This is a genomic window from Bradyrhizobium sp. BWA-3-5 (assembly GCF_032917985.1).
Taxonomy (GTDB): Bacteria; Pseudomonadota; Alphaproteobacteria; order Rhizobiales; family Xanthobacteraceae; genus Bradyrhizobium.
In genome coordinates this window covers 4396296-4449683 of the sequence record NZ_CP136626.1, presented here as the reverse complement: position 1 = coordinate 4449683, position 53388 = coordinate 4396296, and the positions used below count along the sequence as shown (strand labels likewise).

The 53388-nt window shown below is 63.5% G+C and carries 65 protein-coding genes and 1 pseudogene (2 of these 66 running past the window's edge); 35 read left to right on the top strand and 31 right to left on the bottom strand.

Going from position 1 to position 53388, the window contains the following annotated elements; genetic code table 11:
• On the top strand, positions 1-224 hold the final stretch of the coding sequence (locus RX331_RS21635) for a fatty acid desaturase family protein (RefSeq protein WP_317251938.1). Its footprint begins 802 nt before the window's first position; only the last 224 of its 1026 coding nucleotides appear in the window; its start codon lies off the left edge, out of view; the stop codon is at positions 222-224.
• Positions 225-903: 679 nt separating this feature from the next.
• Here the strand turns inward: RX331_RS21635 and RX331_RS21630 are convergent.
• On the bottom strand, positions 904-1131 hold the full coding sequence (locus tag RX331_RS21630) for a hypothetical protein (RefSeq protein WP_317251937.1): 228 nt from the start codon (positions 1129-1131) through the stop codon (positions 904-906).
• 577 nt (positions 1132-1708) lie between these two features.
• Between RX331_RS21630 and RX331_RS21625 the strand changes: the two are divergent.
• From RX331_RS21625 to gmk, 8 genes and pseudogenes are all read left to right on the top strand, one after another.
• Positions 1709-2336: pseudogene (locus RX331_RS21625) on the top strand (LysE family translocator).
• 103 nt (positions 2337-2439) lie between these two features.
• Complete coding sequence (fabD, locus tag RX331_RS21620; protein ID WP_317251936.1) at positions 2440-3393, top strand: ACP S-malonyltransferase; 954 nt, start codon at positions 2440-2442, stop codon at positions 3391-3393.
• A gap of 21 nt (positions 3394-3414) precedes the next feature.
• The gene (gene fabG / locus RX331_RS21615; RefSeq protein WP_317251935.1) at positions 3415-4152 is read left to right on the top strand and encodes a 3-oxoacyl-[acyl-carrier-protein] reductase; all 738 of its coding nucleotides are present in this window, start codon (positions 3415-3417) and stop codon (positions 4150-4152) included.
• A 305-nt stretch (positions 4153-4457) separates the two neighbouring features.
• Entirely contained in the window at positions 4458-4697 is a 240-nt protein-coding gene (locus RX331_RS21610; RefSeq protein ID WP_002716125.1) for an acyl carrier protein, read from the top strand.
• A 96-nt stretch (positions 4698-4793) separates the two neighbouring features.
• Complete coding sequence (fabF, locus tag RX331_RS21605; protein ID WP_317251934.1) at positions 4794-6059, top strand: beta-ketoacyl-ACP synthase II; 1266 nt, start codon at positions 4794-4796, stop codon at positions 6057-6059.
• 126 nt (positions 6060-6185) lie between these two features.
• The gene (gene mltG, locus RX331_RS21600) at positions 6186-7463 is read left to right on the top strand and encodes an endolytic transglycosylase MltG (protein WP_317251933.1); all 1278 of its coding nucleotides are present in this window, start codon (positions 6186-6188) and stop codon (positions 7461-7463) included.
• 126 nt (positions 7464-7589) lie between these two features.
• Positions 7590-8477: a YicC/YloC family endoribonuclease gene (locus tag RX331_RS21595; protein WP_317251932.1), complete on the top strand. Its 888-nt coding sequence runs from the start codon at positions 7590-7592 to the stop codon at positions 8475-8477.
• Between the two features lie 4 nt (positions 8478-8481).
• Positions 8482-9135 carry a guanylate kinase gene (gene gmk / locus RX331_RS21590; protein ID WP_317251931.1) on the top strand — a complete coding sequence of 218 codons (654 nt, stop codon included), beginning with the start codon at positions 8482-8484 and terminating at the stop codon, positions 9133-9135.
• Between the two features lie 18 nt (positions 9136-9153).
• Here gmk and RX331_RS21585 read toward each other — a convergent pair whose 3' ends face one another.
• The gene (locus RX331_RS21585; RefSeq protein WP_317251930.1) at positions 9154-10323 is read right to left on the bottom strand and encodes a hypothetical protein; all 1170 of its coding nucleotides are present in this window, start codon (positions 10321-10323) and stop codon (positions 9154-9156) included.
• A 146-nt stretch (positions 10324-10469) separates the two neighbouring features.
• On the opposite strand from RX331_RS21585, the gene RX331_RS21580 reads away from it, so the two are divergent.
• Entirely contained in the window at positions 10470-11012 is a 543-nt protein-coding gene (locus tag RX331_RS21580) for a hypothetical protein (protein WP_317251929.1), read from the top strand.
• Positions 11013-11072: 60 nt separating this feature from the next.
• Here the strand turns inward: RX331_RS21580 and RX331_RS21575 are convergent, their stop codons facing one another.
• Together RX331_RS21575 and RX331_RS21570 are read right to left on the bottom strand one after the other, a co-directional pair.
• The gene (locus RX331_RS21575) at positions 11073-11576 is read right to left on the bottom strand and encodes a hypothetical protein (protein ID WP_317251928.1); all 504 of its coding nucleotides are present in this window, start codon (positions 11574-11576) and stop codon (positions 11073-11075) included.
• A gap of 34 nt (positions 11577-11610) precedes the next feature.
• Positions 11611-12966 carry a caspase family protein gene (locus RX331_RS21570; RefSeq protein ID WP_317251927.1) on the bottom strand — a complete coding sequence of 452 codons (1356 nt, stop codon included), beginning with the start codon at positions 12964-12966 and terminating at the stop codon, positions 11611-11613.
• Between the two features lie 1051 nt (positions 12967-14017).
• On the opposite strand from RX331_RS21570, the gene RX331_RS21565 reads away from it, so the two are divergent.
• Positions 14018-15454, top strand: a complete 1437-nt coding sequence (locus RX331_RS21565; RefSeq protein WP_317251926.1) for a peptidoglycan-binding protein — start codon at positions 14018-14020, stop codon at positions 15452-15454.
• 105 nt (positions 15455-15559) lie between these two features.
• Here the strand turns inward: RX331_RS21565 and RX331_RS21560 are convergent, their stop codons facing one another.
• A complete protein-coding gene (locus RX331_RS21560) occupies positions 15560-15754 on the bottom strand; it encodes a CsbD family protein (RefSeq protein ID WP_317251925.1) in 195 nt (64 codons plus the stop codon).
• A gap of 293 nt (positions 15755-16047) precedes the next feature.
• Here RX331_RS21560 and RX331_RS21555 point away from each other — a divergent pair, with 293 nt between their 5' ends.
• Both RX331_RS21555 and RX331_RS21550 read left to right on the top strand, forming a co-directional pair.
• Positions 16048-16266 (top strand): hypothetical protein, encoded by a 219-nt coding sequence (locus RX331_RS21555; RefSeq protein WP_317258204.1) that lies wholly within the window; start codon positions 16048-16050, stop codon positions 16264-16266.
• Between the two features lie 160 nt (positions 16267-16426).
• On the top strand, positions 16427-17056 hold the full coding sequence (locus tag RX331_RS21550) for a hypothetical protein (protein ID WP_317251924.1): 630 nt from the start codon (positions 16427-16429) through the stop codon (positions 17054-17056).
• 43 nt (positions 17057-17099) lie between these two features.
• On the opposite strand, the gene RX331_RS21545 is transcribed toward RX331_RS21550, so the two are convergent.
• The 3 genes from RX331_RS21545 to RX331_RS38870 form a co-directional block, all read right to left on the bottom strand.
• Complete coding sequence (locus tag RX331_RS21545) at positions 17100-17267, bottom strand: hypothetical protein (protein ID WP_317251923.1); 168 nt, start codon at positions 17265-17267, stop codon at positions 17100-17102.
• A 135-nt stretch (positions 17268-17402) separates the two neighbouring features.
• On the bottom strand, positions 17403-17828 hold the full coding sequence (locus tag RX331_RS21540; RefSeq protein ID WP_317251922.1) for a hypothetical protein: 426 nt from the start codon (positions 17826-17828) through the stop codon (positions 17403-17405).
• A 270-nt stretch (positions 17829-18098) separates the two neighbouring features.
• The gene (locus RX331_RS38870; RefSeq protein WP_410707956.1) at positions 18099-18365 is read right to left on the bottom strand and encodes a hypothetical protein; all 267 of its coding nucleotides are present in this window, start codon (positions 18363-18365) and stop codon (positions 18099-18101) included.
• Positions 18366-18629: 264 nt separating this feature from the next.
• Between RX331_RS38870 and ligD the strand changes: the two genes are divergently transcribed.
• The 6 genes from ligD to RX331_RS21505 all read left to right on the top strand — a co-directional run bounded on the left by ligD (position 18630) and on the right by RX331_RS21505 (position 22618).
• On the top strand, positions 18630-19550 hold the full coding sequence (gene ligD, locus RX331_RS21530) for a non-homologous end-joining DNA ligase (RefSeq protein ID WP_317251920.1): 921 nt from the start codon (positions 18630-18632) through the stop codon (positions 19548-19550).
• A complete protein-coding gene (locus RX331_RS21525) occupies positions 19551-19712 on the top strand; it encodes a hypothetical protein (RefSeq protein WP_317251919.1) in 162 nt (53 codons plus the stop codon). It abuts the gene before it with no gap.
• A 116-nt stretch (positions 19713-19828) separates the two neighbouring features.
• Positions 19829-20401 (top strand): GrpB family protein, encoded by a 573-nt coding sequence (locus RX331_RS21520; protein WP_317251918.1) that lies wholly within the window; start codon positions 19829-19831, stop codon positions 20399-20401.
• 50 nt (positions 20402-20451) lie between these two features.
• Positions 20452-20799: a hypothetical protein gene (locus RX331_RS21515; protein WP_317251917.1), complete on the top strand. Its 348-nt coding sequence runs from the start codon at positions 20452-20454 to the stop codon at positions 20797-20799.
• Positions 20800-21572: 773 nt separating this feature from the next.
• Complete coding sequence (locus RX331_RS21510) at positions 21573-21770, top strand: hypothetical protein (protein ID WP_317251916.1); 198 nt, start codon at positions 21573-21575, stop codon at positions 21768-21770.
• A 380-nt stretch (positions 21771-22150) separates the two neighbouring features.
• Positions 22151-22618: a hypothetical protein gene (locus tag RX331_RS21505; RefSeq protein ID WP_317251915.1), complete on the top strand. Its 468-nt coding sequence runs from the start codon at positions 22151-22153 to the stop codon at positions 22616-22618.
• A 64-nt stretch (positions 22619-22682) separates the two neighbouring features.
• Here RX331_RS21505 and RX331_RS21500 read toward each other — a convergent pair whose 3' ends face one another.
• Positions 22683-23147 carry a helix-turn-helix domain-containing protein gene (locus RX331_RS21500; protein ID WP_317251914.1) on the bottom strand — a complete coding sequence of 155 codons (465 nt, stop codon included), beginning with the start codon at positions 23145-23147 and terminating at the stop codon, positions 22683-22685.
• 114 nt (positions 23148-23261) lie between these two features.
• Here RX331_RS21500 and RX331_RS21495 point away from each other — a divergent pair, with 114 nt between their 5' ends.
• Both RX331_RS21495 and RX331_RS21490 read left to right on the top strand, forming a co-directional pair.
• The gene (locus RX331_RS21495) at positions 23262-23978 is read left to right on the top strand and encodes a hypothetical protein (protein WP_317251913.1); all 717 of its coding nucleotides are present in this window, start codon (positions 23262-23264) and stop codon (positions 23976-23978) included.
• 61 nt (positions 23979-24039) lie between these two features.
• Complete coding sequence (locus tag RX331_RS21490; protein ID WP_317251912.1) at positions 24040-24363, top strand: YnfA family protein; 324 nt, start codon at positions 24040-24042, stop codon at positions 24361-24363.
• 50 nt (positions 24364-24413) lie between these two features.
• On the opposite strand, the gene RX331_RS21485 is transcribed toward RX331_RS21490, so the two are convergent.
• The 7 genes from RX331_RS21485 to lptF form a co-directional block, all read right to left on the bottom strand.
• On the bottom strand, positions 24414-25472 hold the full coding sequence (locus RX331_RS21485; RefSeq protein ID WP_317251911.1) for an alcohol dehydrogenase: 1059 nt from the start codon (positions 25470-25472) through the stop codon (positions 24414-24416).
• A gap of 12 nt (positions 25473-25484) precedes the next feature.
• Positions 25485-26351 carry a 16S rRNA (adenine(1518)-N(6)/adenine(1519)-N(6))-dimethyltransferase RsmA gene (gene rsmA / locus RX331_RS21480; RefSeq protein ID WP_317251910.1) on the bottom strand — a complete coding sequence of 289 codons (867 nt, stop codon included), beginning with the start codon at positions 26349-26351 and terminating at the stop codon, positions 25485-25487.
• On the bottom strand, positions 26348-27397 hold the full coding sequence (pdxA, locus tag RX331_RS21475; protein ID WP_317251909.1) for a 4-hydroxythreonine-4-phosphate dehydrogenase PdxA: 1050 nt from the start codon (positions 27395-27397) through the stop codon (positions 26348-26350). Before pdxA ends, rsmA begins: the two co-directional genes overlap by 4 nt.
• Complete coding sequence (locus tag RX331_RS21470) at positions 27397-28326, bottom strand: SurA N-terminal domain-containing protein (RefSeq protein WP_317251908.1); 930 nt, start codon at positions 28324-28326, stop codon at positions 27397-27399. The genes pdxA and RX331_RS21470 overlap by 1 nt, the downstream gene beginning before the upstream one ends.
• A gap of 77 nt (positions 28327-28403) precedes the next feature.
• Positions 28404-30800: an LPS-assembly protein LptD gene (locus RX331_RS21465; protein ID WP_317251907.1), complete on the bottom strand. Its 2397-nt coding sequence runs from the start codon at positions 30798-30800 to the stop codon at positions 28404-28406.
• Positions 30801-30898: 98 nt separating this feature from the next.
• Complete coding sequence (gene lptG, locus RX331_RS21460) at positions 30899-31996, bottom strand: LPS export ABC transporter permease LptG (protein WP_317251906.1); 1098 nt, start codon at positions 31994-31996, stop codon at positions 30899-30901.
• Positions 31993-33162, bottom strand: coding sequence for an LPS export ABC transporter permease LptF (gene lptF / locus RX331_RS21455; protein ID WP_317251905.1), 1170 nt, complete (start codon positions 33160-33162; stop codon positions 31993-31995). Before lptF ends, lptG begins: the two co-directional genes overlap by 4 nt.
• Before the next feature lie 349 nt (positions 33163-33511).
• On the opposite strand from lptF, the gene RX331_RS21450 reads away from it, so the two are divergent.
• The 3 genes from RX331_RS21450 (at position 33512) to RX331_RS21440 (ending at position 36137) form a co-directional block, all read left to right on the top strand.
• A complete protein-coding gene (locus RX331_RS21450; protein WP_317251904.1) occupies positions 33512-35014 on the top strand; it encodes a leucyl aminopeptidase in 1503 nt (500 codons plus the stop codon).
• Positions 35015-35029: 15 nt separating this feature from the next.
• The gene (locus tag RX331_RS21445; RefSeq protein WP_317251903.1) at positions 35030-35482 is read left to right on the top strand and encodes a DNA polymerase III subunit chi; all 453 of its coding nucleotides are present in this window, start codon (positions 35030-35032) and stop codon (positions 35480-35482) included.
• A gap of 124 nt (positions 35483-35606) precedes the next feature.
• Positions 35607-36137 (top strand): hypothetical protein, encoded by a 531-nt coding sequence (locus RX331_RS21440; protein WP_410707949.1) that lies wholly within the window; start codon positions 35607-35609, stop codon positions 36135-36137.
• 21 nt (positions 36138-36158) lie between these two features.
• On the opposite strand, the gene RX331_RS21435 is transcribed toward RX331_RS21440, so the two are convergent.
• The 3 genes from RX331_RS21435 to RX331_RS21425 form a co-directional block, all read right to left on the bottom strand.
• Positions 36159-38018, bottom strand: a complete 1860-nt coding sequence (locus RX331_RS21435) for an ABC-F family ATP-binding cassette domain-containing protein (RefSeq protein WP_317251902.1) — start codon at positions 38016-38018, stop codon at positions 36159-36161.
• A gap of 72 nt (positions 38019-38090) precedes the next feature.
• A complete protein-coding gene (locus RX331_RS21430) occupies positions 38091-38264 on the bottom strand; it encodes a hypothetical protein (protein WP_317251901.1) in 174 nt (57 codons plus the stop codon).
• Between the two features lie 221 nt (positions 38265-38485).
• Positions 38486-38746, bottom strand: a complete 261-nt coding sequence (locus tag RX331_RS21425; RefSeq protein ID WP_317251900.1) for a sulfur globule protein precursor — start codon at positions 38744-38746, stop codon at positions 38486-38488.
• Between the two features lie 324 nt (positions 38747-39070).
• On the opposite strand from RX331_RS21425, the gene ndk reads away from it, so the two are divergent.
• Positions 39071-39493, top strand: coding sequence for a nucleoside-diphosphate kinase (gene ndk / locus RX331_RS21420; protein WP_317251899.1), 423 nt, complete (start codon positions 39071-39073; stop codon positions 39491-39493).
• A 66-nt stretch (positions 39494-39559) separates the two neighbouring features.
• Positions 39560-40396 (top strand): TerC family protein, encoded by an 837-nt coding sequence (locus RX331_RS21415; RefSeq protein ID WP_317251898.1) that lies wholly within the window; start codon positions 39560-39562, stop codon positions 40394-40396.
• Positions 40397-40525: 129 nt separating this feature from the next.
• Here the strand turns inward: RX331_RS21415 and RX331_RS21410 are convergent, their stop codons facing one another.
• On the bottom strand, positions 40526-40657 hold the full coding sequence (locus RX331_RS21410; protein ID WP_317251897.1) for a hypothetical protein: 132 nt from the start codon (positions 40655-40657) through the stop codon (positions 40526-40528).
• A gap of 433 nt (positions 40658-41090) precedes the next feature.
• Here RX331_RS21410 and RX331_RS21405 point away from each other — a divergent pair, with 433 nt between their 5' ends.
• Together RX331_RS21405 and RX331_RS21400 are read left to right on the top strand one after the other, a co-directional pair.
• Positions 41091-41294 carry a hypothetical protein gene (locus RX331_RS21405; RefSeq protein WP_317251896.1) on the top strand — a complete coding sequence of 68 codons (204 nt, stop codon included), beginning with the start codon at positions 41091-41093 and terminating at the stop codon, positions 41292-41294.
• 75 nt (positions 41295-41369) lie between these two features.
• Positions 41370-43685, top strand: a complete 2316-nt coding sequence (locus RX331_RS21400; RefSeq protein WP_317251895.1) for a xanthine dehydrogenase family protein molybdopterin-binding subunit — start codon at positions 41370-41372, stop codon at positions 43683-43685.
• A 21-nt stretch (positions 43686-43706) separates the two neighbouring features.
• On the opposite strand, the gene RX331_RS21395 is transcribed toward RX331_RS21400, so the two are convergent.
• Together RX331_RS21395 and RX331_RS21390 are read right to left on the bottom strand one after the other, a co-directional pair.
• The gene (locus RX331_RS21395; RefSeq protein WP_317251894.1) at positions 43707-44357 is read right to left on the bottom strand and encodes a glutathione S-transferase family protein; all 651 of its coding nucleotides are present in this window, start codon (positions 44355-44357) and stop codon (positions 43707-43709) included.
• Between the two features lie 186 nt (positions 44358-44543).
• Positions 44544-44906: a hypothetical protein gene (locus RX331_RS21390; RefSeq protein WP_317251893.1), complete on the bottom strand. Its 363-nt coding sequence runs from the start codon at positions 44904-44906 to the stop codon at positions 44544-44546.
• 253 nt (positions 44907-45159) lie between these two features.
• On the opposite strand from RX331_RS21390, the gene RX331_RS21385 reads away from it, so the two are divergent.
• Positions 45160-45390, top strand: coding sequence for a DUF6894 family protein (locus RX331_RS21385; protein ID WP_317251892.1), 231 nt, complete (start codon positions 45160-45162; stop codon positions 45388-45390).
• A 9-nt stretch (positions 45391-45399) separates the two neighbouring features.
• Here RX331_RS21385 and RX331_RS21380 read toward each other — a convergent pair whose 3' ends face one another.
• Complete coding sequence (locus RX331_RS21380) at positions 45400-45603, bottom strand: hypothetical protein (RefSeq protein WP_317251891.1); 204 nt, start codon at positions 45601-45603, stop codon at positions 45400-45402.
• A gap of 132 nt (positions 45604-45735) precedes the next feature.
• On the opposite strand from RX331_RS21380, the gene RX331_RS21375 reads away from it, so the two are divergent.
• Positions 45736-46467, top strand: coding sequence for a Crp/Fnr family transcriptional regulator (locus tag RX331_RS21375; protein WP_317251890.1), 732 nt, complete (start codon positions 45736-45738; stop codon positions 46465-46467).
• Between the two features lie 215 nt (positions 46468-46682).
• Positions 46683-46898 (top strand): hypothetical protein, encoded by a 216-nt coding sequence (locus RX331_RS21370; RefSeq protein ID WP_317251889.1) that lies wholly within the window; start codon positions 46683-46685, stop codon positions 46896-46898.
• 31 nt (positions 46899-46929) lie between these two features.
• Here the strand turns inward: RX331_RS21370 and RX331_RS21365 are convergent, their stop codons facing one another.
• Genes RX331_RS21365 through RX331_RS21345 form a run of 5 tightly spaced genes read right to left on the bottom strand, consistent with a single transcriptional unit; the run spans position 46930 to position 48881 of the window.
• Positions 46930-47367, bottom strand: a complete 438-nt coding sequence (locus RX331_RS21365) for a DUF1801 domain-containing protein (RefSeq protein ID WP_317251888.1) — start codon at positions 47365-47367, stop codon at positions 46930-46932.
• Positions 47368-47384: 17 nt separating this feature from the next.
• Positions 47385-47855: a DUF1801 domain-containing protein gene (locus RX331_RS21360; protein ID WP_317251887.1), complete on the bottom strand. Its 471-nt coding sequence runs from the start codon at positions 47853-47855 to the stop codon at positions 47385-47387.
• Between the two features lie 22 nt (positions 47856-47877).
• Positions 47878-48084 carry a hypothetical protein gene (locus RX331_RS21355; protein WP_317251886.1) on the bottom strand — a complete coding sequence of 69 codons (207 nt, stop codon included), beginning with the start codon at positions 48082-48084 and terminating at the stop codon, positions 47878-47880.
• A gap of 45 nt (positions 48085-48129) precedes the next feature.
• On the bottom strand, positions 48130-48561 hold the full coding sequence (locus RX331_RS21350; RefSeq protein ID WP_317251885.1) for an SRPBCC domain-containing protein: 432 nt from the start codon (positions 48559-48561) through the stop codon (positions 48130-48132).
• Positions 48558-48881: a metalloregulator ArsR/SmtB family transcription factor gene (locus RX331_RS21345; protein WP_317251884.1), complete on the bottom strand. Its 324-nt coding sequence runs from the start codon at positions 48879-48881 to the stop codon at positions 48558-48560. The genes RX331_RS21350 and RX331_RS21345 overlap by 4 nt, the downstream gene beginning before the upstream one ends.
• 149 nt (positions 48882-49030) lie before the next feature.
• On the opposite strand from RX331_RS21345, the gene RX331_RS21340 reads away from it, so the two are divergent.
• On the top strand, positions 49031-49651 hold the full coding sequence (locus tag RX331_RS21340) for a class I SAM-dependent methyltransferase (RefSeq protein ID WP_317251883.1): 621 nt from the start codon (positions 49031-49033) through the stop codon (positions 49649-49651).
• A gap of 20 nt (positions 49652-49671) precedes the next feature.
• On the opposite strand, the gene RX331_RS21335 is transcribed toward RX331_RS21340, so the two are convergent.
• On the bottom strand, positions 49672-50076 hold the full coding sequence (locus tag RX331_RS21335; RefSeq protein WP_317251882.1) for a four-helix bundle copper-binding protein: 405 nt from the start codon (positions 50074-50076) through the stop codon (positions 49672-49674).
• Positions 50077-50303: 227 nt separating this feature from the next.
• Between RX331_RS21335 and RX331_RS21330 the strand changes: the two genes are divergently transcribed.
• The 3 genes from RX331_RS21330 (at position 50304) to RX331_RS21320 (ending at position 52147) form a co-directional block, all read left to right on the top strand.
• Positions 50304-50678, top strand: a complete 375-nt coding sequence (locus RX331_RS21330) for a hypothetical protein (RefSeq protein ID WP_317251881.1) — start codon at positions 50304-50306, stop codon at positions 50676-50678.
• A 75-nt stretch (positions 50679-50753) separates the two neighbouring features.
• On the top strand, positions 50754-51989 hold the full coding sequence (locus RX331_RS21325; protein ID WP_317251880.1) for an efflux RND transporter periplasmic adaptor subunit: 1236 nt from the start codon (positions 50754-50756) through the stop codon (positions 51987-51989).
• The gene (locus tag RX331_RS21320; RefSeq protein ID WP_317251879.1) at positions 51986-52147 is read left to right on the top strand and encodes a hypothetical protein; all 162 of its coding nucleotides are present in this window, start codon (positions 51986-51988) and stop codon (positions 52145-52147) included. The genes RX331_RS21325 and RX331_RS21320 overlap by 4 nt, the downstream gene beginning before the upstream one ends.
• On the opposite strand, the gene RX331_RS21315 is transcribed toward RX331_RS21320, so the two are convergent.
• Both RX331_RS21315 and RX331_RS21310 read right to left on the bottom strand, forming a co-directional pair.
• The gene (locus tag RX331_RS21315) at positions 52144-52890 is read right to left on the bottom strand and encodes an SDR family oxidoreductase (protein WP_317251878.1); all 747 of its coding nucleotides are present in this window, start codon (positions 52888-52890) and stop codon (positions 52144-52146) included. The two genes, RX331_RS21320 and RX331_RS21315, sit on opposite strands and share 4 nt — an antisense overlap.
• 143 nt (positions 52891-53033) lie before the next feature.
• Positions 53034-53388, bottom strand: partial view of an MBL fold metallo-hydrolase gene (locus tag RX331_RS21310; RefSeq protein ID WP_317251877.1) — the final stretch only. It continues 563 nt past the right edge of the window; the window shows 355 of its 918 coding nt (coding positions 564-918); the start codon falls outside the window, past its right edge; the stop codon is at positions 53034-53036.

The window sequence follows — 53388 nt, the reverse complement described above, 5'->3', positions numbered from 1 at the left end:
TGTTGTTCTACATCCCCTGTTACAACCTGCCGCGGGTGCACGAGCTTCTTTCGCAGAGCTCCATGGCTGCGCGGATGGAAACCCAGCCGAACTATCTGGCCGTACTGCGCCTTGCGACCGCCAAGCCCAACCGCGAGGACCGGCCGGGCCAACTCGCGAGCAGCCAGCGACGGGCGCGGGCCGGGCAGGCGGTCGGCGGCGATCAGAAGGCCGGTGGGTTCTAGGGCGTGTCAGGGCGCGCCTGATATTTAACATCTCAACATTGCGGATGATCTGAGCGCAACACGCTGCGCCGCTGCGGGATCGTTGTGCTCTATGTAACCCCGCAACGCCGCCGGCGCGATCAGAAGGCGGGCGAGATCTAGGTGCTGTGATCGCCATCTTGGCTGGAAAGCGGGCATCGGCGGAGAACGGAAGCGTTGCCGCTAAACGCCATTAAGTATTCGCACGTGATCGACGGTGCGCCAGCCAATAGTCGATCTGCCAGTCCTCGTAGCCAAGTAATTCGCAAGCGCGCCGTTCGAGATCGTCGGACCATGCTTCCAGTTTGCTTAGAAGCGTGAGCATCGCGTCTATCCGCCACTCGTGACCGGGTAACGCATAGAGCAGTCTCTGGTGATGGCAGGTGAGCAATTACTTCAAATACTTCACGTCCTATCAAACGGCCTGCAGCAACATGTCTTTCGAACATCCGCCAGTATCGAATATTGACGTCTGACTTACGCGTGACAACATTTAGGAAATAGGCGAGAGGCTTCGTGCCCCTCAGCATTAGGCCGAGTTCTCTACCGTTGTGCCCCAAGTAGGGCAGTTCACGCGGCCATTCCGAGCGCGTGCTGGATATGTTGATCGCTAAACGTTTATATCCGCGGTGGGTCAGAGTTCGTAGCAGCCATCCGACGATCAATCAGTGAAGAAAAAGCGACGACCGTCGCGATAGTCGATCTCTCTGCCATCGAAATGCCACGCCTGCTTCGGCGAAACAGCAAAAATGAGCGTTATTTCGTCAATGACTTGCAGCAGCCTCGTAGGCACCTCGTCGCGGTAGTAGCACCCCAAGGCAATGCCGCGCACAACCGTCTCCTTCTTTATCTCGTCATTTTCCTCGTTCCAGAAGAAAGCAGGCACCATAGGGCGGCCCGTGTCCCCTGACCCTATTTCGGTCAGTTCATTAGCATCGTTTGCGCTTGCTGACTGATGCGAAAATTTGCAGGGACGAGTGTCGCGTTTTCCATTTGAGCTCCGTCGATAAAAATGCGAACTGAAACGTCGTAATCTATCATAGCCACAAGCATGCTCACGACGTATGCCCGTGCGCACCTCACGGTTAACGTCGGCTTAGGGGCAGACTCGGAAGTATCTGGCCGCTCGAAATCTCGTCCGCTCATTCTCAAGGAACTGATTTAGCCGCCGCTTCGCAAATGGCGGCCAAGGGCACAAGCCGGAAGCGCGGCGTACGACTTGTGCCAAGCGTTGGCTGCTGCCCAACGGTCACTTAGTGGAGAGGCCAGGGCCCGTCGCCACGAAGGCGCTGCGCGAACCGGTGTTTGATCACGCCATTCCGGACGTCGCAGGACACCTGCCGACGCTCGATGAACGCGATCGCTTCCTGCGGACGGCTACGGATCGAGACATAGCTGGACCAGTTGGCTTGCCTTGCCGATGGCCGATGTCGTTAGATGACGACGGCCGTGATAAGGACTCTCAAATGATCGATTTCACCACCTTGATTGCCTATGTGGTTGTCGTGCTCGGCTTTGTCTTCATTCCGGGCCCCGCCACGCTGCTCACGGTTGCACGGGCGACGAGCTCAGGGACAAAGGCGGGGATTGCAACCGGCATCGGGATCGCGGCTGGCGACCTCATTCACACATTCATGGCAATCGTCGGCATCTCCGCGGTCATTGCGGCTTCGGCGGTGCTGTTCGGCATCATCAAATACGTCGGTGCGGCCTATCTCGTTTATCTCGGCATTCGGGCCATTCTGGAAAGAACGCCAATCAATCTCGCAGCCGGCGCACTGCCGATCTCGGCCGGCAAGGCGTTCAGGCAGGCTATTGTGGCTGAGGTGCTGAACCCGAAGACCGCGCTCTTTTTCCTCGCCTTCCTGCCCCAGTTCGTGGTGCCCAAAAACGGTTCGGTGGCGCTTCAATTGACCGTCCTGGGAGCCCTTTTTCGTCCTGCTGGGGCTCGTCAGCACGGTCGTCTTCGCCGTGTGCGCCGGGCGGCTGGGTGACTTTCTGCGCCGAAATCCGACGGTGTTGAAATGGCAGGGGAAGGTCGTTGGCGGCATCTATTGTGCACTGGGTGTCCGTTTGGCGCTGCAGGAACGCTGAGCCTGCCCCAATTCCCGATCTTCCGCAGCGCCATCCCGCAGCGCGGCTTGACATCCCGGCCTCGGTCAGTGTCTTACGGCCCATTCTAACGAGGGAGCGCCCGATGACGGCTGCATTTACGTTTCCGGGACAGGGTTCCCAGGCGGTCGGCATGGGCAAGGCGCTGGCGGAGGCCTTTCCGGCCGCGCGCGCGGTGTTCGACGAGGTTGATTCGGCGCTCGGCGAGAAGCTCACCGCGGTCATCTGGGATGGCCCGGCCGAGACCCTCCAGCTGACCGAAAATGCCCAGCCGGCCCTGATGGCCGTCTCGATCGCCACGCTGCGGGTCCTCGAGACCGAGGCCGGCTTTTCCGTGGGGCGGGATGCGGCCTTCGTGGCCGGCCATTCGCTTGGCGAATATTCCGCGCTCGCCGCCGCCGGCAGTCTCAGCGTCAGCGATACCGCCCGCCTGCTGCGCACCCGCGGTCTTGCAATGCAAAAAGCGGTGCCGGTTGGCGCCGGTGCGATGGCCGCGCTGCTCGGGCTCGACTACGAGGCCGCGATGGTGGTGGCCGGCGAGGCCGCGCAGGGGCAGGTCTGTCAGGCCGCCAACGACAATGGCGGCGGGCAGGTCGTGGTGTCCGGTGACAAGGCGGCGGTCGATCGCGCCGTGGAAATCGCCAAGGCCAAGGGCGCCAAGCGCGCGATGCTGTTGCCGGTCTCGGCGCCGTTCCACTGCAAGCTGATGCAGCCCGCGGCCGATGCGATGGCGCAGGCGCTCGCGGGCGTGACGATCAAGGCCCCGGCCTCGCCGCTGGTATCGAACGTGCTGGCGGCGCCGATCACCGATCCGGATGAAATTCGCCGCCGCCTGATCGAGCAGGTCACCGGCACCGTCCGCTGGCGCGAATCGGTCGCCTACATGGCGGCGCATGGCGTCACGCGGTTCTTCGAAATCGGTGCCGGCAAGGTGCTGAGCGGTTTGGTCAAGCGCATCGCGGACGGCGCCATCGGCGTGTCGGTCGGCGGACCCAACGATATCGCCGCCGCCAAGGATGCATTGGCAGCTTCGGCCTGAAGCTGCCGGAAGGAGACATTGATGTTCGATTTGACAGGCAGGACAGCGCTGGTCACCGGTGCCACCGGTGGTATTGGCGGAGCGATCGCGCAGGCGTTGCACGGCCAGGGCGCGACGGTGGCGATTTCAGGCACGCGCCGCGAGGTGCTGGATTCCTTTGCCGCCAAGCTTGGCGAGCGCGTCCACGTGCTGCCGTGCAATCTTTCCGACAGTGGACAGGTTGAGGCCCTGGTGCCGGCGGCGGAGGCCGCGATGGGGCAGGTCGATATCCTGATCGCCAATGCCGGCATTACGCGTGACAATCTCTTCGTGCAACTGCGCGATGAGGATTGGGACGACGTCATCCAGGTCAACCTGACCGCGACCTTCCGCCTTGCACGCGCTGCAACAAAGCTGATGATGCGCAAGCGCTTCGGCCGGATCATCGCGATCACATCGATCGTCGGGGTGACCGGCAACCCGGGCCAGGCCAACTACACCGCCTCGAAAGCTGGCATCATCGGTCTGATCAAGACGCTGGGCGCGGAATATGCCAAGCGCAACGTGACGGCCAATTGCATTGCACCAGGCTTCATCAAGACGCCGATGACCGATGCGCTCAATGACAAGCAGCGCGAGGCCATCCTGGCAAAGGTTCCTGCTGCGCGGCTCGGCACGCCCGAGGACATCGCGGCGGCGGCGGTCTATCTCGCCTCGAACGAGGCGGCCTACGTCACCGGCCAGACGATTCACGTCAACGGCGGAATGGCCATGATTTGAGCGAGTTATTGCCCCGATCAATGCGGCCAAAGGCCGTTTTCCGGGGGGGTGGAGGCTTGTAGTCAAGGCTTGGGAAGTATGGTAACCGAACCCCCGACGGATGGGCAAACAAGGCCATTGCAGGATAGTGAAACCCTGTATATTGGCGTGGCGACGCCTGCCGTTCGCCGGGGCTTTGTCGGCTATCCCATCGGGCCGAACCAAGACTATGCGCGATAGCGAAGGAAGTTTAACGACCACGATAGCTCGTAGCGTCTTTGTAGCGTCTTGGGGTCGGGTCCAAAGGAACAAGCACGAGGTTGATGATGAGTGAGATTGGCGAGCGGGTTAAGAAGATTGTGGTCGAACACCTCGGTGTTGAACCCGAGAAGGTTGTCGACAGCGCAAGTTTCATCGACGACCTCGGCGCCGACAGTCTCGACACCGTCGAGCTCGTGATGGCATTTGAAGAAGAGTTCGGCTGCGAGATTCCGGATGACGCCGCCGAGACGATCTTGACCGTTGGCGACGCGACGAAGTTTCTCGAGAAGAACGCGAAGAGCTGACGTCCCGGGCGGGTAGAGACAGAGCCGGACGGGCCGTCGTCGGACGGTCCCCCGGTTTCTTGTTTTTAGCCACTGCTTTCCGGTTGGAGTTTTGACATGAGGCGGGTTGTCGTCACGGGGCTGGGCATGGTTACGCCGCTCGGCTGCGGCGTTGACACAACGTGGGCGCGCATCCTCGACGGCCAGAGCGGCGCCAAGAAGATCGACACGTTCGAAGTCTCCGATCTTGCGAGCCAGATTGCCTGCGTGATTCCGCGTGGCGATGGCTCTGACGGCACTTTCAATCCTGACCAGTGGATGGAGCCGAAGGAGCAGCGCAAGGTCGACGACTTCATCATCTTTGCGATGGCGGCGGCGCGCCAGGCGCTCGACGATGCGGCCTGGCATCCCTCGACCGAGGAAGACAAATGCGCCACCGGCACGCTGATCGGCTCGGGCATCGGCGGCCTGTCCGGCATCGCCGAAACCTCGCTGCTGCTGAAGGAACGCGGGCCGCGCCGGGTATCGCCGTTCTTCATTCCGGGAAGACTGATCAATCTGGCTTCCGGCTATGTGTCGATCGAGCATGGCCTGAAGGGGCCGAATCATTCCGTGGTGACGGCATGCTCGACCGGCGCACATGCGATCGGCGATGGTGCGCGCCTCATTGCGCTCGGCGATGCCGATGTGATGGTCGCGGGCGGCACGGAATCGCCGATCTGCCGGCTGGCAATGGCGGGCTTCTGCGCCGCGCGCGCACTCTCGACCGGCTACAACGAGACGCCGCAAAAGGCTTCGCGACCCTACGACAAAGGCCGCGACGGATTCGTAATGGGCGAGGGCGCCGGCGTCGTGGTGCTCGAGGAATATGAGCACGCCAAGAAGCGTGGCGCGCGAATCTACTGCGAAGTGATCGGCTACGGCCTGTCGGGGGACGCCTATCACATCACCTCGCCATCGCCGGATGGCGATGGCGGCTTCCGCAGCATGAGCGCGGCGATCAAACGCGCCGGCATCGCGGTATCGGATATCGACTATATCAACGCCCACGGTACTTCGACGCAGATCGGCGATGAGATCGAGCTCGGCGCCGTGGAGCGGCTGCTCGGCAACGCCACTTCCAAGGTGTCGATGTCGTCGACGAAATCGTCGACCGGGCACCTGCTCGGTGCGGCCGGCGCGATCGAAGCCATTTTCAGCATCCTTGCGATTCGCGATAATATTGCTCCGCCCACGATCAATTTGGAAAACCCGTCGGTGGAAACGGCGATCGATCTGGTGCCGCAGACGGCGCGCAAGCGCGAGATTAACGTCGCACTGTCGAATTCCTTCGGTTTCGGAGGGACGAACGCCTCCGTAATCGTACGGCGTGTGGCAAACTAGTAAGTGTTTATAACTACTCCACCGTTTTGCCGTATTCGGCGATGACTTCTACGAGCGGGCGTATGCTATCGGCCGGGCAGGGAATTGCCGGGCCGCGATTGAACCGGCAGGATTCAGGTTGCATCGATGAGTGAGAGGCCGCCCATTTCACCGCGAAGTCCGCGCGCTGCGCTGGAGCCCGAGCAGGTGCCGCCGCCGCCGAAGCGGTCGGAGCGCGCCCGCAATCCGTTCGTGGTGGTCGGCAATGCCATCTTCACCATCCTGATCATTCTGATGATCGGGGCGGGAGCGGCCTATTATTACGGCAGGCAGATCCTGGAAACGCCGGGACCGCTCCAGGAAGACAAGATCGTCAACATTCCGACGCGGGCCGGCAAGCGCGACATCGCCGACGTGCTGCTGCGCGAAGGGGTGATCAATGTCAGTCCCTGGGCCTTCATCGGCGGCGTGTTTGCGCTAAAGGCAAGCTCCGATCTCAAGCCGGGCGAATATTCCTTCCAGAAGAACGCCAGCCTGCGCGACGTCATCGCTACCATCGTCGAGGGCAAGGTGGTGCAGCACGCCGTCACGATTCCCGAAGGTCTGACCTCCGAACAGATCGTAATGCGGCTGATCGACAACGACATCTTCGCGGGTTCGGTGCGGGAAATGCCGCGCGAGGGCACCCTGCTGCCGGAAACCTACAAGTTTCCGCGCGGCACCACGCGCGAGCAGGTGATCCACCGCTTACAACAGAGCCAGAAGCGAGTGCTCGCGGAAATCTGGGAGCGCCGCAATCCGGACGTTCCGGTCCGCTCGCCGGAGCAGCTCATCACGCTGGCCTCGATCATCGAGAAGGAAACCGGTCGGGCCGACGAGCGCAGCCGCGTCGCGGCGGTATTCACCAATCGCCTGAAACAGAGAATCAAGCTGCAGTCGGACCCAACCATCATTTACGGCCTGGTCGGCGGCAAGGGAACGCTTGGCCGGCCAATCAAGCGCAGCGAGATCACCCAGCCGTCGCCGTACAACACCTATGTGATCGAGGGCCTGCCGCCAGGACCGATCGCCAATCCGGGCCGCGCCTCGCTTGAAGCCGCCGCCAATCCAGCGCGCACACGGGACCTTTTCTTCGTCGCCGACGGCACCGGCGGGCACGCCTTCACCGAGACCTACGACGCGCACCAGAAAAACGTCGCCAAGCTGCGCGCGCTTGAAAAGCAGATCCAGAACGACACCGTCGAGCAGTCTGAAGACGCGCCGCCGCCCACGGCCGCCGGTCCGGCCGACACCAATCCAACCGCAACGACGCGGCCTTCGGCGCCGGCGAAAAAGCCGCCGGCCCGTCCTGTGGCACCGGCGACCGCACCGGCCCGCCAGGGCGCTGTGCAGTCGACCACGACGCCGCCGGTCGTGCAGCGCTGACAGCGGCCGGCCCACGCCGGCGTTGCTGCCACGGCCGGAACGCAATTCCACTTTGGCGGAAATCGGCTTAAGGTCGCGCCGATCTTTCGAGTCTCGAAATTCCTGTCCTTCGGAGAGTGTTACGCGATGGCGCTATCGAGCATGACCGGTTTTGCCCGGAGTCACGGCGCCAGCGGGCCCTATACGTTCGAATGGGAGCTGAAGTCGGTCAACGCCAAGGGTTTTGACCTGCGCTTGCGCCTGCCGCCCGGCTGGGACGAGGTGGAAGCCTTCGCCAAGAAGCGCGCCGCCGAGGTGCTGTCGCGCGGTACGGTCTACGCCAACCTCAACGTCAAGCGCGCCAACGCCGTCTCGACCGTACGCATCAACGATGACGTGCTCGCCTCGGTCGTGAAGGTCGCGGGCGAACTCGCCGCCAGGATCGACGCGGTCGCGCCGAGCATCGACGGACTGCTCGGCATCAAGGGTGTCATCGAGGTCGTGGAGCCCGAAAGCGACGAGGCGGAGGACAAGGCGGCGCGGGATGCGGCGGTCACGGCCTTCGAGCAGGCGCTCGGCAACCTCGTCGAGATGCGCCGCCGCGAGGGCGTGACGCTCGGGCAAATCCTGATCCAGCGGATGGATGAAATCGAACGGCTGGCGAAAAAGGCCGAGGCGGCGCCCGGCCGCAAACCGGAGGCAATCCGCGCACGGCTCGCCGAGCAGGTCGCGGCGCTACTGGAAACGTCCGAGCGCTTCGACCCTGACCGGCTCCATCAGGAAGCGATCATGATCGCGACCAAGGCCGATATCCGCGAGGAGCTCGATCGCATCGCCTCGCATGTTGCGCAGGCCCGCGAGATGATCGGCAAGGGCGGCCCGGTTGGGCGGCGGCTCGACTTCCTCGCTCAGGAGTTCAACCGCGAGGTCAATACCTGCTGCTCCAAATCGAACGATCTGGAATTGACCCAGACCGGCCTCGAAATGAAGAACGTGGTCGAGCAATTCCGCGAGCAGGTCCAGAATCTGGAGTGAGGAGATGGCGGCTTCCGGTTTCGATGGAGTTGAGCGGCGCGGGCTGATGTTCGTCCTGTCGTCGCCCTCGGGCGCGGGCAAGACGACGCTGTCGCGCATGCTGATTGCCGAAACACCTGCGCTGCAGATGTCAGTGTCGGCGACCACCAGGCCGAAGCGGCCCGGTGAGGTTGACGGCAAGGACTACTATTTTGTCGATCACACCCAGTTTGAGACGATGGTCACAAACGGCGAGCTGCTGGAGTGGGCGACCGTATTTGACAACCGCTATGGCACGCCACGGGCGCCGGTCGAAAGGGCATTATCGTCCGGGCAGGACGTGCTGTTCGATATCGACTGGCAGGGCACCCAACAACTGCGCGATAAATCGCCGAATGATGTGGTCAGTGTTTTCATCCTTCCCCCGTCAGTGTCGGCACTGGAACAGCGGCTGCATACGCGGGCGCAAGATTCCGATGAGGTCATCCGCGGCCGGATGAGAAAGGCTGGCGATGAGATGAGCCATTTCGACGCCTACGATTACATCGTGGTCAACGACAATATCGGAATCGCATTCGAGGCCGTGAAATCCATCTTGCGTGCCGAACAGTTGAAGCGCGACCGGCAAGTCGGCCTTTCGGACTTCGTACTTGGATTGCGGCGCCAGCTCGAGAAATAAGCCGCCGCTTCAGCGCCGTTACGTCTGCGCGCTGCGGGCGAGACGGGCCAGCATTTCCGTGACCTGCTGCTCGCGCTCGCGCTCCTGCTGCACCGGGCGCCGATTGGCGGGCGCGTAGGACTCCGGTGTCGCGCGCGACCGTTCGCGGGGCACGCGTGTCGTCCGCTCCTGGAATGCACGTTCCTGGAATGCCCTCTCCTGAACTGCCCTCTCCTGAACTGGCTGGTCCTGGAATGGCCGATCCTGGAAACCGCTGCCCTGGAAGCCCCGCTCCTGGAAGGCGTGGTCGCGCGGGGCGCGCGCGGGCTGCATGCCGGCGGTGCGCCGCAGCTTGGCGTCCTCGTCCTGGAACATCGGCTGCGGTGCGCGCTTGCGGGCGGAATCCCACATCGCGCGCCGCTTCTTCCGCATCGCGCGGCGGGCCCGCATCCGTCCGATCCTGACGATCGCGCTGACCGTGAGGCCGGCCAGCGCGAGCGCGGCCGCCATCACCAGAAGCAGCTTCTGCAATGAGGCGGTCGGCGGCTTTGCCGGCTCTGCCGCGACAGCGGCGATCTGCTCCGCCGTGGGCTGCTGCACGTAATCGGTCTGCGGCTGCTGCTGCTCGACCGGCGCGGCGGCGGCCGCCGCGACCTGAAGCGGAGCCGGATTGCTCGAAGCGCTTGCGACGGGCGCATCGTTCCAGCGCATGCTTGACAGCGGCGCGGGGGCCAGCACATTCGGCATCGTCGCGCGCTGATCGGTCTGCACGGCCGGCACGGGCGCCGCCGCGGCAATCGACCGTGTCTCTGCCCTGACTGGCTCGGCGCGGGGCGGCTGGGCAACATATTCGGCGCGTGCTTCGGCGAATTTCTGCGTCCGCGACGCATCAGTCGAAGGCGGGGATTCCGGCGGTGCGGCGCGTGCGAACTTGTCGTCGGCCTTCTCGCTTTCCTCGCGCATATACCAGCACTGGCGCTTGGTGACGCGGTCGAGGCGATAATACCAGTGGCTGCCGGCGGGTGTTGCGCCGCTCGGTGCCGACAGGCAGCTGTCCGCGACCTGGGCGAGCTGCATCGGGGCTTCCGCAACGCGGTCCGCCGCTTGTCCTGTCGTTTGCGCCCGGAGATCCGTCATGGTGGCGAGGTGTGTTCCTGCCACGACACCGGCAAACAGCGCCGGGACGAATTTCACGGAACACTTCGACATCTGCAACCCCGGACACGCAACGCAACGCGAACGCTTGATGCCGCCAATCTGGTCAGAGACTTGGGTCGCAATGAGCCGCGATTTTGGAGCGGATGGGGTATAATTGCGGCTGCCGCGCTGCCGCAATTTGGGCCGGCTAAGACCCTGTGATATCGCTGGAAAATCGCGGCGTTTCGGCGACTTCGATCGGCTATTGTTTAGAAGCGGTCCAGCGTCCGGTGCAGCCGTCCGATCGCACGAACGAGCCGGAGCCGGTGCGGCCCGAAAATCGCCCCGTGCTGGTCCAGCTCAAGCCCTGGACCGAACCGCCGCTGCGCGTCGCACCGTTCGGGCTGACCGAGCCGGAGCTCAATTCGCCGGAAATCCTGCCACCCGAGATGACAAATCGCTCGCTGGCGCTACCGCAGGGCGTGCCGACGGCAACGGAGACCCATGTGCCGTCGAAATTGCCGCCACCGCTGCCGCCTTCGCCGCTGCTCTTGCGCGAGGTACGGCGCGGCTCGTCCGCTTCCGGCTTGGCACGCCGCGTGGGCTTTGAAGGTTCAACGGTGCGCGGCGCCTCGCGCGCGCCGGACAGCGATTTCTCCTCATTACCGATGCTGCCGCCGGCGCTGCCGGACTGCGCAAACGCCCCGCCGCTCACGGCGAACGCCAAGAGGAGCGAGAGGAGATCCATTCCGATCAAATGACGAGCCGGATATCTCATAATAAAATGTTCCAATACTTCCCGGCCGTGGCAAGCGGCCGCGCTATTGCTTCGACGCCGTCCATGTCCCCGTGCAGCCATCCGATTGCCGGAACGTCCCGCCACCGCTGCGCCCCGAGAGCCGGCCCGTCGTGATCACGGTAATGCCATTGTCATTGGTGGTCGCGTAAACCCCGCCGTCCGGGCTGACGGTGCCGCGGGCGTTGCCGCCGATGATCTTGCCGCTGGTGACGACGACGGCGTTGCTGCTGGTGCCCTGGCAGGTCACGCCGCGGGAGCGCACGATCCACGCGCCGTCGAAACTGCTGCCAGTGCCACCGCCGCCCTTGCGCCCGGGAGGGTGCGCCTCGTCCGCATCGGGCGGATTGCGCCGCGCGGATTCGGCAGGCCGTGGCGGTTCGCGCGAGCCGGACAGCGACTTCTCGTCATTGCCGATGCTGCCGCCAGCGCTGCCGGATTGCGCATGAGCAAACCCGCAGCCGCAGACGAGTGCGAGCAGCAGGACAGGCAAAGCGATCGGGGACGAGGGTCGGACGGCATCTCGCATGAGCAGGCAATTCCAATATCGCGAACAACAATTTTCAGCGGCCCGATCCATCGGCACAGACCGCGCCAATAATACGGCAGGATTTGCCAGCCTTGCCGCACTCATCGAGCGCGGCCTGCCGCGCGCGCTGAACGGTGTCGCGCTGCAGAAGCGACCATGACTTGTCCGAAATCGCGAACGCGCCGCAGCGCGAGCCGTAGAAGCTCAATTCCATCGGACATTTGCTGGTGCCGCAATTGTTGCGCGCGTCGTCGATCGCGGCGCGGCGCGAGGCGTGATTCCAGGACATGCCCCATTTGTCGCCGTCGGGTCCATAGACGATCGAGCCCCACGGCTTGAGGTCTTCCGTCTTGCGCAGCCGCGACAGCACGCCTTCGGTGGCTTCACCGTTCGGCGTCATCCTGACCTTTTCCTGAAACTTGGCGATCGCGACGCGCATGCCGTTCTTGCTGTCGAGCGGCTCCGGATCGTAATTGAGCTCGAACAGGCGGTCGCTCAATTCGCGCAGCAGGACCGGGTCCTTGATCGGAATGCGGTCGGGATCGGGGTGTAGCGTCGAGGCGAGCGGCTCCGGCTGTGGCGCGGCCGCGGCGAGCTGCTGCGGCGCCGGGGCAGGGGGCACGAAATAGAAATTGCCGTCGATCGGCGAGGACGACACCCAGGGCTGCTGCGATCCGCCGGTCTGGCGCTTCACCGCGAGGCCGACCTGGTTGAAGGTCTGGAAGATGTCGAGCCCGGCCTGCTTGGCCGTCGTCGCCAGCGCCTTGGTATAGGGGCTGTGGCCGTCGGTGCCGTCGAGCGCGACATTGCCGGGCTGCGTCGCATAGGAGATCAGCGTGCCTTCCGGCGCGCGCATCTGTGCGAGGCCGCCATCGGACGCACGCAGCCCACGCGCACCGAACGGATTGTTACGGCAGGCATCGAGGATCACCATGTTGAGCCGTGTGCCCGAACCCTGCATCTGCCGCAGCACGAGGTTGACGTCGACCATCTGGAAATCGACATCGGCCTCGCGTGTCGGATTGGCGCCGACAGGAACAAGATAGTTCGAGCCGGAGACCTGCACGCCGTGGCCGGCGTAGAAAAACAGCGCGACGTCGGCGCCCTGTACCTGGCGGCCGAAATTCTGCACGGCGATGTCCATCGCCGGTTTGTCGAGATCGAGCTGGGCACGGCCGCTGATCAGCGTGAAGCCGAGGCCTGACAGGGTCTCCGCCATCAATGCCGCATCGTTGCGCGGATTATCGAGCCGGGTGACGTTCTGATAGGCGGAGTTGCCGATGACAAGCGCGACGCGTTTTTCGGCAGCGGCCGGCGCGGTGAGAGCGACCGCCAGCCATGATGCAATCAAGGCGATATGCCAGATCGTCCCGTCGATAGCCCCGCGCATTCCAATCAGCCCCGCTGCCTGATCGGACCAGATTATCAGGTGGCTCGCCGCGGGAAAAGCAGCGCGGTGTTTCCAACATCGTCAGGCCGGGGCACCCCCGGCATAACGAGTTCGGAGTTCGCCGGTGCTACAATACGATTGTTGTTCTCGATTGCTGGGCAGGCCGGTTAGGAACCGATCTCGCGGCACGTTGGCGGCAGCCGCGCCGGCATCAACGTGGCCTCCGACAATGAGAGGTGAATGGAAGGCCGGATGAAAACAACCTGCACTCGTACCCTCAACTTTCGACTGGATACGATTTTCCGAGCAGAAGTGACATGCGAATGAAACAAAAGCCCGGCCGCGAGGCCGGGCTCTCGTTCAGTGTAAATGACTAATCAGATAAATGCCGCCGCCGACCACAACGATCGCCGGCACAGCCCACAAGATGATCACAGGCATTTTGTCCTCCTCCAGTAGACTCGACGTAAGTTCAATTCGTAGAACGCGAATCCGTTCCGGGTCGGGAACAATCGGTAATGCCCGAAGCCTGCCATTGACGGTTACTCGCCTCAGGGTCTGCGAAGCATACTGACGCAGCATGCTCGGTGCCCGTGCTTGCTCACCAGCGCCTCACGCTGACCATTGGCGCTCCAAGACAACGGTGACTGCGTAACAGTGGAACCAGTTCTGCCATGGAAGTTCTCGGCGGTGGGACAAGGCCCGCGACAATCGGCATCTCAGTTTTGCGCGCCGGATCGCGGCCGCCATGGAACGACGGGACCAAATGCCTGTTTTTCCCGAGCACTATCGCGCACCGCCGGTGCGCCGTCTTTCTCTTCAACTGAAGAGCAGGCGAGTAACTCAGGAGGAATAGATAATGAGTGGAATGAAGAGCAGGTTTCTGCTTACGACGGCGGCGTTGCTTGCTGGCGTGAGCCTTGCGTCCGCACAAGGCGTGGGCGGAGGCGTCGGCGGCGGTAGCGCCGGCGAAAAGGGAATGTCGGCTGGCTCCGCTGGGTCGTCCGGTGGCATGTCCCACAGCGCACCCGCAGCATCCGGCAGTGAAGGCATGACGCAGGGCCGCGGCATGGAATCCCGGGAAGGCGGTCGCGCCGAAGGTCCCGGTGGGCGAGAGATGGATTCCGGCCGCGCGCAACGAGATGAGCCTGCCCCGCGTGAGCGGAGCCGCGCCGAGGGCTCGCGCGACAGCGGCAAGGGCCAGACGGTTGGACAGGGACGATCCGATCGCGACGATGCCAGGCATACGCAGGAGTCCGGCAAGGAGCAGCGCGAGACTGGCAATAATCGGGCGCATCTGCAGGGCCAGAAGGAGCAGACGGCGGGCCAACGAAGGCCCGACCGGGAGGATGCGCGCCGATCCGACGACCGGGCTCACGACAAGGGTAAAGCCGACAGCCAGCAGGCCCAACAGCCGTCGCGTCAGAACCAGACCGGGTCCGGCACACAGAGCCAGAGCGCGCAGGATCGGAATTCGAACCCGGGCACCAGCCAGAATGTCACGCAAGGCCAGACCAATGCGACCGCCCAGGGCCAGACAACTACCACCAGCCAGACACAGGGCCGCACCAATTTGACCAGCCAGCAACAGACGACGCTGCAGCAGTCGGTGCTTCACGCCAGCAATGCGCCACGCGTCAACGCGAACTCGATCAACTTCCAGGTCCATGCGGGCGTGGCGGTGCCGTCGAGCGTGTCGGTCGTGTCAGTCTCAAGCTATCCGGCATTGATTGACGTATTCCCCGCCTATCGCGACTACAGCTTTTTCGTCGTGGACGATGAAATTGTATTCGTGGATCGTGAGCGGCGGGTTGTCGACGTCGTGCCGGCGGGGCAGAGGACGCGTTTCAGCGGCGGCAGCCATGGCAGCAGCAGCGTCGCCACTATCGATCTTCCGCCGGACGACGTCCGCGTCGTGCAACGCGTGTTGATCGAACGAGGACTGCTCCACGGCGAGGCCGACGGCGTGTTGGGCCCGCAGACCCGGGAAGCCCTGACGGTCTACCAACGGCAACAGGGGATTGAGGTGACCGGCAGCATCGATGCCGGCACCGTGTCCTCTCTTGGCGTTTCGGCCCGGCTGAGCCAGCAGGCTAACCAAAGCATCAGCCAGTCGCAGTCCACAACGACGAGCAATCAGACCTCCACGACCAGTCAGGGGCAGGCCGGCACCGGTCAAGCGCAGACGGGCCAGCAACAGCCCAGTCAGCAGAACGCGGCCGGGCAGACGCCAAGTCAGGCGTCAAGTCAGACGTCAAATCAGAATACGGGCCAGGCGGCCAATTCGCCGCCTGCACAGCAAAGCCAGCCCTCTACGACGACGGGCCAGAGCACGGCGCCAAACCAGTCGAGCACGACGGGACAGGCAGCTTCGCAGACGCCAGGCGGAAATCCGCCGACTGCCAACCAGAACACTTCGTCTGGACAGGCGCAGGGCGCTGGTTCGTCAACCAGTCAGCCGGCACAAGGCAGCACGTCCAACCGCTGACGCTCGGCGCATTGGAGCCCCGCATTCGCGGGGCTCTTTTTTCCTTACCGGTGCGCGTCGCCCAAGAAAAAGCCGCCCGAAGGCGGCTCGCTTTCTTTGATATTGTTATTTCTTCCTTGCAGCATCCGCCGCATCGCGCAGGCCATCCTTTACGTCGCCGGCCACGTTATGTGCGGAGCCCTTAGCCTTGTCCATCTTGCCTTCGGCTTCCATGTTCTTGTCACCTGTAAGCTTGCCGGCACCTTCCTTGATTGCGCCTTTTGCCTTGTCCGCGGCGCCTTTCACATGTTCGCGATCCATTGCGTGCTCCTTCGTTGCAGGACGTCGTACCACAACGGCGGATCCGTCCAGCCGTTCCTCATCGCAAACTGCAGCTCTGCCTCCCGCTGCGGAAGTGCACTTTGGCACCTAAGGATGAGCGAAGATTGATGCGGACGTGCCGGTCGGGTTCCTGCGGATGCGAACAGCCCGACCTAACCTTTGTTGTATCCAGCCGAAGCGGCACCCGTGTCTACTGGCGCATCACCTCTCGGCTCACAGGCATTTACATTTATAGGTGAGGGAACGCCAGCTTGCGCTTTCGCCTTCCTCTAATGGAACGGACCAGCGCCAGGGCAGAGCTGCGTCGATTCAAACAGACCCAGTCCTTGGAAGAACGTCTTGCAGCGGAAGCAAAGCGCTTGCGTGAGGAAGCCGAGCTGCTTCCACGAGGCCTGGCTCGTGAGCAACTCTTGCGCAAAGCGCGGCAGGCCGGGACCGGCCCACATATGAGCGAATGGCTTCGCTCGCCTGGACTGCGAGCGCCGACGTAAGATGTTCTTCGGCTGCTGACTTAGGGGAAACCGCCAATTGTGCGGGCAGCCTGTGCATAAACTGTGGATAACCGCCCCATTTCTGACTTAATCCATGATCTAACTTCCTGAAGTTACTGAGATTTGTTGTTCAAAAGTTCCATTGTTGCGTAGGTGCGTAATGAACAGATTTCGGTTGATAATGTTCGCCGCCGGGACTGCGGGCGTAACGATTGCATTGTTCTTTTCGGTGACGCCGACGCAGGCGAAACAATGCAGTGCGCAACGGCCGTCAAACGCGCAATCGTATTGGTCCTATCGGCTGATCGACGGCCGGAAATGCTGGTACGAAGGCAAGCCGATGCTTTCAAAATCCTTATTGCATTGGCCAACCTCGCAACACACCGAAGCGAATTCTCGCCCGTCGTCAGAACCCCAGGGAGCAAAGCCTCGCAACCTGCTGGATGCACAGGCGTCGATTTCCGGCGATGCAGCCAAGCCGAAGCCGCCGGCAAATCCCGAGATCGCTGACGCTAGCCCGATGCCGGGAGCAACGCTGACGTCAGAAGATTTGCGAGCTTGGGGCCAAGGCAAGGTGGCAGCGATCGCCGCAGAGCCGGCGGCGGTCATGACGATCCTGGACCGCTGGCCCGATCAGGAGCTTCCGCAGCACTGGGCCAAGTTAGCGCCAGCGGGAGAATCGGTCGCGATGACCCCTCGAGCCATGATGGTGGCGATTATAATCTTCATGGGGGTGATGGCGATGCTGATTGAGGTGACCTTCCATCGCAGACCAATTCGACGATGGTAAGCGCTGCAACAGCGGCTGACTTCACACCCACACTATTCCGGCATCACTTCTGCTGTGCCCGAGACTTATCGGCAGGTTGTTCCTGACCCTTGTCGTCACGAACAATTCCTTGCTGGGCTGCGGTCCGCGTCTCCGGCTTGGGCATGCCCGCCTGTCCGCCGTGCTTGCCTCCCATATCCTGCCGGCCTTCCAGATCATTTTCTTTCGGCATTCCACGGTCTCCTTGTGAGCGACCAGGGATGAACCGGGCGTTGTCTGGATTGTTCCGGCATCCGGCGCTCCGAACCTGGCTGCGGACCGCTATCGGGAACAGCGTCTTCATCGGCCCTGCTTGAGGTGGCTTGGTCTAGCGCTCTTCATCCGGATGTACCCACTTGTACGGCGTGATTTCCTGTTTTTCCGTCAGCTTGATCATGCGCACCGGCGGCGCATGGCGGCCCTTGCGACATGAGCGGCATTTCAGCGACGCCTCCAGTTTCCAGATCGGCGTATCGCGGGGGCGGCGGATGGCTTCGAGCGGCAGGCTCACGCGCGTCTTGCACCTGACACATTCGACTTCGAGCCAGCCAAGGCCGCCGCTGATGCATTGTCCGATGGTTGGGGAGGGTTGGGCAGGTCCGCCGTAGCCTTCCATTCGCACCGACCACGCATGCGCCTCGGCACGATCGGCGTCGCGAATGGCTTTCCTTGCGGCCTCTCTGGCGTTCCGGGCGCGTATGTCAGCGCCCATGATCTGACCGCCCCAAATGACTTCGCGCTTTTTCGTGCTCATGGCCGCCGATTACAGCGGCTCCTGCAACACTGTGCAACGCTACTAGGATTAGCGGCGCGGAACAGCTTTTTCCCACCACCGCTTTGTCAATGCGTCACCGATATTCAATCGCTGCAGGCCAGCAGGCTGTTCGCGCGCTGTGCTGGCTGCTCGATCGGCATGTCGGAAATCAGCTACTATAGTAGACATTTTGCCAGATCGTCCCGTGACAGTTGTGCGCAGCGCAGTCGCGCGTGAGCTTGCGCCGATGCCTGCCGTGTCATTTTTGTCTCAGTCCGACTCTATTGGCGTCCAGGTAACATTTGATAGTGCTGCTATCATTGGATACCGCCATGACTCAGATGCCAGGGGCCGGCCATGAAGGATTATCAGGCGTCCATCCAGAAACTGCGAAGCGACGCTGCCGAGGCCGCGCTGATCCGCGATCTCGCCGCAGACCAGGCCAAACGCGAAATATTCAATCGGCTGCACGAACACCTCGCCCGGCTTGCCGATGAAGTCGAGCGCGCCACAAGGGCTGCGGATTCTGTCGATCATGCCTCGAGTGAGATCGATCCGCCTGCAAGCGAAAAGGGCCTCAGTCAGCGAACTTAAGTCGCTGCACTGAGGCCCTTCTTGGGTGGAGGCGTCGCAAGGGGGACGAGATGCGACAGCGCCTCAACCCACCACCGCGTGCAACTGGTCCCGTTCGCGAGACGCAACGCGCCACGGGACGTCAGGTTCCAGTTTTTCCCGACTGGAACGATCCGATCCGCGCTACCTTGAATCGATATTTAATGGCGTGGCGTGGAGTTTTTTGTTGTGGCCTTTCAGCGCAGGAAGCCGGCAGTCGTAGGCATCAAGGCGCCGTATCCTGGATTTATCGAGCCCGCACTCGCCTCCTCGATCGAGAGGGTACCGACGGGCCAACGCTGGATTCACGAGATCAAGTTCGACGGCTATCGCGTTCAGGTCCATCTGACGAACGAGGCGGTCAAGATCTTCACCCGCCGCGGTAACGACTGGACCAAACGCTTTCGAAAAATTGCCGACGACGCATGGTCTATCAGCGCCGGCTCGGCCATCATCGATGGCGAAGTCGTCGTGCCCTCCGCCGACGGCACGACGGATTTTTCCGTGCTTCAGAACGAGCTGAAGGGCAAGTCGAAAAAGATCGTCCTTGTCGCCTTCGATCTGCTCTATCTCGACGGCTACGACCTCCGAAAGCTGCCGCTGACCGAGCGCAAGGCGCATCTGAAAAACCTCGTTGAAGGCACCGACATCCAGTTCAGCGAAAGCTTTGAGCTCGACGGCAAGGAGATGTTTGCCCACGCCTGCAAGGTCGGGCTGGAAGGCGTGGTCTCCAAGGTCCGCGACAGCCGCTATTCATCGGGGCGGGGCAGGGATTGGGCCAAGATAACCTGTGTGCAGCGCGAGACGCTGGCCATTGCCGGCTTTGCGCTCGACGGCAACGATTGGGATGGCATCTATCTCGGCCGCCGCAGGGGTCATGACCTGGTCTATGCCGGCAAGGTCGACCACGGCTTCGACGAGAAATCGTCCGCCGAGCTGCGCCGGCGTCTTACGCCGTTGATCCGAAAAACGCAGCCTTACACCCGGCCGATTGCGCACAAGGGCATCTGGGTGGAGCCGGAATTATCAGTCGAGATCGAGTACCGCGCCAAATCCGCCGCGGGAAAGGTCCGCCATCCCTTCTACCGCGGGCTGCGGGAGGATCTCTAGGTGGACGATTTCGACCGGTTCTGGGAATGGGCCAACAAGCCGCTGCATAGCCGGCTCACGATCCCTGCCGATCTTCATCACGCCGTCACATCGCTGCCGCGCGAAGCATGGGACGACCGCGAAAAGGTCAATGAAGCCGTCCGGAAGGTGAGTGACGAATGATCGCGCCATGATGAGTTGTGCCGATCGATGGCCGGATGATGCCGCAATAACCCAGTCGTGATTTATCCGCCGCAACCTGCGTGTTACGATCGCTCAACGATAATCGGGGGGCGAGCATGGAGAAATACGGGGCGGGGTCGATCGTTGTCTCCGATTATGATCCTGCCTGGCCGGTGCTGTTCGAGGAAGAGAGTGTGAGAATCGGGAGTGCGCTCGGGCCGCTCGTCCTTGCTGTGGAGCACATCGGCAGCACCGCGGTGCCCGGGCTTCCGTCAAAGCCGATCATCGACTTGCTGGTTGGCGTGCGGAGCATCGAGGAAGCAAAGGAGCGATGCGTCGGGCCGATGGAAGGGCTGGGATATGTCTACATTCCCGAATACGCCTCATGGCTCCCCGGCGAGCTGTTCTTCCGCAAAGGCCCTCCGGGACCATGGACCCATCATGTGCACCTGATGGAGACGTGTCATCCCCGCCGGGAGGCCTTTCTGGTGTTTCGCGATTATTTGCGTGCCCATCCCGAGGCGGCGCGCGCCTATGCCGATATCAAGCGTGGCCTTGCCGCCTCGTCACGTGACGACATCAAGGCCTACCGGACCGGCAAAAACAGCTTCGTCGAGGAAACGACGGAAAAGGCGCGTGCCTGGCACGCCCGTATGCGCCTATCCGGCGAAAATGATGCTGCCCGTTAGGTGATCTTTAAGCGAAAGTCCAAAGGCGCGACGCTTTTGCGACGCCGGCAATGACGAAGGTTCCGGAAGATCGTACGGTATCAACGCTCATCTGCACCCGATCCGAATCGCCGGACGGCCACCCGAGCGGAATTCTCGCACTGCAAGCTGCGGCCATGAGATCAAACGCGCTGAATCTTGTTGCGACTTTCCTGCTTGGCCCCACGCTTCTGGCACTGCTGTTCGCATGGCAAGCGAGAGAACCCGGCGACAGCGAATTCGTCTTCGCCTTCTGGCTCGGCTTTGGCGTGCCCGCGCTGCTGCTCGCGATGTTTCTGTTTTGGCTTGGCAGACCCGACCGCTTTCGCCGGAACGACGATCAGGTCGGCCGCACGGCAGATGGCGGCGGACCACATTGATCGCCGGCGAAGCGGATGTCTGCGGGCCGCTCGACATACCGCAGTTCGACGGCATGCCCGGTTGAGCGAGGCCGTTTGCCTGCCGACATGACATACCGGCCGAGGGCCGGCGCCGCAATTCCTATCGCCCCTTGTGATCTGGTTAACAATTGCCGTCATCGTGCGGCTGTACGTTCCATGCGTGGCAGGGGGTATCGCGATGGAACGGAAGGTCCGGTTTAGCAGGTCGGCAGTCCAGGTCCGCAGGGAGAGTCTGCAAAAAAGGTTCTCAGAGCTGCAGAAGCTCAAGGAGCAGGTGCGGCTCGCGGAAATCGCCGCCGAGCAATCTGCGCACCCGGAGCAAAGGATTGCGGGCCTCAGTGACAGGCCGCGGTGACCTGGCTCGCGCAGCTCAAGCGCGATGGCGATGCGACAAGAATTCAAGCCAGAAGAACTGCCGTGATGTCCTGGTTTGTCTCGGCGTCGGATGGCTCTCAATTCCGTTAGAGGGCATTGCGGGGGCGGTGCAACCGGTTGTCGCGATCCCAGCGATGAATGCTCGGCTGCATGGCTGCGTACGCCGAAAGTCGTGGCGTCCTCGGTCAGCGGCAATTACTCAGATGCCGCCACTTGAGCCAAAATCAGGAAGTTTCTCAGAGGAAACGAAATAAACTGCTGGCGGGGACTATCGATAGGGAACAGGATGTTCCCGTCACCGCACCGTTCCCGGCATCTATCGGTGATGAGATCGCCAATTGCGCTCCCGCCATCTTCTCATGGAATGGAGTAGCGCCATGCAGCGACGCCGTTTCAAGCACATTCTATCCTTTCCGGATCGCCTTGCGCAGGAAGCGGAACGTTGGCGTGCGGAGGCCGAGAAGCTGCCGCCCGGCACCGAGCGGCATGAACTCGAACGGAAGGCGCGACAGGCCGAGACCGCCGCGCACATGGACGAGTGGCTGCGCTCGCCCGGTCTGCAACCCCCGAAATGAAGAGGGCATCGTGCGCAGCGTTGCGGACTACCTGGAGCGAGCGGCCGAATTCGAAGCGCTCGCTGCGAAAACGGATGTAGAGGTGCTGCGGAAGCGATACGGCGACAGCCGCGTGTTATCGTCTGCTGGCAAAAGAGCGGGAATGGCTGATCGGAACGGGGGCAGTGGAAAGCGAGCCGCCGATCGGCGATCCAGCTTGCTGACCGGCGCCGTTGCCGCGCGCCACCGCCGCAGAGCCTGAGCTCACCGGCATGTTGCGGCAGCGAAGCTGCTTTGGCCGCTATCGACGTTACCCTCCAGGCCCGGTACGATGCGCCCATTAAAGCGGCGGGCCCGCGGTCGGGCGTCCGCGGCAAATAAGCAATTTTCGGGGGCAGCCCATGGTGCGGGGCGGTCGTGCGGTGCTGGCGGCAGCGATGATGATGGCGACGGGCACGCCCGTGGCGGGGCAGGTGCTCGACGCCACCTATCGCGGCACCATGGTTTGCGAGAAACTGCCGTTCACCAGCGGCCAGATGCGCGAGGCCATTGAGGTCACGATTTCCGGCGACGCGGCGCGCTACACCCACGTGGTGCGGCTGCGCAACGCCGCGGTCGAGGCCACAGTTGAGCAGGGCACCGGCACGGTCAGCGGCACGAAGATCGATCTTCAGGGCAGCTGGAAAGGCGGCAGCCAGCAATATGAGGCGAGATATAGCGGCAGCTTCGTGCGGCGTAGCGCCAAGCTGAAGGGCACGCAGAGCTGGACCGACGGCGGCAAGACCGTCACGCGTGCCTGCACCGGCGCGATCAAGCGGCCGTTCAAGCCGTTCCTGCCGCGGGGGAAGAAGCTGGCCGCGGCGGAATGACGGTAGCCTGTCCGACCGGTCCAAAAAGCCGCGAGATAAGCGGCAGCTGCACAGTGAGTCCGCGTTACGAACACGCACTGCAATTCGAGCGCCGGGCTGAAGACTTGGACCTTGCCGTCCGGCCCTTCGACAAATCATCGAGGATGACGCATTCAGGGCCCGGCCCGCCGGCGCATGACGCATCGCAGCTCGCGACGAAAGCTGCGATGCTGCGTTCCAATCCCTTAAGCTCGGCGAGTTTCGCGCGTATGGCGACCAGATGCCCGTGTGCAAGGTCTCGGGCATGCAGGCAGGAGCGCGATGGATCCTGCATCAGCGCAACGAGCGAACGCACCTGATCGATCGAGAAGCCGAACTCGCGGCAGCGGCGGATGAAGGTCAATTGCTTCACATCGGCGTCGCCGTAAACGCGCTGGCCGCCCGCTTGGCGGTTTGCCGTCCGCAGCAGCCCGATCTCCTCATAGTAGCGGATCGTCGGCGCATTGGTGCCGGTGCGGCGGGCCAGCGCGCCTATCTTCATGGCGCTCATCGATCTGTTTTTCTCTATCTTTTCCCTGGCAAACATTTCGCTTGAAGCTCAAGTTACTTGAAGAAGTACGATCCCAGCAACGTCCGATCCAATCACCTTCAGGAGAGACCTTGCATGTCGATCGTCGAAGCCGCCCCCATCGCCTGCACGCTGACGCCGGGAGAGCACAAGGACCGGCTTTCCTGCATTGCCGCCCTGAACAGGGATGCGCTCCGGAGCCACCGCCGCGACGGCCTCGTGCTCGAATTGCGCTATGCGCCGGAAGCGCGCGCCCGCGTGCATGAGATGGTCCGCAGCGAGCAGGGATGCTGCGGCTTCCTCGCCTTCGATCTGCAGGAGGCGGAAGGTGAACTCCGCCTCACCATCACCGCTCCCGAAGCGGTGCGCGAAGCTGCAGTCAGCCTGTTCGAACAGTTCCTGGCGCGCGCGCCGACGTCTTCCTGCGCGTGTGCGAGCCCGGCGGCGACGCTGAAGATGTCCTCGAACGAGCCACGCGGATCGAAGGCCGCGGGTGTGACGTCGATGACGCTGTCGACCGGCGCGGTCGCCTGCGGCGTGTGCTGCGTCCTGCCGTTTGCGCTGCCAGCCGCCGTTCTCGCCAGTACCGGGACGCTCCTGGCGTGGCTTGTCAGCGTCCATGTGTGGGTCACCGCGCTTGCGGTCCTCGCCGTCCTCGGCGCATGGGGATGGGTCGCATGGCAATCCGGACGCACGCGGCGCAGGCCGGCGAGGTCGACGCTCGTCATGATGGCGCTGTCGACGACATTGATAACGGTCGCCGTTTTCTGGCCGGTGATCGAGAAGCCTCTGATCCGCATGTTGCGGGCTTGATCCGCGCCAGCCAACGATCCGTTGCCTTGAGCGGCAACGGATGCCGTGCGACGTTCGCTCCATGAAAACTGCTGTCGCCTATACCGGCGCCGCGATCGCCGAAATCGCCGGGTGCTTCGCCTTCTGGGGCTGGCTGCGCCTTGGCAAGCCCGCCTGGTGGCTCTTTCCCGGCCTGCTCGCGCTGATCCTGTTTGCCTATCTGCTCACGCTCGTCGAGACCAATGCTGCGGGACGCGCCTACGCCACCTATGGCGGCATCTACATTGTCGCGTCGCTGGCTTGGCTGTGGATGGTCGAGAGCATTCGCCCGGATCGCTGGGACGTCGCGGGCGCCTGCCTGTGCTTGATCGGCGCGGCCATCATTCTGTGGGGACCGCGGGGGTAACCTGACGGCGACGCGTCACTGCAATTCGTCATCGCAGTGACGCGCGTGCCTCAGTTCTTCAGCACGATGCGCCCGACGACCCTGCCGGCGCGCAGCTCGTCGATCCATTTCTGGACATCGGCCATCGGCTCTTCCTTCATCGGCGTCGGCTTGATCTTGCCGGCGCGAGCGAGCGCCATCAGTTCCTTGGCCTCGGTGAGGGTGCCGACCATGAAGCCCTCGATGGTCATGCGCTTGTAAACCCATTGCACCATCGGCAGGCTGAAATTGCCACCCATCAGGCCGGAGACCACGACCTTACCGCCGCGCGCTACCGTCGAAACGGCAAACTGCATCGATTTCTCGTTGCCGGCGAAATCGACGACGCCGTCGAAGCCGCCCTCGGTTTCCTTCAGGATGCGCCTGACCACCTCGGGCTCGGACGGATCGTAGGCATTGGCTGCGCCGTTCTTCAGCGCGGTCTCGCGCGCGGCTGGCGAGAGATCGGCGACCGTGATGTTCTGCTTGAACATCGCCTGCGCGAACGACAGCCCCATCATGCCGACGCCGCCGAGCCCGATCAGCAGCAGGTTGCGCTGCCGCGGCCGGTCGACCAACCGCTTCAGCGCGCCGTAGGCGGTTACCCCCGAGCACATCAGCGTCGCCGCCTGGTTGACCGGCAGCGGATCGTAATCAAGCAGGTATTTCGCGTCGGGCACCAGCACATGGGTGGCAAAGCCGCCATCGATGGAGACGCCGAGGAAGCGCTGCTTGACGCAGAGATTTTCATCGCCATTGGCGCAGTCGCGGCACTGGCCGCAGCCGATCCAGGGGAATACCGCCTGCTTCCTGCCGATCAGCTCTTTCGGTGCGTCGGGACCGACTTCGTCGACGACGCCGGCAATCTCGTGGCCGAGCGTGAACGGCAGCGTCATGCCGCGCGTGGTGTCGAGCTTCTTGCCGCCGCCGAGATCGGCATAGCCGTCCTGGATGTGCAGGTCGGAATGACAGAGACCGCAGCGCTCGATGCGGACGAGAACTTCGCGCCCCTGTGGCTTCGGCGTGTCGACGACGGTTTCGCACAATGGCGCATCGAATTTGACGAGAGACTGGCGGACCATTCGCGCCATGGTGTTCACTCCTTATACGGCGTTTGTTCTTGTGTTTCGTATATCGACCAATTCCCGAGCCATGGCAACAAAGCCCGAGACGGGGATGGTCTCGGCGCGCCTTGTCGCATCGATCTGTGCGGCCGCGGCGAGGCGCGCCGGGTCGACCGACAGCGATTTCAGGCTCTGCCGCAGCATCTTGCGGCGCTGGCCGAAGGCGGCCGCGGCGACCTGCTCGAGCGCGCGGCGGTCGCAGGCTTCAGGGACTGCGCGCGGCACGAGGCGCACCACCGAGGAGGTTACCTTGGGCTGCGGCACGAAAGCGGCCGGGGAAATGTCGAACAGGATCTTGGTCTCGGCACGCCAGTTGGCGAGCACGCCGAGGCGGCCATAGGCCTCCTCATTCTCACGCGCGACGATGCGCTCGGCGACCTCGCGCTGAAACATCAAGACCATCATGTCGTACCAGGGCGGCCATGGCTCGATCGAGAGCCAGTCGACCAGGAGCGCGGTCGCGATGTTGTAGGGCAGGTTGGCGACGATCCTGGCGCGCTCGTTGCCGAGCATCGGCCTCGGATCGAAATGCTGCGCGTCGGCATGGACGATCTCGAGCCGCCCGGGATAGCGCTTGGCAATGTAATCGAGCGGGGCCAGCGCGCGTTCGTCGCGCTCGACCGCGATGACGCGCTTGGCGCCGAGCGCGAGCAGCGCGCGTGTCAGCCCGCCGGGCCCGGGGCCGACCTCGATGATGGTGGCGCCTTCGAGGGGACCCGCAGCGCGCGCGATCCGCGCGGTGAGGTTGAGATCGAGCAGAAAGTTCTGGCCGAGCGATTTCCGCGCCGACAGGGAGTGTTCGCGGATGACCTCGCGCAGCGGCGGCAGATCGTCGATCGCGCTCATAAAGGCCTGGTCGCCGCCATGCGCGCGGCGAGCCGTAGCGCCGCGGCAAGGCTCGACGGGTTGGCCTTGCCGGTGCCGGCGATGTCGAAGGCGGTGCCGTGATCCGGCGAGGTCCGGATGAACGGCAATCCCAGCGTGACGTTCACCGCGTCCTCGAACGCGATGGTCTTGATCGGGATCAATGCCTGATCGTGATACATGCAGACGGCGCAGTCATAGGTCTTGCGCGCCGCGGCGTGAAACATGGTGTCGGCCGGCAACGGGCCCCTGGCGTCGATGCCGGCCTTGCATAGCGCCTCGACGGCGGGCGCCACGATCTCGATGTCTTCGCTGCCGAGCGAGCCGTCCTCGCCGGCATGCGGATTGAGGCCCGACAGCGCAAGCCGCGGCCGCGCCAGGCCGAAATGCGCTTTCATGTCCGCAGCCGCGATCTTCGCGGTCGTCACGATCAACTCGCTGGTCAGGCGCAGCACGGCCTCGCGCAGCGACAGATGGATGGTAACGGGAACGACGGCGAGCGCCGGCGACCACAGCATCATCACCGGCTGCGGCGCGCTTCCGCCGTCGGCGGCAAGCTCGGCGAGATATTCGGTGTGGCCGGGATGGCGGAAGCCGGCGCGATACAGCACGCTCTTGGCGATCGGGTTGGTGACGATGGCGCCGGCGCGTCCGTTCCTGACGTGATCGACCGCGTGGCGAATGGAGGCAAGCGCGGCGCTAGCGCTGCTCTCATCAGGGTGTCCGGGGCGCGCGGTGGCGGTTTCGCCGGTGGCCACCACGGGCAGGGCTTTTGCAAAGGATGCACAGGCGTCCTCGGGCGTAGCCTCGGCGAACGCGACCGACAGGCCCAGCAGCTTCGCCCGCTCGGTGAAGAACGCGCGATCGCCGAGCAGATAGAAAGGCGGCAGGTCGAGTTCGCTGCGGCGCAGCCAGGCGGTGAGCGCGATATCGGGGCCGATCCCCGCCGGCTCGCCGGATGTCAGCGCGAGAGCCTTGATATTCGAAGACCTGGTCTTCACAGCCTCGGAATTCGGATCTCCGGCCATCAACGGCATTCGATCATCGCGGCCTTGCGGATATCCGCCAAGTAGGCCTTCGACTTTGCCTCGTATTTCTGGGTGTACATCTTTTCCCGGATTTCGCGCTTCTTCGGCGTGTCGATCTTGGTCGGCTTGCGCTCGCACAGCGCCACCATCTCGACGCCCTGCTTGGTGATCTCGGGCGGGGTCAGGCGGCCGACCGGCGTCTTGTCGAGGAGCTCGCGCAGCGGGCCGGGGATGTCGGCCGAGGTCTTGGTGACGACCGGGCGGATCGCGGCATTCTGCATCGACTTGAAATAGTCGTTGGCTTGATCGCAGCTCTGCACGCGTTCACGCAAGGATTCCGCTTCCTTGCGCCGCTGATCGATCGCGCCCTGCGCCGAGCCGCGCGGCACGATCAGAACGATCGGCTGCAGCCGGTATTCGAACGCGTCCACCTGGGTCGACTCGCCGCTTTGCTGGGCAGCTTCGGCGACGTCCTTTTCGCCGACCTGCAGGCTTTCCTTGAAGCGGCCGCGCACCAGGCTGCCCCAGACCATCTCCGACTTGAGGCGGGCTTTTAGCGTTTCCGGCCGCACCCCCTGGCTCTCCAGCGACTTGCTGAGCTGTTCTGGCGTGAGACGCATCCGCTGAGCCATCCCGGCAAAGGCCTGGTCCATGTCGCTGACGCCGGGATCGACGCCATATCGCTTGGCTTCCTTGATCTTCACCTTGTCGTTGATCAGCTCGTCGAGGATTTCCTGCTTCGTCGACTGTTTGCGCGTGGTCAGGAAGTTGAGCTTGGTGCGCTGCTCGATGTCGAGACCGGTGATCGGCTCGCCGCTGACCATGCAGACGATGGACTGCGCCGGCAGCGGTGAAATCCCGGCGGCCAGCGTGGCCAGCGCGAGGGCGCAGCCGGCGGTCAGGGAGTGCAGTCGGCGAGGCCGGAGCATAGGGGGGGTCATGTCATATCAGCCGCATCAACCAATCGTACCGCGCTGGCGCTGGCTACCTTCCGGCACGGTCAGGCCTATTGGAAACCGGCGGGGCCGGCCGACGAAGACGAGTTCGCAATGGTCCGCAGGCCAATCTGCAGCATGAAAGCGTGATTGAGCACCGGGGGCGCCGCTCCGGCCGAATAGTTATAGGACGTGACGTAGTTGGCGGCCAGCACGAAGCAATCGTCCACATAGCCAGCGCCGATGATGTACTGGTTCAGCTTGTTGGCTTCAAGGTCCCAGCGCGCTGCGCCCGACACCACCCAGTTCGACGCCAGCTTGATCGATGCGGTGCCGAGCAGGCCCTCGCGCCGGGTCAGATAGCCGAGTTCCGGCTGGGCGGCGTAGTTGCCATACATCATGCTGACCGACCAGCGGTCGAACGAGGCACGTCCCTCGGCCTCGAACCGATTGACATTCAACGTCGCCTCATCGATGCGCGAGCGCACGCTGAACGTATAGGTGCGGTTCGGCGAATAATTGACGCGGGTGACGTAGTCGGAGCGGGTGTTCTGCAGGCCGGAATTGAGCGCGGTATTGGTCGCGTCCGCCACCGCGAACGAGTTCAGGCCGAACAGCTGGTAGGACTGGCCGAACAGCACGTTGACGCTGCCGCCGCGATCGAACTGGGTGGTCGCCTGCACGCCGACATTGGCGCGGCCGCCGCCTTCGACGCGGTCGTAGCCGGAGAACTTGTCGACCGCGAACAGGTTAGAGGCGTCGAACACCATGCTCTGCGCGTCTTCGTTCGGCAGCTTGCCGGCATACGTCTCGTTCGGCCGAAGGATGATCTGCGCGATCGGCTCGATCGTGGTGGTGCCCCAGGGCTGAACATTGATGAAGGGGTAGCGATATTCGAGGCCGACCGTCGGCATCAGGCGGAGCGCCTGGGTGTCGCCGACGGGTAGGAAGTTCGAAACGCCGGGCTGGTTCGAGATCGAGGCGTCGATCGCATCGGCGCGCAGAATCGCGAACGGCGTCCAGATCTGGCCGATCGGATCGGTGTAGGAGCGCCGCCACTGCGCTTCGGCGGTGAGCCGCGTATAGGTGCCGGGCATGCCGCGCAGCAGGCACTGCGAGGGGATGCGGGCGAGCGGATCAGCCGACGCGGTCAGGCACAGGCCGTTGGTGTTGGCCAGCGTCGTGATCGGGTCGAACGCCGCCGTCGTGCGCGACAGGCTGGTGAAGTTCGTCTTGTAGCTGACCTCGCCGCCCAGGATCGGGTGGTTGAAGACGTTGTTGTAGTCGATGACAGGATGGATCACCGGCACCTTGTCCTGGCTGCCGGAGAAGGAGAGGTAATAGATCGTGCGCGCGTCGAAGAAGCTGCGGTTGCCGACGCCGGTCAGGTAGAGCTGCGAGATCGCTTCGGTCGGCAGGCTCAGGAACGAGCCCAAGGGATCGCGATACTGCGCCAGCCGGTAGTCTGAGAAGAAGTAGTAATCCGACAGCAGGACGCCGTCCCAACCCCAGACCCATTTGTCGTTGAGGGCGAACTGGCCCTTGGTGTCGATGCCGCCGCGGAAGTCGCGGTCGCCCGGCTGTCCGGCGAACGCGCCGGGATCGAGCTGGTTAATGCCATAGGCGCGGATCTGGTACGAGCCGTTAATCAGCCGCTGGCGGAACTCGCCCTGGAACAGCACGCCCTGCCGGGTGGTGAAACGCGGATTGAAGGTCGCGTCATAGTCCGGCGCGATTGCCCAGTAGAACGGGGTCTCCACCGCGTAGCCATAGGTCGAGTTGGAGCTGTAGGCGGGCATCAGGAAGCCCGTCTTGCGCTTCACGGTCGGATCGGGCGTCGAGAAGTACGGCAGATACGCGATCGGCACGCCGAAGAATTCGAGCTGCGCGTTCTCGAAATACAGCATCTTGTCGGTCTGGTTGTGGATGATGCGCGCACCCTTGACCTGCCAGAGCGGCGGCTTCTTCGGATTGTCCTTGCACGGTGCGCAGGCGGTATACACGCCGTTTTCGAACACGGTGTAATTGCCGGCCGAACGGTCGGCGCGGGATGCCGCCATGCGCGTATCATCGGCAGTGTCGACGCGCAGCGAGTCGACGAAACCGTCACGGTAATCGTCGCTCAGATCCATGATGTTGGCGTAGGTGACTTTGCCTTCCGCGTCGGTGAGGCGGATGTTGCCTTCCGCGTGCAGCCGCTTGGTCTTCTGGTCGTAAACGACCTTGTCGGCCTCCACGCTGGTGCCGTTGTAGAACATCTGCACGTTGCCGACCGCCGACACGCGCTGGTTGTTGTAGTCGTAGTCGACCTCGACCGCTTGCACGGTCATGCGGCCGTCATTGCTCACCGGCCGCGGCGGCGGCTTGGGCGGGCGCGGGTTGTAGGTGAAGCCTTGCGCCGAGGCCGGCACGGTCAGGGCAAGCTCCATCGAGCCAGCCAGGACCAACCCGGCAAGCAGGGCAAACATCGGTACGCCAACGGCGGCCAAACGGGCTCGACAGCGGCGCACGGGGGTGCACCGCCTGAACGCAGGCGACCTCAACTGGCGGGCGGCGACAACGGCCACTACCCGTCCTCCTGGTACAACAAGGCCAAAAATCCGGTGAGGCCGCCCACACAGACGGGCAACCACGCCGCAGCGATGGGATGCATCAACTCAGCCTTGCTCAAATCCTCAGTAACTTTCGATAGAACGTAGAGCAGAAACCCTGCGCCCACGCCACTCAAAACCATCTTCTGCACGCCGCCCATCCGGAAGAAGCGAAGGCTCACGGAAGCCGCCAACATCACCATTGCAGCCAGCAAAAATGGCTGTGCGATGAGCTTATGGTACTGCAAACGGTATCCTGCGGTCGCGAAGCCCGAACTCTCCGAGGATCGGATATAGCCAGGCAGTTGCCAAAAGGACACGGTTTCGGGGGTGGAGAAGCTGTTGCGGACCTGGGCCGGGGTGAGGGTGGTTGGGAGGTAATACGTCTCCTGATCAACCGGAGGTTTATCAAGGGAGTATCTTCGTACCGATTTAAAGGCCCAGCGGCCTTCCTCGAGGGAGGCCTCGCGGGCCTCGATTCGCTCCTCGAACTGGAGCTTGGGGTCGAATCGGAACACGGTCAGTCCGGTTAGCCGGACGCCCTGCTGCTCGCTGCGCGCGGCGTTGATGATCGATTGGCCGTCGCTGTTGATCTGGTTGAGCCAGAAGCCGGAGGCGTCCTGGATGCCGCCGCCGGGCGCCGAGCCGAACAGTTCGGCCTCCATCCGCTTGGACAGTTCGCGCAGGTTGGCTGACATCGGATTGTAGGCGACGGTGGCCAGCATACCGAGGATGATCGAGCTTGCCAGCGCCGGCGAGATGAACTGCCAGGCGGACACGCCGGCCGCCCGCGCCACCACCAGCTCGAGCCGCCGCGACAGCGCGAGATAGCAGGTCATCGCGCCGATGAGGACGCAGAATGGCATCAGCTTTTCGAGCAGTTGCGGCACCCGGTACAGCGAGGTCTGCGCCACCGTGATGGCGGAGGCGGAGGCGAGGCCGGAGGTCTTGCGGACCATTTCGATGTAGTCGACCAGTACGAGCAGCACGAAGATGCTCGCAAACACGCCCACCGCCGAGATCAGGAAGCGGCCGGCGAAGTATCGCCCGAGCGTATTGGTCATCATGCTCAAGCTGCGGCCGGCCGTCCAAAGAACCGCGCCAGGCGCGCATTCGAGCGATTGATCGCCTCCATCAGCGCCGCCGGCGGCTCCACCACGATGCCGCCGACGATCATCCAGAGCCCTATGGCAATCGCGGCAAACAGCATCGAATACTGGACGAGAGCCATGGCGGGCGTCTTGACGGTCATCACCGAGCAGGCGAATCCCGCCATGCGCAGGCCGAACACCGCCAGGATGGATCCCCCGATCGAGAAATTGCGGCTCTGCCGTGTGGTGCGCGGCGTGCCGAGAAAGGCGAAGGTCAGGACCGCGAAGGCAAAAGGATAGACCGGCGCCATGAAGCGGTCATGCAACTCGGCGGTAAACTGTCCGGAAAGCTGCCTGAAGGTCGGGTCGTCCTCCGGGGGCGAAACCAGCTCCCAAAGGTACCGTTCGCGAATGCCGAGCGCGACGTCGCGGCCGCGATTGGAGAACTTTGACATGTCGAAGGCGTAGCGAACGAAGGCGACAAAGGCCGGATCGCGCTTTCCCGCCTCGAAACGTTCAAGATTGCCGTCCTCCAGCACAAGATAGGAGCCGGTCTCGTTCTTCAGCACCGTGCCGTGGTCGGCAATGATGGTGACGCGCTCCTTGGGATCGCGGCGGTCGTCGACGAAGATGCCGCCAAGCACACCACCGGGCTGCCGCTCGCGGATGCGAATCGTCAGGTTCTGGTCGAGCTGGGCGAAACGGCCGGGCTGCAGGATGTTGGTGAGCACGTCGGCCGTGATCTCGGCGTCCCATTGCTTGATCCGGCGCAGGCCGTCGGGGGCGAGATAGGAGCCGATGAAGGTGACCAGGAGCGCTACCACGCAGGTGGCGAAGAAGAACGGGCGGAACAGCCGATATGGCGAGAAGCCGGCGGCGTTCATCACGATGATTTCGGAATCGGTGGCGAGCTTGTTGAGCGTGTGGGAAATCGCGATCATCAGCGCGATCGGCGCGATGATCAAAACCAGCGCCGGAATCACCAGGCTGGTGATGCCGAGAAAGGTGATGATGGTTTGGCCCTGGCTGGTCATCAGGTCGATGCCGCGCAGCGCCTGGGTAATCCAGATCACGCCCGTCAGGCTGACCAGGACCAGCGCAAACGACGCGAGCGTCGTGCGGAAGATGTACCTGTCGATAGACCCCATCGTTACCCGTACGATCTCGCCCCAGCACGCCTGACGGGCAGCTTCCGACCAACCCCTTTGGAAGGGTTCCCCTTTGGCCGGGCCGCCTGTTGTCAGGCCGTCACTTCTCTCACTACCATCCCTTTGATCTGTCAACAAAATGGCCGGGCCATGGCGGCGTCCTGATACCGTTAACAATTCGCCTAATGTGGCCTTCTCGCCACTGCGGCGCTTGGCAGTGACGCGGCTTGCAGGTCATAGTGCCGGAAACGTCAGGTCCGGAGCGATTTGGGCCGTTAGCTGCGAGAACATTCCATAATCGGGCCGATTCCGGACCCGTCACGAACAGCCCCATTCTGGAGGATTACCTATGTCCGACGCCGTCAAAGTCGGCTTTGTCGCTTTTTCCGCAGCTCTCCGCGGCGTTGTCGTGGCTTTTTGCGACGACACGTTGAAGTTCGGCGAGGCGACGCGGAAGGCGCTGGGAAAAGCCGCCGATACCGTGAAGCGGGCGGCGGCGGCCAACCAGTTCAAGGGCAAGAGCGGATCGACGCTCGATATTCCGGCGCCGGAGGGAATCAAGGCGGAACGGCTGATCGTGGTCGGCGTCGGCAAGGCGGCCGACATCAAGGAGAAGGATTTTCTAAAGTTCGGCGGCGTCACCGCCGGCAAGCTCAACGGCGCCAGCGAAACCGTCACCGTGATCGCCGAACTGCCTGACGGGGCGATGCAGGCCGATGCCGCCGCGGCGATTGCCTCGGGCCTCAAGCTGCGCGCCTACAAGTTCGATCGCTACAAGACCAAGAAGAAGGATAACGACAACGGCGCGCTGCGTGCCGACGTCTCGATCGCCGTCGAGGATGTCGCCGCCGCGCGAAAAGCGTTCGCGCCGGCGGGCCATGTCGTGGACGGCGTGATCATTGCGCGCGAGCTCGTCAACGAGCCGCCGAACGTGTTGTATCCGGTCGAATTCGCGCGCCGCGCGAGCCAGCTCAAGAAGCTGGGCGTCGATGTCGAAGTGCTCGACGTCAAGGCGATGCAAAAGCTCGGCATGGGGGCGCTGCTCGGCGTCGCGCAGGGCTCGACGCAGCCGGGCCGCACCGTGATCATGCGCTGGAACGGCGGCAAGAAGGGCGATGCGCCGGTCGCGTTCATCGGCAAGGGCGTCTGCTTCGATACCGGCGGCATCTCCATCAAGGGCGCCGCCAGCATGGAGGACATGAAGGGCGACATGGGCGGCGCGGCCTGCGTGGTCGGGCTGATGCATGCGCTCGCCGCGCGCAAGGCGAAGGTCAATGCGGTCGGCGCCATAGGCCTCGTCGAGAACATGCCCGACGGCAACGCCCAGCGTCCCGGCGATATCGTCACCTCGATGTCGGGCCAGACCATCGAGATCATCAACACCGACGCCGAGGGCCGGCTCGTGCTGGCCGATGTGCTGTGGTACGTGACGAAGAAGTTCAAGCCGAAATTCATGATCGATCTGGCGACGCTGACTGGCGCGATCATGGTTGCGCTCGGCACTGAATATGCCGGTATGTTCTCCAACAATGACGAACTGGCGGAGCGCCTGAGCAAGATCGGCGATGAGACCGGCGAGCGCGTCTGGCGCATGCCGCTCGGCGCTGAATACGACAAGCTGATCGATTCGCAGTTCGCCGACATGAAGAACACCGGCGGACGCCACGGCGGCTCGATCACGGCCGCGCAGTTCCTGCAGCGTTTCGTCGATGGCACCCCGTGGGCGCATCTCGACGTCGCGGGAACCGCGATGGGCGCGCCGAAAACCGACATCAACCACTCCTGGGGATCCGGCTACGGCGTGCGCCTCCTGGACCGGCTGGTCGCGAAATATTACGAAGCCACCAGGTAACTCGGTTGCAGGTGAATGACGGAAGTCCTGTTCTATCATTTGCAGGGCATGTCGCTCGAAAGCGTATTGCCGCCGCTTTTGGAAAAATCGCTCGAGCGCGGCTGGCGCGTGGTCGTGCAATCGACTTCGCCGGAACGCACCGAGGCGCTCGATGCTCACTTATGGACCTACAGCGACGATTCGTTCCTGCCGCATGCCACCTGGCGCGTCGGCGACGCGCAGGACCAGCCGATCATTCTGTCGATCGAGGAGGGCAATCCGAACCAGGCCAATGTCAGGTTCCTGATCGACAACGCCACATTGCCGGCCGATTGCGACAGCTATGAACGCGTAGTGCTGGTGTTCAACGGCGACGATGACGAGGCGCTGAGCGCGGCGCGCGGCGCCTGGGCCGACTGCAAGGCGCGAGGGTTCGACGTGACCTATTGGCAGGCCGATGAGCGGGGACGGTGGCAGCGGCGGCAATAGCGATCTGTGGGAATTAATGATAATTGTTAAGTTCCTGGGCCGGAGCTTGCGGGTAGCCATGGTGGTGCCGCAAAGTGATGGTCGGACAAGCAGTTACAGTAGAGGGCGGAGCCAGGGTCTTAGCGTGCGACGCAGAACGATCAATCGAAAGCCATTGCTGACGCTGCTCTTGCTCGGACCTGCGCTTGCGGGTTGTGCGAGTGGCGCGGATCTGTTGTCGAAGGATGCGGACTGGTTTCAGCGCTCAGGCCGCGTGTTCATCCGCAACGTGTCGATCGAAACGCCGCCGCTGACGCCGACCAAGGCGGTCATGCCCGATGAGCTCGTCGCGGCCGACGGCGGCTGTCCCGGCATGGGCGCGCCCGGCGCCACGGCGCTGGCGGACGGAGCCGCCGGCAGTCCGCCGCCGTCGACGACAGGCACGGTCGCGCTCGGTCACACCGAATGCGACGTCGTGCGCGGCATCGGCGCGCCCGACAATGTCAGTCTGTCCAACAACCCGCGCGGCGATCGCGTGGCGGTCGTCACCTATTCACGCGGTCCGCGCGCCGGGCTCTATACCTTCACCGCGGGACGCCTGACCTCGATCGAGCGCGGACCGGAGCCGGTGGCGCCGGCCAAGGGCGCCAGGCCGAAGAAAAGGTCGGCCACGTAAGTCTCGCGGCAATAAGCATTTTCAGCCCGCGGCCGCGTCGAATTCCGCGCTGGCCTCGAGCCAGTTTTCCTCGGCGCGCCGCAGCGCATCTTCCGCGCCGGCGCGCGCCTTGCTGAGTTGCGCGGCCTGCTTGGGATCGCGGGTGAACAGGTCGGGCAGCGCGAGCGCGGTGTCGATCTTCGCGATGATGCCGGTGATGCGCTCGATCTCCGCTTCCGCCTCTGCGATCCGCTGCTTCAACGGTGTCCGCCTTTCGCCCCTTGGCCGTTCCGGTTTTGCGGTCTCCTTTTGCCTTTCGCGGGAAGCGCCGCGCGCATCGAGCGACAGCACCATGCGCCTGTAATCGTCGAGGTCGCCGTCATAGGTCGTCACCGTCTTGTTGGCGACGACCCATAATTGGTCGGCGCAGGCCTCGATCAGATAGCGGTCGTGCGAGACCATGATGACAGCGCCGGGAAAATCGTTGATCGCCTCCGCCAGCGCGGCGCGGCTGTCGATGTCGAGATGATTGGTCGGCTCGTCCAGGATGATCATGTTCGGGCCGAAGAAGGTGGCGAGCCCGAGCAACAGCCGCGCCTTCTCGCCGCCCGACAGGCTTCTGACCAGGGTATCGCCGGCCTTGCCGGAAAAGCCGATCGCGCCGACACGTCCGCGCACCTTGGACTCGATCGCATCGGGCATCAGGCGGCGGACGTGATCGTAGGGCGAGGCGTCGAGGTTGAGCTCGTCGACCTGATGCTGCGCGAAATAGCCGACGGAAAGCTTTTCCGCCCGCGTGATCCTGCCTGAGAACGGCTGCAGCTTGCTTGCGAGCAGCTTGACCAGCGTCGACTTGCCGTTGCCGTTGGAGCCGAGCAGGGCGATGCGGTCGTCGGTATCGACGCGCAGCGTGACACGGCTCAGCACCGGCGTTTTCGGATCGTAGCCGACCGAGACGTCGTCGACCGCGATGATCGGCGGCGACAGCAGTTTTTCCGGCTCCGGGAAGGTGATTTCACGCACGTCCTGCGTTACCAGTGCAGTGACCGGCTTCATCCGCTCCAGCATCTTGACGCGGGACTGGGCCTGGCGGGCTTTCGAGGCTTTCGCCTTGAAGCGATCGACGAAGGCCTGCAGCCGCTTGCGCTCGTCGGCTTGGCGCTTGGCGTGCTTGGCGTCGAGCATCTCGCGCATCGCGCGCTGTTCCTCGAACGAGGTATAGGTTCCCTTGTAGAGCGTCAGCTTGCCACGATCGAGATGCAGGATCTGGTCGACCGAGGTGTCGAGCAGGTCGCGGTCATGGCTGATGACGATGACGGTGCGCGGGTAGCTCGCGAGGTGGTCTTCCAGCCACAGCGTGCCTTCGAGGTCGAGATAGTTGGTCGGCTCGTCCAGCAGTAGCAGGTCGGGCGCGGCGAACAGCGTCGCCGCCAGCGCCACCCGCATGCGCCAGCCGCCGGAGAATTCTGAGCACGGCCGCGCCTGGTCCGCGGTGGAAAATCCGAGGCCAGACAGGATCGCGGCGGCGCGGGCCGGTGCGGAATGCGCGTCGATGTCGACCAGCCGGGTCTGGATTTCGGCGATGCGGTGCGGATCGTCGGCGGTTTCGGCCTCGCGGAGCAGCGCATCGCGCTCCAAATCGGCCTTCAGCACGACATTGATCAGGCTTTCCGGACCGTCGGGCGCCTCCTGCGCCAGGCTGCCGATGCGCCAGCGCGGCGGGAGGGTGATGCTGCCGGATTCAATCGGCAGGTCGCCCCGGATTGCATGAAACAGTGTCGATTTTCCGACGCCGTTGCGGCCGACGAAGCCGACGCGCGCACCCGGCACGATCTGCACAGTGCTGCTGTCGATCAGGAGCCGTCCGGCGATCCGGATCGAAATATCTGAAATGGAAAGCATGCGGCGTTGTCACCGGAGCCGGCGCCAAACGCAACCTCTATGTCAGTAAATCGGCACTCCCAATTGCAGCGCTCAATGCAGCTCGCTGTCGCGGCGGCGGAGTTCTTCGACGAGCTCCTCTAGACGGGGCGACAGCTCGGTTTCGGGGCGCATGCTCTGTTGCAGCCGCTCGCCGATCGCGTCGCAAATCGAGACGCATGTCCTGTGATCGATTTGTTCGGAATTGTGGTCGATTCGGGTATCCATGGCGGCCTCTGACGAGTTCCACCTCGCAGCGCTCGCAAGGCTTGAGTGTTAATTTATGGGTCAAGTCACAGCGGCGAATTTGGTTTCGCGTGCACAGGCGGCCCGCGTTCTATCGGCGGGTGCGCAGAAAGCGTGTCCCGGCAAATAGTTCCCGCAAAAAAAAAGCCCCGGCGCGGCGGCCGGGGCATCAGTCTCAGGGGGAAAGGTCCAATCGGGGTGGGTCAGTAGCAGCGGTTCACCAGCCGCCAGCGCGGGCCCCAGGGAGTCGGAACCAGGCGCCGCACGTAGCAGCCGCCATAACCGCCGCCGTAATAGGCTGGGCCGCCGATGAAGACGCGGGGGCCACCCCAGCCCCAGCCGTGGTGGTGGTGCCAGCCGCCATGGTGCCAGCCACCGCCCCAGGCCGAGGCCGAGGTCGGCGCCAACGCGGCTGCACCAAGCGAAGCCGCAGCCACTGCAACGAGCGAGAGTTTGCGTAACATGGTCATCTCCTCAAAGTTCGGCGCCGTTTGGCACCATCCGTGAGATCGGGTCCCGTGACGCCCCGGGCCGGCGGATGCCCATGCCCTTGCGTTCGATCATGGCCAAGTCTACGGCCGCGAAGCTGAATGAAGGCGCCACGGCTGTTTCAGACAGGGTTCACCTGCGTGAAATTGCGGTAATCTTTGCCCTACGGGCGCGTGTGCCGCCGCGAAAGCACGCCGAAAAGGGGTGGGGAGGCGCGTCACCGGGTCGCTTGCCGTCCCGGGATCGCGCCGATATAAGCCCCGGCAACTCTCCAACCACGTTTTGCAAGGACGTAAACTATGGCGATTGAACGCACTTTCTCGATCATCAAGCCGGACGCGACCGCGCGCAATCTGACCGGCGCCGTCAACGCGCTGATCGAGAAGGCGGGCCTGCGGATCGTGGCCCAGAAGCGCATTCGCATGACGCGCGATCAGGCGGAAACCTTCTACGCCGTCCACAAGGCGCGCCCGTTCTTCGGCGAACTGGTCGAGTTCATGACCTCGGGCCCGGTCGTCGTGCAGGTGCTGGAGGGCGAGGGCGCGATCGCCAAGTACCGCGACGTGATGGGTGCGACCGATCCGTCGAAGGCGGCGGACGGCACGATCCGCAAGGTTCACGCGAAGTCGATCGGCGAGAACTCGGTGCACGGTTCGGATGCGCCGGAAACTGCCGCGATCGAGATCGCGCAATTCTTCTCAGGTAACGAGATCGTCGGCTGATCGATTGGAAGCGCGGCAGGCAATAGCCGCGCGCTAACGGCTCCGAGGCCGTGGGGGGAGAAGACTGTGAACTGGCTGCTGCAAATTCTTGATCCGGCGACGATTACGGGGTTCTTCACCCAGTTTCAGACCGAGGTGCAGCAACCTGCGTTCTGGGTCGCGCTCGGCAAGATCATGTGGATCAACATCCTCTTGTCGGGCGACAACGCGCTGGTCATCGCGATGGCGTGCCGGGGCCTGCCGCCGCGCCAGCGCTTCTGGGGCATGGTCCTCGGCGCCGGCGTCGCCGTTTTCCTGCGCATCATTTTCACCGGCATCGTCGTAACGTTGATGGCGCTGCCCTACCTCAAGCTGGTCGGCGGCCTGGCGCTGCTGGTGATCGCGGCCAAGCTCCTGGTTCCCGAACATGAGGACGAGAGCGACACGGAAGCGGCTGCGCATCTGTGGGCCGCCGTGCAGATCGTGGCGATCGCCGACATCGTGATGAGCCTCGACAACGTCATCGCCGTTGCCGCCGCCGCCAATGGCAGCATCCCGCTGCTCGTCATCGGTCTTGCCATCAGCGTGCCCTTGATCGTCGCGGGAGCCGCGTTGATCATGGCGCTATTGACGCGGATTCCGGCGCTGGTGTGGGCCGGCGCGGGCCTGCTCGGCTGGATCGCCGGCGAGGTGATGGCGACCGATCCGGCGCTGCAGCCGCATCTGCATGCGTTCTTCAACGGCCCGGTCGGCACCGGCCTCGATGGCTTTCTCAAGTCGCTCGGCATGGCGCCGCAGTTTGCCAACAACGGGCATGGCGGCGAGGTGGTCCTCGGCATCATCGGCATCGCCATTGTGCTGATCGCCGGATCGGTCTGGCGCAAGCGCAAGCTGCAGGGCGCTGAGCACTCTGCGACCGCCTAGGTCGCCGGTTCGTCCACCGACCTTAAGCGGCGGCTTCGCGCCCTCACGGGCGCGTTCTATTTTCGTTGTCAGCTTGTCGTTATCAGTTCGGCGGCGCAGTTCGCCGAAACGGATGCCGCAGATTGCGGCTCAGAACGCGCGGCGCCGCGGCGGTGGACCGACTTGCGGGTGGCGCACACGGGCGAGGCGTTCGAAAATCACGATCCCGGCGGCGCAGGCAACAAGACCTACGATCGCCATCGCAAGAACAGTTTTGAGCATGGTTCGCTCCTGAAAGTGCCGCCGGCTAGGACGTCAGACGAATCAAGTTCCCGCAAGACGGGTGAACTACGGTCGCGCGGCTTATTCGGAGGAAGGTCGGCCTGCCGCGGCGATGCAGCAGACAAGCGTCCCGGCTCGGGGACCGGGGCAGCGGTCGTGGAGGTGTGCCAGGCAATTGGCATAGACGTGAACGAAGCGGAGCAAAGTGGGAACGCGGCACTGCTCGACGCCAGCTTTACGCCAGCGGCTACAATTGCTCCATTCGAGCCAATCGTTTTCCGTTCCTTCCGTGCTTGCAGATAAAGCCCGGAGCTAAGTCAAGTAGCGAACAGACCGCAGGCGCAATAGCTAAATACGCTTTGTCACTGTGATCCATCGGTGAAGAGAACACACTGTCGTGCTTTCCGCCGTTTTCCAATGAATGGAGCAGAGCATGCAGAAACGGCGTCGTTTCAAACAGACTACCAGCCTCGAGGAACGCCTCGCTGAAGAGGCGATACGACTGCGCACCAAAGCCAAATCGCTCCCACCCGGACCGGAGCGCGAGAGCCTGCTCCGGAAAGCGCGGCAGGATGAGACCGCCTCGCATATGAGCGAGTGGCTCAACTCGCCGGGCCTACAGTCGCCGCGAGCCTGACGCCAGGACGAGAGGCTCGGCACGCGGCAGCGCGGCCTATTGCCTTTGCCGCGGCCCGATTCCATACAATTCGGCATGACCGAGCCGTTGCTGGGGCGCAGCATCAACCGCCTTGAAGACGAGCGCTTTGTGCGGGGACGCGGGCGTTATGTCGCCGATCTCGCGGCGCCGAAAGCGCTTCATGGCGTCGCGGTCCGCTCATCGCATGCACATGCGCGCATCCGTGCGATCAATGCCGATGCGGCGCGCCGAATGCCCGACGTCACCGCCGTGCTGACGGGAGAGGATCTGGCTGCCGACATTATCGGCCCGCTGCCCTGCACGGTGACGCAGATCCCGATGACCACGCCTCTGGTGGTGCCGCCCTGTCACGCGCTGGCGCAGGGCATCGTTCGCTATGTCGGCGAGCCTGTCGCGTTCGTGGTCGCGGCAAACATTGAGGCCGCGCGCGATGCCGCTGAGGCTGTCGCCGTGGATTATGAGCCGTTGCCGCCCGTCGTCGCGATCGCGCAAGCGATTGGGCCGAACGCGCCATCGGTCTGGCCGCAGGCCACCGGCAACATCGCATTCCAGTTCAACCGCGGCGAGATCGGCCCGGTAGAAGCGGCCATCCGCGATGCCGCCCATGTCGTGGAATGCGAATTGGTCAACAACCGCGTCGTCGCCGCACCGCTGGAGACGCGCGGCGCGCTCGGCGAGTTCGATGCCGCAACCGGCCGCCTGCATCTGACCGCTTCGGCCGCTGGCGCGCACGGCATTCGCAACCCGCTTGCCGACGATGTTTTTCACGTCGATAGGGACAAGCTTCGCGTCAGCATTCCCGATGTCGGCGGCGGCTTCGGGATGAAGAATGTCCTCTATCCGGAATGGGTGCTGGTGCTGTGGGCGGCGCGGCGGCTCGGCCGCTCCGTAAGATGGATCGGGGATCGCAACGAGGATTTTGTCGGCTCCGTGCATGGCCGGGACAGTCTTGTGCGGGCCCTCCTTGCACTCGACCGTGACGGTCGCTTCCTGGCGCTCGACACAAAAGTGTTCGTCAATCTCGGCGCCTATGTCTCGACGGTGGCGCCGGTCGTGCCGACCCTGGCGATGGGAAGCGCGATGGGCGGCGTCTACGATATTCCGCTGATCGCATTCGAGACCAGGGGCGTCTTCACCAACACCACGCCGGTCGACGCCTATCGCGGCGCCGGCAAGCCCGAGGCGAACTACCTGATCGAGCGCTGCATCGACATTGCCGCGAACCAGATCGGGATCGACGCGCTAAAACTGCGCCGCAAGAATATCTTTCGCCGCTTTCCCCATGCCAGCGCGATGGGGCTTTCGGTTGAGCAGGGCAGTTTTCGGCACGCGATCGATTCCGCGGTCGCGGCGGCGGACGGGTTCAAGGCGCGCCAGAAGAGCTCGCGGGCGCGGGGCAGGCTGCGCGGGCTCGGCTATGCCTGTTTTTTGGAAACGGCGCGCGGCACGCCCAATGAAGTGGCGGAGGTGCGCGTCGCGGAGGACGGGCTGATCGAGCTGAAGGTCGGCACGCATTCCAACGGTCAGGGCCATGAGACCACCTACGCGCAGATCGCCGCCGACGCACTCGGCCTGCCATTACAGCGCTTCCGCTTCCACCAGGGCGACACCGACGATCTCGATTCCGGCGGCGGCCATGGCGGCGCGCGCTCGATGCATCAGGGCGGCACGGCGCTATTGATGGCGGCTGAAGGCGTGATCGAGAATGCGCGGCGGCTGGCCGCGCGTCTGCTGCAGGCCGGCGTGGACGCGGTCCGATACGAGGCCGGCATGCTGCGCGTGGCCGCGACCGGACAGGAGATCAATCTCGACGAGGTGGCTCGTGCCTCCTACCAGGCGCCGGGCGACGATGTCGCGCCCGGCCTGACGCATCAGGCCACCCATCTCTGCGACCGCTACACGTTCCCGAACGGCTGCCACCTTGCCGAAGTCGAGATCGATCCTGAAACGGGCGCGGCAAAACTCGATCGTTACGTTATCTTCGACGATTACGGCCGCTTGCTCGATCCGCGCCTGACGCTGGGGCAGGTCCATGGCGGCGTCGCGCAGGGCATCGGCCAGGCGCTGTTCGAGCAGGCACTGTTCGATCAACAGACGGGTCAGATCCTGTCGGGCTCGCTGATGGACTACGCGCTGCCGCGCGCCGACGATCTTCCTGATTTCGAAGGTCATCTAACCGCCGATTTTCCGAGCCGCGCCAATCGCCTCGGCGTCAAGGGAAGCGGACAGGCCGGCGCCATCGCAGCGCCCGCCACCATCATGAACGCCGTGATGAACGCGCTGGCGCCGCTCGGCGTGCGGCATCTCGACATGCCGGCAACGCCCGAGCGCATCTGGCGGGCGATCAGTGCGGCACGGCGCGACGCATAGGCGGCGAGCGTCGGCGCCCCATCAGCTGATCGGCGGCCTGGTGTTAACTGCCAATTGCGCATCGAAAGCCCGCCTGTAGGCGGGCCGCGCTTCGCCGCGGGCGACATAGGCAGCGAGATTTGGAAATTCGTCCAGAATGCCCGACGGTCTCACCCTGAGCAGTACCGATACCATCATCAGGTCACCCGCGCTGAACGCGCCATCGAGCCAGTCGCCATTGCCCAGACGAGCGGCAAGTTGTTTCATCCGATCGCGCACGCGATCCGCGACCAGCGGCATGCGCTCCTTTGCCCAAGGCTTGTCGCCCTCCAGAATCTTGGCCGTTACGAGTTCGAGGATCGGCGGTTCCACCGTGTTGACCGCGGCAAACATCCATGTGATCGCGCGCGCCCGGGTGTTCGCATCATCCGGCAGCAGGCCTGCGTGGCATTCGGCGATGTGGAATACGATGGCTCCCGTCTCGAACAGTGTGAGATCGTCTTCCTCATAGGTCGGAATCTGCCCGAAGGGATGCACCGCCAGATGGGCGGGCTCTTTCATCGCACGGAACGAAACTAGGCGAACCTCGTAAGGCTGGCCCACTTCCTCCAGCGCCCAGCGAACGCGCGTGTCACGCGCCAGCCCCATGCCGCCATCAGGTGAGCGTTCAAAGGCGGTAATGGTGATGGTCATCGTGAGGCCCCCTTTGTTTCGCCGTCTATGTGATCTGGCCGGCATCTTGCCGCGGCCAACGATGGGCCGGCCAATTCGGTCGCGGCCGGCGGCACGCCTGACGATTTCAGGTGCCAGATCGCCGCTGACTACCAGGCGCGCGGCGAACTCGTCCGTGCACTCGGCATCACCGGCGAGTGAGCTTTTCTAATACAACCGCATCGGCAGCGGCAACTGGATGTCGTGGTAGCGGCCCTCGTAGCGGTCGACGAAATCCTGCAGGAAGAAGGGGATGTCCCGGAGCTGAAGGTCGCACCGTTGTCGCAGTTCATGCGCGACGTCAGCGGAGGCGTCGCGACACCATCCTGCGGCGACATTGAAAGCGACGACCCGGATCGGGTCGGTGTACTGGCCGGTGAGCAGATCGGTGACGACCGCCTCGAATCCTGACGCCTCCGAATTTACCTCGCCCCAGATCTGTCCATGTTCCAAACAGTGGTGCTCGACGATATAGACGTCGTGCTCGTCACCCTGGGGCACGATTGACGGAACCGAGCCAGCCATACGCATCAACCAACTCCCGACACCAGCACGGTAGATCAAGCTGGCCCGGTTCGATTCGTTCCCGCCGGCTGATTGCGCGGCGGTGAGCCGCATTCGTTCCCAGGAACAATCGCCAGCTTTGTCACTTTCTTCCAATGTCCCGTATCCGACACAGGAGCTGTGCGGCCGTGAGCAGGCCGGCGCGCACGAAGACCGCTATGAAGGAAGGTCAAGAACGTCGGGCTGAGAAACAAGGCTGCTCGACGTTAAGGAATGCCCCATGCCACGCTATTTTTTCAACGTGTACCACGAGAGGGTCGAACTGGATGAGGAGGGGGATGAATTGCCCGACCTGCAGGCCGCCTGGCGCGAGGCTACCGTGACGGCGGGGCAGATCATCCAGGATCTCGACGGCAGACTGCGGCCGGGCATGGATTGGCGGATGGAAGTCACGGATGAGTTCGCCAATCCGCTCTACGTCATCCACGTTCACGCCGACAAGCGCGTGTGAAGAGGAGCGCTATTTGGGGCTCTCCAGCTCGCGCGACGTCAGCCAGCGCTCGATCGCGGCCGCTGACTCGGTCGACACCGCTGCGGTCAGCAGGCGGTCACGTTCGCGTCCCGGCGGCAACGTCTCCGCCTTCTCGCGCGCGCGAAACGCGAGTTGCTTGAGGCGCTCCTGCAGAGGGAGCGCGGGGCGGCTTCGATTTCGCTTCTTTTTCATGGGTCGGTTTCCTTTCCAGGTTCGACCCTTTCACGTTCCGGCGGCGTTATCCTTAACCTTTGTTGGAACCCCTATCGAGCGCCGTTCGTTTTCGTTCAAAGGCAGCACACCATTCGCAAGGAGGCAGGCCCCGTGGATCGGGAAACGGTGTTGGCGAGCTTATTGCGGCGGCTCAATACCGTCTCGCAACTCGAACCAGCGGACATTGATGCTATCAATTCACTCCCGATTGCGGTTCGCCACTGGGAAGGCGGCCGAGCCATCGTATCGGAGGGCGAGCGTCCGAAGGAGTGCTGTCTGATCATCGAAGGCTTTTGTATCCGGTCAAAGACGACAATCCCTGGCGGGCGGCAAATCCTTTCGATCCACATTCCCGGCGAAATTCCCGACTTGCAGAGCCTGCATCTGCACATGATGGATCATGACCTCATCACGCTCGTGCCGTCGACATTGGGATTTATCAGTCACACGGCGTTGCTGGCTTTGACGCATGCGCGGCCGAACGTCGCGGATGCGCTCTGGCGCGTTACTTTGATCGATGCGGCGATATTCCGGGAGTGGATCGTGAATGTCGGGCAGCGGCCGGCTCCCGCCCGGCTAGCCCACGTGGTGCTGGAACTGCGCAGGCGCCTTGCCGTCACGAACCAAGCCGAGTCAACGGCGATCGAATTCCCCTTGACCCAGGAGCAGATCGGCGAGGCGCTGGGGATTACGCCGGTGCACGCCAACCGCATCATCAAGCAACTGCGCCAGGACGGAATCGTCGATGTCGGCAAGGGGCGGGTACAGGTGCTCGACGAGGCCAAGCTGATGGAGCTCGCGCAGTTCGATGACCGCTATCTTCACCTGCATCCAGCCGCCTGAAGCCGCGTCCGCGATATCGCGCGCGGGCTCGCCCCGCCTGCAGAAGCTGACGATTTCATGCTCGAAGTAGCAATTCATGCTCGGAGCAGGAACCAATCAACTCCGGGAAAATTATGCAATCTGTGTCAGGGATAGACACGTGAACTCAAGCGGCTGCCGATGCCGTCCGCCTTGCGCGGCGCATTGGCAACCGCTTCCTTTTCTCCGTCATTGCCATGAAGGATTTTGCCAACGCGTCGTTTCCGCCCGAGGTGATCTCGGTGATGGAGCAGGCGCTTGAGGCGGCCGTCGCTTCGCTTCCCGAGCCGGTCAGCGCCCATCATGTTCAATTCATCGCCGAAGCGATCCTGCGCGGCGCCCACAGCGGAGAGCGCGATCCGCTGATCCTGCAGCGGCTCGCGTTGCTGGAATTGCAGCTTATTTCGAAGTAGGAGCGCTGCGCCCTGTATGGCGCCTGCACAATCACTTCTTGCGAGCGCTGGCGGCGCGCTTCGAGGTATTCAGGGCCACCGCCTCGCGAATGAGCGCCTTCAGCGCCTTTTCATTAATCTTGTCGCCCTCATGGATATCGATCGCGCGCCTGGTATTGCCCTCCAGGCTGGAGTTGAAAAGCCCTGACGGGTCCGCCAGCGAGGCGCCCTTGGCAAACGTCATCTTCACGACGGCCTTGTAGGTTTCGCCGGTGCAGATGATGCCGTCATGCTCCCACACCGGCACGCCACGCCACTTCCACTCCTCGACCACGTCAGGATCGGCCTGCCGGATGATGTCGCGGATGCGCGCGAGCATCTCGCCGCGCCAGTCGCTCAATTCCCCGATCCTGGCATCGATATGTTCGGAGGGAGAGCCTGGGCCCTTGGCTTCCTTGGGGCTGCTCTTCTTCATGCCGGCTTTCTTCATGGCTAAAGTCGTTCCATTTACAATGGTTCGCCAGGCAATCGGCTGGCTTGCTGCACCCAGTTGACGAACTGAGCCTCGCCGAGAGCGCCCTCATGGATGTCGAGATAGCGCACTTCCTCATGTTTGGATGCGCCTGACGGAACAGGGAGCAGCGATGTGCCGCGGAAGAACGTCACTTTGACGTACTTGGTAAAGCAATGATAGCTGAGGAACCAGCCGTCCTGATCCGGCGCGCCGTAGAACGGCGACTTCCATTTCACCGCCTTGCGCACGCCGGGAACGGTCCGCTGGATCACGGCATCGAGTTGCCGCCCGATGTCGCGCTTCCAGCCCGGCATCGCCGCGATGTAGGCCTGCACGGGCGCATCGCCGTCTCCTTTCGCGATCTGGGGATTGCCGCCCGAGATCAGGACAGGCTTTGCGGCGGGCCGCTTGGCGGTCGTCGTCCTTGCGGCCTTCGCCGGCTTTTTCGACGTCGTTTTCACCATCGCGCTGGCTCCGGGGCGTTGCTTAGCCGTTGCGCCATTTCGCGGCGTAGGGCCGCGCGAACATGTAGAGACCGGTGAGCATCAGCAGGATCAGCGGGAACAGCGCAAGTAGGCCGACCCAGACCGCCGGCTTCTCCTGCACCATCGCGACGATATTGACGATCACCCCCAGCGTGAAGGTGATGGAAAGCCAGCGGTGGATCTGCCTGATATGATTATTCCAGTTCAATGGGACCTCCTTTGACGATGGGCTGGAGCGTGATGCGGCGGCGGCCTAGTCCGGCCGCGCCACGAGCGCTTCCAGCTTCTCGAAAAACTGCTTCCATCCGGCATGGGCGCCGCCATAGGCCTGCTTCTGATCCGGCCGGAAGCCGGTCTGCTCCATGCGCAGCAGGGTGCCGGTGCGGGTCGCCGTCAGCGTGAACGTCACCACGCTCTGCAGCGCGAAGGCCGCATCGTCATGATTGAAATTCCAGGTGTAGGACAGCGCCTTGTTCGGCTCGATGGCGAGCACCTCGCAGTCGAGCACGCCGCCCCATTCGCCGCGCAGGTTGAAGCGGTGGCCCACCGTGGGCTTGAAGTCGTTCTTCATCAGCCATTCCTCCATCAGATGCGGCTGCGTGAGCGCGCGCCAGAGCTTTTCCGGCGGATGCGGCATCTCGCGTTCGACGACGACGGTTCGTGTTTCGGTGGCGGTATTGGTCATTGGTCCATCCGTTTGAGCAGATCTTCGAGGCTGTCGAACCGCTTCTCCCAGAAGCCGTGCATTTGGCTTGCCCAGTCGATCAGCGGGGCGAGGGCCCTGGCCTCTGCGCTGTAATGCGTCTGCCGGCCTTCATGACGGTCGCGCACCAGCCCGGCCTGCTTGAGAACGCCGAGATGCTTTGAGACCGCCGGCTGCGAGATGCCGGCCCGGGCGGTGAGCGCCCCGACCGTCTGCTCGCCCTCACGGCACAGACGCTCGAAGATCGCCCGGCGCGTGGGGTCGGCGAGGGTTCTGAACAGCACATCATGGGCGTTCGGCATTTAGATCGATAACCCGTTGGTTATGATCTGTTTCATAACCGAGGAGTTATGAATAGGTCAAGCGGAATTAAAGCACGGCGTGCCCTTAATTGTTGTGCGTGGAGGCGGCGCGCATATTTCGAACGTCGTTCGCCAGTGGAGGATGATCAATGGGTGAAGTCGGCCGTCAGGCCCATTGGGAGAGCGTCTACACGACGAAGGGCGAGAACGAGGTGAGCTGGTTTCAGCAAAGCGCCACGCCTTCGCTGGACTTGATCATGATGCAGGCGGAGCCAACGTCAGCCATCATCGACGTCGGCGGCGGCGCTTCGCGATTGGTCGACCATCTTCTCGAACGCGGGTTTGAGGATGTCACGGTGCTTGACCTGTCGGCCGCCGCACTGGCCGCCGACAAGGTCCGCCTTGGCGCCCGCGCCGAGCGGGTCAACTGGATCGTCGCCGACGTGACCAGTTGGGAGCCGGCGAGGACGTACGACATCTGGCACGACCGGGCCGCTTTCCACTTTCTCACCGAGGCCAGCGATCGCGCCACCTATATCGCCCGTATTGAGCGCGGCCTGAAAATCGGCGGCCACGCCATCATCGCCACTTTCGCGCCCGATGGCCCGGAGAAGTGCAGCGGCCTGCCGGTCGCGCGCTATGACAGCGCGAGCCTCGCACAGACGCTTGGTGCCGCTTTCAGACTGATCCACACGCAGCGGCACGAGCATGCCACGCCATGGGGCGCACGGCAGGCGTTTCAGTTCAGCATTTTGCGACGCGAAGGCTGATCGGGCGGACTGGCCGCGCGCTAATGCGCCATGCCGCGCGCGACCTCGTGACAGGCTTCCATGCAATTGCGGCAGCTTTCCGCGCAGATGCGGCAATGCTCGTGCATCGCGGCGTGCTTCTGGCATTCTTCCGCGCACAGCTTGCAGGCGGCGGCGCAGACGCTGAGCATGCGGCGCATCACCTCGTCATCGAAACCGGTGCGGCGGGTCATGATGCGGCCGGTGATGTTGCAGATGTCGGCGCAATCGAGATCCAGGCGGATGCACTGGGTCAGCTCCTGCACCATGCGCTCCGACAGGCAGGCATCGGCGCAGGACGTGCAAGTCTGGGCACAGGAATAGCATTCCTCGATGCAGCGGATCAGGGCGTCGCTGACCTGGCCTTGGACGGCCGGATGAGTGCCGATCATTTCGCGGGCGTGCATGGCGGGCTCCTTGGCTGAGGGCCGCAGAAGGGGCGGCCGCCAAGTCAAGCCGCCGGAAACGAAAATGTTCTGGCTTTCGGCGGGAATGAATGCTCCGGCCCTGGATCAAACCAGGTTGATCTGCCGCAATGTGATGTTCCCAGAGGCGGATTATATTAACGAAACCCGCGGCTTCGTGATGGAACCTGACTTCCCATTGCGGGGCGGATTATGCGAAAACAAATGCCGTGAAACGCTCGATCCACATCTGTCGGCTGCTGGCGGTCTTCCTGATCGCAGGCCTCGTGTTCGCCCCGCTGGCGGCGCGGGCGAAGATGGATTCGCCGGCCTCGGTGGCCGCGGCTGCGATGGCCGACGAAACGTCATCCATGGCCGAGGACATGTCGTGCTGCTCCGAGAAGTCGGCGCCGGCGGATTGCGCCGATTGCCCGCTGATGGCGATCTGCATGGTGAAGACGCTGCAGGCGCAGCCATCGGCCAGCATCGCCTTGGTCGACCCGGTCATGCTTCGTATGCTGCTGCCGGCAAGCGACCCGGACGCCGAGAGTCTTGGTCTTTCACCTCCGCCCAAACCTCCTCGATCGCTGGTTCGTCCGGCCTGATGCCGGATGCCTCGCGGCGCGCCTGACGCGCCCTGTGCCGCTTTTCGCGGCCGACCACCATTAGAGGATACCGAAATGAAGATGTCATTCTGGGGCGCCGCCCTGGGCGCGATCGCGGGCGTTGCCATCGCCGGCGTTGCCGCGCTTGCCGACAGTAGCCATCAGCATGCGGCGACCGGCGCTTCGACGGCTCCGGCCGAGCGCAAGATCAAGTATTACCGCAACCCGATGGGCCTGTCGGACATTTCGACGACGCCCAAGAAGGACTCGATGGGGATGGATTACATCCCCGTCTATGAGGGCGAGGACAGCGATGAAGGCGTGGTCAAGCTCTCGCCGGGCCGGATCCAGCGCTCCGGCGTCAAGTCGGAGGCCGCCGCCATGCGCGTGATCCGCGCGACGGTTCGCGCCCCCGGCACCGTTCAGCTCGACGAGCGTCGCGTTTCCGTGATCGCAATGCGCGCCGAAGGCTACGTCCAGAAGGTCGCCGACGTCACCACCGGTGCGCATGTCGTCAAGGGCCAGCCGCTGATGGAAATCTACAGCCCGGCCATCTCGTCGGCGGCGGCCGAATATATCTCGACGCTGAACTCAAAAGTTACCGGCGGAGGCGAGGGGGTCTATGGCAAGGGTTCGCGGCAGCGCTTGATGAATCTCGACGTGCCGGAGGCGGCTATCGTCAGCATCGAGAAAGGTCGCAACGTGCCGATCGGGGTCGAGTGGACCTCACCGCGCGACGGCATCGTTCTCGAGCGCAACGTCACCGAGGGCATGCGCGCCCAACCGGGCGATGTTCTGTTCCGGATCGCCGACCACTCGGTGGTGTGGGCGATCATCGATGTTGCCGAGCGCGATCTCGGGGCGCTAGCGGTCGGCCAGCGCGCCGTGGTGCGCGCGCGAAGTTTTCCGGGAAAAGAATTTTCCGGCAAGATCAACGTGATCTATCCGCAGATCACCAAGGAGACGCGCACGGCGCGGGTGCGTGTCCAGCTGTCCAATCCGGACCTGCTGCTGATCCACGACATGTATGTCGATGCCGAGATCGAGACCGGCAGTGCGGAGGCCGTGCTCGCCATTCCCGAAAGCGCGGTGCTCGCCGGCGGCGGGCGGCAATCGGTGCTGGTCGACAAGGGAGAAGGGCGGTTCGAGCCGCGCGAGGTCAAGCTCGGCCATCGCGGCGAGGGTTTTGTCGAGGTCCGCGAAGGCCTTGCCGAGGACGATCCGGTGGTGATATCGGCCAACTTCCTGATCGATGCCGAAAGCAATCTCAAGGCGGCGCTGAAGGGCTTTGCCGAGGGAGCCCAGCCATGATCGCCCGCCTCATCGCATGGTCGGCGCGTAACCTGCTGCTGGTGTTCTTCGGCACCGGCTTTGCCGCCGCCGCCGGCCTCTATGCGCTGGAACTATCGCCCTTAATCGGAAAGAGAAGTAAATTAGGTCGGGACCGCAATTGGCAGCGCGGAAACTAAGCCAGCCCCAAGCCGCCATCGACGGCGAGAACCTGGCCCGTCAGCCACTGCGAGGCGGGGCCCGCAAGCTGGACAATCCATTCCGCGATGTCGTCGGGAACGCCGCGCCGACCGAGCGGAATCCGTACGCGCTCGTCTTCCTTGACGGCTTCGGCCTGTTCCGCGGATAGACCCATCATCCCGGTCAAGGCGCCGGATTCCGTGGGCCCGGCCGCGACCGCATTCACCCTAATTCCGAGCGGCGCGAGTTCGAGCGCCCAGCAGCGGGTCAGGTGTTCCAGCGCCGCCTTGCTGGCGGCGTAGTGGGATAGTCCCGCTGCCGGCCGGTGACCGAAGGTCGAGGAGATGTTGATGATGGTGCCCTGCGTCGCCTTCAGGTGAGGAAGGGCGGCGCGGGCCAGCAGGCTCGGACCGAGCACATTGACGGAAAAGATGTCTATGATCCGATCGGCTGTCGCATCCGATAATGGAAGGATGGCGCCCGCGCCGGCGTTGTTGACGAGCGCATCCACTCGGCCCCAGTTGTCGACCGCCGTGGCGATGGTCCGCTTGGCGTCTTCAGCAGAGGCGGTATTCGCAACAATGCCCGCGATATTTTGATGCTCCGCCACCGTTTGCTCGACGGGGCCGGCGCGGCGACCCGTGATGAGCACTTTGCTGCCCTGGTTGGCGAAACGGAGCGCGGCCGCCCGACCGATGCCGGAGCTGCCGCCCGTTATGATCATGACTTTTTCGTTCTGCATGTTCGACTCATCTGTAAAGTTCGAAGTTGGTCAAAGCGGGCATAAACGACGGCTTCGGTTTCAGCGGCTCAGTGGTTGCGAGGTGTCGAAACCAGGGCGCGAATTCATACGCGCCCTGGTTCGGCCTCAACCTCAACGAGCGGTCAGTAGTCCCAGAAGACCGGTACGAAACGGAAGGCGTCGCCGTCGGCCGCCACCCGGCCGATGGACGGAAACGGCAGGTGAGTGGCCACCAGCATCTCGCCGCTCTTAGCAAGCTCTCGCAAAAGACTGATACGAACGCGCGCCGCCTCTTCGGGGTCGTGTTCGAAACCGTTGTGCCAGTCGGGCTGCTCGAACCCGACAGTAAACACTGCGTCGCCGGCGAACGTCAGCCCCTCGCCGCCGGAGGCCACGCGGACCACGCTATGCCCGGGGGTGTGACCGCCGGTGCGACGGGCGACCACGCCCGGCGCAATCTCGTGCTCCTCATCGAACGTCCGCAGGTTGCTCCCGTAT

Coding starts and splice junctions, on each gene's coding strand:
- RX331_RS21630 (WP_317251937.1), bottom strand. CDS start 1,131: ATGGTGCCTGCTTTCTTCTGGAACGAGGAAAATGACGAGATAAAGAAG.
- fabD (WP_317251936.1), top strand. CDS start 2,440: ATGACGGCTGCATTTACGTTTCCGGGACAGGGTTCCCAGGCGGTCGGC.
- fabG (WP_317251935.1), top strand. CDS start 3,415: ATGTTCGATTTGACAGGCAGGACAGCGCTGGTCACCGGTGCCACCGGT.
- RX331_RS21610 (WP_002716125.1), top strand. CDS start 4,458: ATGAGTGAGATTGGCGAGCGGGTTAAGAAGATTGTGGTCGAACACCTC.
- fabF (WP_317251934.1), top strand. CDS start 4,794: ATGAGGCGGGTTGTCGTCACGGGGCTGGGCATGGTTACGCCGCTCGGC.
- mltG (WP_317251933.1), top strand. CDS start 6,186: ATGAGTGAGAGGCCGCCCATTTCACCGCGAAGTCCGCGCGCTGCGCTG.
- RX331_RS21595 (WP_317251932.1), top strand. CDS start 7,590: ATGGCGCTATCGAGCATGACCGGTTTTGCCCGGAGTCACGGCGCCAGC.
- gmk (WP_317251931.1), top strand. CDS start 8,482: ATGGCGGCTTCCGGTTTCGATGGAGTTGAGCGGCGCGGGCTGATGTTC.
- RX331_RS21585 (WP_317251930.1), bottom strand. CDS start 10,323: ATGTCGAAGTGTTCCGTGAAATTCGTCCCGGCGCTGTTTGCCGGTGTC.
- RX331_RS21575 (WP_317251928.1), bottom strand. CDS start 11,576: ATGCGAGATGCCGTCCGACCCTCGTCCCCGATCGCTTTGCCTGTCCTG.
- RX331_RS21570 (WP_317251927.1), bottom strand. CDS start 12,966: ATGCGCGGGGCTATCGACGGGACGATCTGGCATATCGCCTTGATTGCA.
- RX331_RS21565 (WP_317251926.1), top strand. CDS start 14,018: ATGACGCAGGGCCGCGGCATGGAATCCCGGGAAGGCGGTCGCGCCGAA.
- RX331_RS21560 (WP_317251925.1), bottom strand. CDS start 15,754: ATGGATCGCGAACATGTGAAAGGCGCCGCGGACAAGGCAAAAGGCGCA.
- RX331_RS21555 (WP_317258204.1), top strand. CDS start 16,048: ATGGAACGGACCAGCGCCAGGGCAGAGCTGCGTCGATTCAAACAGACC.
- RX331_RS21550 (WP_317251924.1), top strand. CDS start 16,427: ATGAACAGATTTCGGTTGATAATGTTCGCCGCCGGGACTGCGGGCGTA.
- RX331_RS21545 (WP_317251923.1), bottom strand. CDS start 17,267: ATGCCGAAAGAAAATGATCTGGAAGGCCGGCAGGATATGGGAGGCAAG.
- RX331_RS21540 (WP_317251922.1), bottom strand. CDS start 17,828: ATGAGCACGAAAAAGCGCGAAGTCATTTGGGGCGGTCAGATCATGGGC.
- RX331_RS38870 (WP_410707956.1), bottom strand. CDS start 18,365: ATGATCGACAGAATCCGCAGCCCTTGTGGCGCGCTCGACTTCATCGGC.
- RX331_RS21520 (WP_317251918.1), top strand. CDS start 19,829: ATGGAGAAATACGGGGCGGGGTCGATCGTTGTCTCCGATTATGATCCT.
- RX331_RS21515 (WP_317251917.1), top strand. CDS start 20,452: ATGACGAAGGTTCCGGAAGATCGTACGGTATCAACGCTCATCTGCACC.
- RX331_RS21510 (WP_317251916.1), top strand. CDS start 21,573: ATGCAGCGACGCCGTTTCAAGCACATTCTATCCTTTCCGGATCGCCTT.
- RX331_RS21505 (WP_317251915.1), top strand. CDS start 22,151: ATGGTGCGGGGCGGTCGTGCGGTGCTGGCGGCAGCGATGATGATGGCG.
- RX331_RS21500 (WP_317251914.1), bottom strand. CDS start 23,147: ATGAGCGCCATGAAGATAGGCGCGCTGGCCCGCCGCACCGGCACCAAT.
- RX331_RS21495 (WP_317251913.1), top strand. CDS start 23,262: ATGTCGATCGTCGAAGCCGCCCCCATCGCCTGCACGCTGACGCCGGGA.
- RX331_RS21490 (WP_317251912.1), top strand. CDS start 24,040: ATGAAAACTGCTGTCGCCTATACCGGCGCCGCGATCGCCGAAATCGCC.
- RX331_RS21485 (WP_317251911.1), bottom strand. CDS start 25,472: ATGGCGCGAATGGTCCGCCAGTCTCTCGTCAAATTCGATGCGCCATTG.
- rsmA (WP_317251910.1), bottom strand. CDS start 26,351: ATGAGCGCGATCGACGATCTGCCGCCGCTGCGCGAGGTCATCCGCGAA.
- pdxA (WP_317251909.1), bottom strand. CDS start 27,397: ATGGCCGGAGATCCGAATTCCGAGGCTGTGAAGACCAGGTCTTCGAAT.
- RX331_RS21470 (WP_317251908.1), bottom strand. CDS start 28,326: ATGCTCCGGCCTCGCCGACTGCACTCCCTGACCGCCGGCTGCGCCCTC.
- RX331_RS21465 (WP_317251907.1), bottom strand. CDS start 30,800: ATGTTTGCCCTGCTTGCCGGGTTGGTCCTGGCTGGCTCGATGGAGCTT.
- lptF (WP_317251905.1), bottom strand. CDS start 33,162: ATGGGGTCTATCGACAGGTACATCTTCCGCACGACGCTCGCGTCGTTT.
- RX331_RS21450 (WP_317251904.1), top strand. CDS start 33,512: ATGTCCGACGCCGTCAAAGTCGGCTTTGTCGCTTTTTCCGCAGCTCTC.
- RX331_RS21445 (WP_317251903.1), top strand. CDS start 35,030: ATGACGGAAGTCCTGTTCTATCATTTGCAGGGCATGTCGCTCGAAAGC.
- RX331_RS21435 (WP_317251902.1), bottom strand. CDS start 38,018: ATGCTTTCCATTTCAGATATTTCGATCCGGATCGCCGGACGGCTCCTG.
- RX331_RS21430 (WP_317251901.1), bottom strand. CDS start 38,264: ATGGATACCCGAATCGACCACAATTCCGAACAAATCGATCACAGGACA.
- RX331_RS21425 (WP_317251900.1), bottom strand. CDS start 38,746: ATGTTACGCAAACTCTCGCTCGTTGCAGTGGCTGCGGCTTCGCTTGGT.
- ndk (WP_317251899.1), top strand. CDS start 39,071: ATGGCGATTGAACGCACTTTCTCGATCATCAAGCCGGACGCGACCGCG.
- RX331_RS21410 (WP_317251897.1), bottom strand. CDS start 40,657: ATGCTCAAAACTGTTCTTGCGATGGCGATCGTAGGTCTTGTTGCCTGC.
- RX331_RS21405 (WP_317251896.1), top strand. CDS start 41,091: ATGCAGAAACGGCGTCGTTTCAAACAGACTACCAGCCTCGAGGAACGC.
- RX331_RS21400 (WP_317251895.1), top strand. CDS start 41,370: ATGACCGAGCCGTTGCTGGGGCGCAGCATCAACCGCCTTGAAGACGAG.
- RX331_RS21395 (WP_317251894.1), bottom strand. CDS start 44,357: ATGACCATCACCATTACCGCCTTTGAACGCTCACCTGATGGCGGCATG.
- RX331_RS21390 (WP_317251893.1), bottom strand. CDS start 44,906: ATGCGTATGGCTGGCTCGGTTCCGTCAATCGTGCCCCAGGGTGACGAG.
- RX331_RS21385 (WP_317251892.1), top strand. CDS start 45,160: ATGCCACGCTATTTTTTCAACGTGTACCACGAGAGGGTCGAACTGGAT.
- RX331_RS21380 (WP_317251891.1), bottom strand. CDS start 45,603: ATGAAAAAGAAGCGAAATCGAAGCCGCCCCGCGCTCCCTCTGCAGGAG.
- RX331_RS21370 (WP_317251889.1), top strand. CDS start 46,683: ATGAAGGATTTTGCCAACGCGTCGTTTCCGCCCGAGGTGATCTCGGTG.
- RX331_RS21365 (WP_317251888.1), bottom strand. CDS start 47,367: ATGAAGAAAGCCGGCATGAAGAAGAGCAGCCCCAAGGAAGCCAAGGGC.
- RX331_RS21360 (WP_317251887.1), bottom strand. CDS start 47,855: ATGGTGAAAACGACGTCGAAAAAGCCGGCGAAGGCCGCAAGGACGACG.
- RX331_RS21350 (WP_317251885.1), bottom strand. CDS start 48,561: ATGACCAATACCGCCACCGAAACACGAACCGTCGTCGTCGAACGCGAG.
- RX331_RS21345 (WP_317251884.1), bottom strand. CDS start 48,881: ATGCCGAACGCCCATGATGTGCTGTTCAGAACCCTCGCCGACCCCACG.
- RX331_RS21340 (WP_317251883.1), top strand. CDS start 49,031: ATGGGTGAAGTCGGCCGTCAGGCCCATTGGGAGAGCGTCTACACGACG.
- RX331_RS21335 (WP_317251882.1), bottom strand. CDS start 50,076: ATGCACGCCCGCGAAATGATCGGCACTCATCCGGCCGTCCAAGGCCAG.
- RX331_RS21325 (WP_317251880.1), top strand. CDS start 50,754: ATGAAGATGTCATTCTGGGGCGCCGCCCTGGGCGCGATCGCGGGCGTT.
- RX331_RS21320 (WP_317251879.1), top strand. CDS start 51,986: ATGATCGCCCGCCTCATCGCATGGTCGGCGCGTAACCTGCTGCTGGTG.
- RX331_RS21315 (WP_317251878.1), bottom strand. CDS start 52,890: ATGCAGAACGAAAAAGTCATGATCATAACGGGCGGCAGCTCCGGCATC.